Origin of the sequence: Brevundimonas diminuta, assembly GCF_039673845.1 — a bacterium.
Classification (GTDB): Bacteria; Pseudomonadota; Alphaproteobacteria; order Caulobacterales; family Caulobacteraceae; genus Brevundimonas; species Brevundimonas diminuta_E.
In genome coordinates this window covers 278,543-336,213 of sequence record NZ_JBDJMK010000001.1, presented here as the reverse complement: position 1 = coordinate 336,213, position 57,671 = coordinate 278,543, and the positions used below count along the sequence as shown (strand labels likewise).

Genomic DNA, 57,671 nt, shown 5'->3' with positions numbered 1-57,671 from the left:
GAGGAGGCCGTCGCGGCGCAGGAAGACATAGGGTCTGGACCGTGGCTGCCCGTTCAACACGACGCCGAGCAGCAGCATTTCGTCCGCGGGGGCGAGGCTGTCTGACGGTCGTGGCGGCGGCTTTTCCTCAGCGGCTGCAGCCGAGCCGATGGAGAGAAACGCAAGCACGATATTGGCGTACGTTCCCCTCATGATTCTTCACCTCTGGTCGGCCACGGTGGCGAAGGCTTCCATTGGGATCAGGTCTGTTTCCGCACTCAGTTTCAGCCTGTCGCCTGCACGGACAGGCGTCAGGGTTTCCAGCCTTACACGGCGCCATGCGCCCGGCAGCACATAGACGGACATGGGCTTTGTGCTGATCTGACGGCCGTCTGCTGCACTGATGGACAAGGACGTGATCTGGATGTGAGCGTCGCCATCATTGCGGATCTCGACTTCCAGTTCACCGTCGCTGGTCGGGCGCAGGGTCCAGCTCACGTGGGGTCTTGCGTCGGCGGGGGAGGAAAAGATGGGCACGCTGATCCGTAACAGCGTCATGATCTCGCCTGCATGGGATGGGCGCGCCGGCACCTCCTGAATGAAAATGCGATAAAAACCGGGTCGCGCCGTCTGGCGCGCCTGAAGTCCGAAGCGAGCGATCTGATCGGCGCCGGGCTTGAGCTCGAATAGGCCTGGGTTGACCAGCACCTCGCGGGTGGGTTCGAAAATATCTTCGCCGTTTTCCTGACGCCAGACCATGACGCGCAACTGGAAGACCGCGCTCTGGGCGCCGTCATTCTGCAAGGTCATGGCTGATACCGGCTCGTCTGGCGTCAGGGTCAGCCGGACCGGACGTATCTTCAACTCACCTGCATGGGCCGCACCCGCAGCAATCAGGAATGCTGCGGGGAGGAGGGCGTATCGATTCCGACATCCCGTCATGGCCATTCTGCATCAATAGTTGACGCTTACGGTGATAGTGTCGGTGTAGGCGCCTGCCGGAACGATCTGGCCCGCTGGAATGCGACCGTAGACGGTGTGCTGTCTTGCCGTTGTTCCTGCCGATGTTGCAGGGGGCGTATTCGTGCCTGGCGTATCGCCCCAGTTGTTCGTGCGGGCGGCTTCCTGAAACAGTTCGTAGTTCAGGGTGTTCTCGCCATTGATCATCTTGCGGGATGTCACAGTGGCGCCTGCGCTCGTCCCGGGGCTCAGTCCGATAGTGTAGGATGTCCCGACCGTGCACAGGACCCTGAGGTTCGTCATGCCTTCAAGGCCCGCAGCCGCAGTTGGATCATAACTGCCGAAGTTGAGTGCGCTGGCTGTGACCGAGCAGGCCTTCAGGACGGTGGCGCTGACGGGAAATGTGGTTGTCGCCTGCTGGGCGATGGCGGCTGCAGGCGCGGCTGTAATGGTCAAGGCAACGCCGACAAGCAACATGTATCGAGATTTCATTCATCTGATCCTTGTTAACTTAGGCTGAGGGTATGATTTTGTGCAGTTTGAAGTGACCACTTTGCTATTTTTCTTTCTATATGAACAGAGAAGGAATTGATTAATAGAATTAATTGTCACAAACTCATGATTTATGAAAAACTAGTCAGATATATCTGTGTTATATTATATTTGAGTATGTATCTAAGAATTTCGGTTTATATATTTTATTTATATTGCTCGTGTAAGGGATGATCGTCTCCTGTTCTGAAAAAGAAAGCCGCCCTTTTGGGGCGGCCTTTGAGTTTGGGGGGAGTTTGGTTTGGCTACCACTTCATACGGAATCCGATCTGGGCTTTGACGGCGTAGGTGTCGCCGAAATCTTTGAGGTTGGACCCGAGGGTTGAGGCGCCGAAGACGGCGTATCGGTCGTCGTTCCAGTTGTAGGATCCGCCCAGGCCGATCTCGGCGGCGGTGCGGCCGTGGCGGGAGGCGAGATAGGCGTGGTCGACGTCGACGCGGCTGTCGCCCATGGCGTCGTAGGAGAGGTTGGCGATGCCGTAGACGTGGCTGCGGCTGAGGGTTCCGTCGGCGGCGTTGCGGCGGCTGGCCTCGCGTGAGAGGGCCAGGCCGACGCGGGTCTGCAGGCTTTCGCCGCGGTCCTGTCTGACGCGGGCGTCGAACACGTCGGTGAAGGTGTCGAAGCTGACGCTGGAGTAGGCCAACTGGGCCTGCGGGGTGAGCGACCAGTCGGTGTTGAGGGCGAAGCGTTTGCCGCCTTCCACGGAGACGCCGTAGCCGAAGCCGTGGTTGCGGTCGCTGAGGGCCTGCTGGACGAGGCGGGACTTCAGGTCGCTCTTGTACCAGGTGGTCTGGGCCTGACCGTCCAGATAGACGCCGTTGGCGCCGTACCAGGTCAGGGCGCCGGCCAGGCCGAAGCCCTCGGTGCGGATGTCGCCGTCGCCGTAGACGGAGCGGACGTTGGTCTTGCCGTGGACGTAGTGGACGCTGGCCCCGGCGACGAGGGCTCCGTCGGTGCTTTCGCTCATGATTTCATCAACGCCGGCGTGGGCCTTGAAGAAGGTCTGGTCGAAGGCGCTGTCCGTGGTCGAGCTGCGCGGCGAGACATCGCGATAGGCGCCTTCGACGCGGCTCCAGACGCCGCGGCGTTCGGTGACGGCGCCGGTTCCGGCGGCGCTGTCGTCGTCCCAGGTGCGGTTGCCGATACGCTGCTGCAGGGTGGGCAGGCTGTTCAGACCCAGCAGGGCCTGGGGGTAGTTTTCATAGATCGGCGTCCCGGGCTGATAGAGGGGCTTGGGCTTTTCGATCAGGCTGGAGCGCAGATACCAGTGGCCGTCGGCGGGCTGGCTGGGGCTGTGCTGGAACAGGCGATAGGCGTAGGCCCCGCCGACGACCGCCTGATCGCCCTGGAAGACATAGTCGCCCTGCAGGGTGAAGACGCCGTTGGAGGCGCCGCTGACGCTGATGATGCGGATGCCGTCCTGGGTCTGGGCGCCGGCGCCGCCGAGGTTGACGACCTTGACGTTGGTCGCGCCCGACGTGGGGCCGGTGATGGCCAGCAGGTCGGTGGCGGAGGCGTCGTCGCCCAGGACGGTTTCGATCTGCAGCAGGCCGCCGTTGCCGACATAGCCGCCGTTGATGGTCAGCGTGCCGATGGAATTGCCCGGCGCGATGACGCCGCCGGCTTCCAGGGTGGTGGCGCCGACCGTGCCCGTGCCCTGCAGACGGCCGCTGACGACGCGCATGGTCCCGCCCAGGACGCCGTTGACGGCCAGGACGCCGTTCTGGACCTGGGACAGTCCGGTCAGGTTGCGGCTGTCGGCGCTCAGGGTGGTCGTGCCGGAGCCTACCTGCTGGACGCCGCCGGTTCCGGACAGGACGCCGTCAAAGGCGAAGGCGTCAGAGCGGTTGAAGTACAGCTGGCCGTTGTTGACGACATCGCCCTTGATCGAGCCGGCGGCGCCGCCGTCGCCCAGTTGCAGGATCCCGGCGTTGATCGTCGTGCCGCCGGCGTAGGCGTTGTCGGCGCTGAGGATCAGCCCGGCCGCGCCCTGTTTGGTCAGAGCGCCCGGGCCGGAGATGACGGAGGAGACCTTCAGGTCGGCCTGGGTGTCGAACACGCCGCCGGGGGCGTTGAGGGTGATCTTGCGCTGGGTCTCGAAGGCGGCGGTGTTGCGCAGGGTCCCGCCGTCAAAGGTCAGCAGGCCGTCCTTTGCGCCCAGATTGCCGTCGGCGGCGACCTGAAGCACGCCCTCGCGCAGGAGGGTGCCGCCCGCATAGGTGTTCTGACCCTCCAGCACCAGCACGCCTTCGCTCAGCTTCTCGACTACGCCGCTGCCGGAGATGGCGCCGGTGAAGTTCAGGGTGTTGGTGCGGTTGAAGACCAGGCGGCTGTTGTTGACGATATCGCCCCGGATGGAGCCCATTTCACCGCCTTCGCCCAGCTGCAGGGTTCCGGCCTCGATGATGACGCCGCCGTCATGGAAGTTCTCCATGGTCAGGGTCAGGGTGGCGTCGCCCAGCTTGCGCATGACACCCGGCCCGGAGATCAGGCCGCGCAGGGTCAGGTCGGCCTGGGTGTCATACCCGCCGCCGCCTTCGAAGAAGGCCGTGTCGCGCCGGTTCTCCAACGCAGCGGTGTTGCGCAGCAGGCCGCCGTTAAAGCCGATGCGGGCCTGCCAATCGCCCAGATTGCCGTCCGATGAGATCTCGACCACGCCATTGTTGATCCAGGTGCCCATCGCATAGGTGTTCTGCGCTTCCAGCTTCAGCACGCCAGAGCCCAGTTTCTCCACGGAGCCGCTGCCCGAGATCACCTGATCGAAGGCGACGTCGTCAGAGCGGTTGAACGACAGGCTGTCATTGTTGACGACGCTGCCCTTGATCCAGCCAGTCGTGCCGCCAGCGCCCAGTTGCAGGACGCCCTGGTCGATCACCGTGCCGCCCTCATAGGTGTTGTAGGCGGTCATGATCAGGCGGGCGGCGCCCTCCTTGTGCAGGGCGCCCGGTCCGGCGACGACACCCGCCAGGGTCAGATCGGCGTCAGTGACAAACGTTCCGCCCTTGGTGCTGAGGCCGACGGTGCGCTGCGTCTCGAAGGCGGCGGTGTTCTTCAGCGCGCCGCCATGCAGGCCCAGGGCGGCGCCGCGCGCGCCCAGATTGCCGTCGGACGACACCTGGATCGTGCCGCCGTGAATGGCCGTTCCGCCGGCATAGGTGTTCTGGCCTTCCAGGATCAGCGTCCCCAGATCGGTCTTCACCAGGGCGCCCGCGCCCGCCAGCACCGAGGCGATCGTCGCCTTTGTGCCCGCCCGGTCGTTTTGGGAGCCGGAACCGACGCGGATCAGGCTTTGGGCCTCGGTCAGGGTGATGGCGTCGCCCTGGATGCGATAGCCGTCGACGACGAACTGCATGCCTTCTGCTTTGATCGGGCCCAGGCTGGCGTCGACCTGAACTGTGCCGGGTGCGCTCTGGAAGACTGCGAAACTCTGGCTCCACGTGCCGTTCAATACGCCGTCGGCGGCCGTCCAATTGCCGCTGGCAGCGTTCCAGACGCCGGACCCGCCGTTGACCACGCCGTCGCCTGTGGTGTTCGGGCCGTCCCAGAAGTTCAACTTGACGCCGGTGGCGTTGATGAGATTGACCTGATTGGGGTCCAGTTGAATTTTAATATCGGCTGCGTTGGCGCCAACCGGCAGGACGCCAAGCTTCAGGCCATTGTCGGTCAGAGCGCCGGCATAGTCGATGAGGCGATAGACGCCGGGGCTAAAGCCGCCGATATCCTCAATGTTCAGGATGCCGTCCAGCACAAGATCGCCCGTGACGTTGAACAGGCTTCGTGTATCGGGATCACCCAGGGCGGCATGAATCTGCGCGTTGGCGTCCAGAACAAGATCGCCGACGATATTCAGCGTGTCTCCTTTGTACCCGATCAAGACGCCGCCATCGCGGATTCTTGTCGAGCCGACCTGTCCGATGCCGCCTAGGGAGCCGCCTGACAGAACGTCGACTGAGCCGCCCAACTTGCCGTTCACCAAAAGGGCGCCGTTTCTGACGTTGGTCATGCCGGTGAAGGCGCTGCTGTCGCCATTCAGGACCGTGGCGCCCGTTCCGATCTGCTCGATCACGCCCTCGCCCAGAATCGCGCCGCTGTACTTCCACGTGTTGGAACGATTGAAAGCCAGAACGCTGCCGTTGACGATGTCGCCGTATAGGCCTCCCGTCGTCCCCCCATTGCCCAGCTGCAGCGTACCGTTCGATATAACCGTGCCGCCATCGTACATGTTGTTTGCAGTCAGGGTCAGACGCGAGGCGCCTATCTTGTACAAGGCCCCAGAGCCGGAAATCAGGCCTGCCAGAGTCAAGTCGGCTTGTGTATCGAATCTACCGCCGCCCATGAGTAGAGAGGTCGAGCGTTCAGTTGAGATTGCGGCCGTGTTGCGTAACGTTCCGTTCGAAAAGCTGAGCGCGCCATACTGTGCGCCCAAATTGGCGTTGGAGGCCACTTGCACTACGCCATTCTGAATCAGCGTGCCGCCTGTGTAGGTGTTGGCGCCTCCCAGCACCACGACGCCGGAGCCATGCTGTTCGACCGCGCCGCTGCCCGAGATGGAGCCGTTGAAATTCAAGTTGTCCGACCGATTAAAGATCAGACGACGGTCGTTGATCACATCACCAACAATGGACCCCGTTGTTCCTCCATCGCCTAGCTGCAAGGCGCCGCCCGATATTATTGTTCCTCCAGTGTATGAATTATCGGAGGTGAGAATAGTCATTCCTCCTTCTTGATATAGTTTAATGTTTCCAGATATATTTGTTAAAAATAAATAGTCTTTTGCGTTGTGTCTAAAGTGTAAATTCCCACCATTTCCTTTTCCGATGATGTTATTTACACCAAAATGGCCGGGTGTTACGCTATGATTGCTGTCAACACCAACATATACGTGAGAGTTTTTTCCGTATAAATTTATTGTTTCAGCAAGAACTGATCCGCCGTTAAATACGACTAACTCAGATCTTGCCTCCCCCGATGTTGTTCCGCCAAGTGTTATTTCTTTGGCGTCATAAAGAGAGGAATCTGCATCATAAATGCTAACACGACCGCGCCCTGTTTCATGTCTACCAATAACGGTTCCTTGATTATAAACCTTTCCTCCCATGAATATATCAAGTGTACCGTCTCCCGTGGAGCCAATTTCAGAAACTCCACCTGTGGACATTAAAATTGAACCTGTAGATACTGAAACTGTGCCTACAGATTTTGATCCGTAATTGTTTTGGCTGTCTGTTGATGCAATCATATAGTATTTTGTAATAATTTTTGACAACTTATCGTTGGTAATTGAAGCTCTACCTTCATTTCCAACTATTAATTCTCCATCTACTTCTAATAATGATTTGTATAAATATACACTTGTATCTCTGCTTCTGCTCTCAAAAGAATTTCCTAGTATAAGTGGGTTATTTTTTATTTTTAAACTCGATCCATTTGATAATTGTATTCTTCCCTCTCCTTTATCTCCGACAATAATTTTGCTATCTATAACTATTTCTGAGTTATTATTGCTATATAAAAAACCAGAAGATCCAGTTTCTGTGCCAAAAAGAGTAGTTTTATTTGCAAATAATCTTGCACCATGATCCATTTCAATGCTGCCGTTGCCTAGGACGCCTATTATAAATATACTATTATTAGTTTTTTGCACATTCTCTAAGTATGAACCGGCTCCATTTATTAAGATTCTACCATTTGATGAAGCTCTATTGTGGCCAACATAAAGTTCATGGCTATTTAAATATCCATTTTCTTTTATGTATAAATCTGCTCTTCCCCAGTCACCTACAATAATTTTATATTTAAAATTATTCCAAGGTTCTATCTCTTCATTAGTGATTTCCATCACGGGATTAAAATTGTTCCATACATCATCAAGGATTATGTCTTGTGAATAGGAAATTCCTGATATTGCACTTGATAGTGCAATTATAGACGACGATAGGGCATATTTTCTTAATCTTTTACTTGATAAGAGAGTCATCATCGGAAGTTCTTTCTTTAATTGAATTGTCGTCGATAAGATGAGGTAATTGGCCGCGCTCTTCGGGAGATTATTGTTTTTTATTATTTTTATGGAAATCAGTGTTATATCCGTTATCGTTTCTGGTTAAAATTTGCTCAAAGTGTCTGACCGCGTGAGGGTCTGGGGCGCTGCCCGTTCAATGAGAAATTATCGCCACTGTGCGGACCAAGAGCTGGGACTAGGAAGACTGGTCGAGGAGCGCTCTCCGCTGCGCCAGGGCCGTCAAGCGTCGAGTCTTGCAGCTTTCATCTGCTGATGAGGGGGCGCGCCAGGTTGAAGTGGTTGTGGAAGGCCGCATGGACGGGGCTGAATTGCTGCAAATTCTGCGTTTGGAGAAAATGCTGCATGGCTCGCTCCAGTCGCCGAAAGAACAAGTGTGAATCCTCGATACGACTATTCAACCAGCGTCCTGTTTCATGTCGGGCAGGATTACTGATCTCATTCAGTGCGGCCTTGTGGAATCGCAATCCATCGGTGATGGGGCTTCAAGGATCTCGCCATCGTCAATGGGGGGAGGGACCGCCAGGCCTCAACGCGCTTGCAGCGGGTTTCGTTGGCGAACATGAGGGCGAGCCTGTTCCACCAGAGCCGCGCCGTCTTGTGGAGAATGTCTATGTTGCGTTCAGCTAAAAGGTCCTCGACCTGACGCAAAGACATCGGGAGCCTGAACTTACTTCATCGCGCTCGTTCGGATCACCTCAGGCGGGTTGCTGAGCCATCGAAAATTTCTACCCGGCCACGCTATCCAACCCGATCGGGGCGCAAGGCGTTTGGAGTAACAATATCTCACGATGCATGTGTGCGCCGCGTCAGCGAGGCTGAGATCAAGCCGTTCATATAGCTAACCTTGCCTAGGAATAGCTTGTCGGCGAATAAGGCTCGCAGCCGCCATTTGGCCAGTTGTCAAAATTTCTTGCCAGAAGCTCTCAATTTCTAAGCTTGTGGTAGGTGACGTCAAGGCAGAAAACCTTCGCAATTGGTTCTCTGCCTTGATGCACTGAAGTAATGTGGCCGGCACTGTATGTGGGCCGTTGTTTCATTGAAATGTCTAGAATTTTAGACTGAAGCTGGCCGTGAAGGCATGATCCTGGGCGCCATTTGAAACCTGTCCAGCGTAACCTAGACTCATAGTCGTGGCCGGCGTGAAGGAGAGGTCGAGGCCGCCTTCGAGCATGGCGCTGTCTTTTGAGATCGGCGCGCCGATGATCGTGAAGGCGTCGCCGGCGTTGAGGGCATGGACGCTTTGCGGCGAGGTGTCGCCGAAGGCGCGCCTCCACCCGACCGTTCCACGAAGGGCTGCTTTCGTTTGCCCCAGATCGAACGCCTGTTTTGAGCGAAGGCCCAGAGTGGCGAAGGTGGTGGCGGCGTCTGACTGTTCGCTGATCAGCGCCGCATCGCCGCCGCTTTCAGAGAAGCCGTCTGACTGCAGGCGGACGTGCGCCAGATTGGCGAAAGGCTCCAGCCGTGCGCCGTCGCCAGTGCTCAGGCCATAGGCGGCTTCGACGAACGCCTGGAAGGCTTCCGCGCGATAGTCGGCTCGGGCGTGGTCACTCAGACCGGGCATGACGATGCTGCGGCGCACGTCCAGTTCGTGCCAGCTCTGGGCGAGGCCGGTGCGGAAGGCGAGGGCGCCGTGCTGCGTCCCGGCATAGAGGCCCAGGTGGTAGTTGTCGGACGCGACCGAGGATGCTCTGTCACGCGGCTTGATGTTGGACCGGCTGTAGCCCCCGGTCACGCCCACGCGCCAACGGCTCAGCAGCGCGTCGCCGCCCAGCAGGACGCCGCCGGTATCGCGATCCAGCGTCTTGCCGCCGTCATCGCCTTCGAATGCGCCCCACGATCCGAAGCCCTGCGCCCAGAACGCCAGACCGGCGTGGTCGGCGCCGACCGCAATCGGCGTTCCGCTTGAGGCATAAGCGACGACGGGGGCGCTCGAGGCTGCGGTCTGGCCGAAGGCGGCGCGCAGGCGGTCGTTGGCCGCGTTGCGGATCAGGCGGCTGTCCTCGATCATGGCCGTCTGGGCTGAGACATGAAGTTCTCCCGATAACTGATCGAAACTGGCGCGGATCTGGTCGCCTTCATTCGCCAGTTGAACGATGGCGTCATAGACGGCGTGACCGGCGTTGAAGCCTATGCTCTCGATGGCGTGGGCCGTGGCCGCCTGATTGCGGGTCTTCGCGGCCGAAGCGAACTCGATGTCGTTACGCAGCAGCTCCATCTGCACCGTTCCAGCCCCGTAATCGTAATGCAGCTTGGGATTCAGGAAGGCGAAGTCCGAAGTGACGTCGTCGAATGCGCCCGTCAGACTGGCCGCAGACAGGATGGTGTAGGTCGAGCGCGGATCGTAGCGACCGTTCGCCCCGATGTGGGCGACCGTCCCGCCGTTCAGGGTGGCGGCGCCGGTGACGCGCACCATGTCGCTGTCGGCGCCCAGTGGATTGACCTCGACCTCGAAACGCGCGCCCGATGCGAACGTGAGGTCGCCATTAATGGTCAGGGTTCCGATGGAGTTGCCGGGCGACAGGACGCCGCCCGCCGCGATGTTGACGTGCGAGCCTGCGCCTGAACCGATTACGCCCGATCCGCCCAGGGTCGCGCCGCTCAGCACGTCCAGCGATCCGCCCAGTCGGCCGCCGCCTGTGGCGCTTCCGACCAGCAGCGTCCCCGCGTTCAGCGTGGTCACGCCGCTGAAGCCCGAGCTGTCGCCCGTCAGCAGCACGGTTCCGGGGCCGTCAAGCGAGACGCGCCCGACGCCGGACAAGGCGCCTGCGAAAACACCGGCATTGGCGTTCACGAGGCTCAGTCGGCTTGATGCGGAGATCAGGGCGATGTCGCCGGAGAGGGAGGAGGTCGTGCCGGTCAGGCCGCCGTCCTCGATGCGCGCGCCGCCGAAGGCGTTGTCGCCGGACAGGACCAGCGTCCCTTCGCCGCGCTTGATCAGGGCGCCCGCGCCGTTGATGTCGGCGCTGACCTCGAAGCGGTTGGCGGCGTCAGCGATGTCGAATGCCCCGCCCGCTGCGCTCCAGCCGATTGCGCGGTTCGTGCCGCTGAACCCGGCTCCGGTCACGCGCAGCGCGCCGCCGTCAAAGCGCAGCGCACCCTCGGCATGGCCCAGATTGGCGTCCTGAGAAACGGCGACCACGCCGCCGCGCAGGGTCGTTCCGCCCGCATAGCTGTTGGCGCCGGACAGGGTCAGAACGCCGCCCTGGGTCACGGTCAGGCCGCCCGAGCCGGTGATCGTGGCGTCGATGCGGGCGCCGTTGGCCAACACGCGGATTTCAGACCCGTCTGCGTCTGTGACCAGCGAGCCGGGGCCTTCCAGACGATAGCTGTCATCAACGAACTGCAGCCCCTTGAACGTCTGGGCGCCCTCGACCGTGATGACGCCGCCGGTGTAGCCTCCCGGCTGATGGCGGAAGACGGCGTGCTGGCCGCTCCAGTTGGCGGCAACCGTCCCGTTCTTGTTCAGCCACTGCGGGCTGGAGGCGCTCCAGACGCCGTCGCCGCCCTGCCAGTGCTGCAGGGTGTCGTCGCCGATCGCGGCGATGAAGAGATCGACGTTGCCGTTTCCAGTCACGATCTGGAAAACGGCTGGATCGTTGAAGGTCGGGGTTTGGCCTATCGTCAGGCCGTCTCCGCTCAGGGCGCCGCCATAGGTCATCAGGCGATAATAACCCAACCCGGCCGCGCCATCGGCGGCGTTCAGGCTCTGGCTCAGGTTGAGCGCGCCGTCCAGCGACAGGTCGCCACTGACGTTGATGCGGTCGCTGAAGCCGGGCGCCCCCAGTTCCATATTGACCGTAGAACCTGCCGCCAGCGTCAGGTCGCCGTCGATGGTCAGGGTTCCGATGGAGTTTCCGGGCGACAGGACGCCGCCTGCCGCGATGCTGACGTGCGAGGCGGCGCCTGACCCGACCACGCCCGACCCGCCCAGGGTCGCGCCGTTCAGCACATCCAGCGACCCGCCCAGCTTGCCGAGGCCTGAGGCGTCGCCGACCAGCAACTTGCCGGTGTTAAGCGTCGTCAGGCCCCCAAAGGTGGAGCTGTCGCCGGTCAGCAGGGTCGCGCCGTCACGGTCCAGAACGAAGCGCCCGGCGCCCGACACGGCGCCTGCATAGGTCTGGTTTCCGGCATCTGTGAAGCTGAATGCGGCGGGGGAGGCGATATCCACATCACCGCTGAAGCGGTCGATGGCGGCGGTCAACTCTCCCTCGGCGACAGACCAGTCCAGATGAGACGCGCCGCTCAGGCTAAGCCTGCCGACGCCTTGCTTTTTCATCGTGCCGAAGACGCCGTTCAGACCCGTAAGACTGCCCGCGAAGACGCTATCTGTCGCCTGATCGAACACGACGGTCGCGGCGTTTTCGATCCGGCGGGACAGGGACCCGGCATGGCCGATCAACGTCCCGGTCTCAACCAGAGTCCGCTGGACGGCGGCGGCCTGATCGAGACGCAGCGTTCCTGCGCCGCGTTTGTGAAGGGCGCCGGCGCCCGAAACGGCGCCGGTCAGGTGCAACTGCGTGCCCGCAGCCGTGTCGAACACGCCCTCCTGCGCCAGTTGGATCTCGCGGTTGGTGGCGAAGCTGTCCGTTGTTTCCAGCACGCCGCCGTTGAACGTCAGGGCGCCTGACGCATCACCCAGATTGGCGTCTGACTCCACGCGCAGCGCACCTTGCGTCAGGGTCACGCCGCCGGTGAAGCTGTTGGCGCGGCTCAGGGTCAGGGTTCCCGTCCCGTTCTTGATCAGACCGCCAGAGCCCGAAACGATGCCGTCGAAGTCGAAGTCGTCGGAGCGCTGGAAGGCCAGGGTCCCGTGATTGACGATGTCGCCCAGGACCGAGCCGGTCGTGCCGTCGTTGCCGATCTGAAGCACGCCGCTCTGAATGGTCGTGCCGCCGGTATAGATGCTGTCGCCGGTCAGGATCAGGGTTCCCTGTCCAGCCTTGGTCAGGCTGCGCCCGTCCCAGCCGAGCGCCGCATTGGGCGACTGATCGCGCAACGTCACGCCCAGGGTGAAGTTATCCGAGGCGTCGGTCAGGGTGAAAGCGCCGTGGGACAGGTTGTTGCCGCCTGTCCAGCTCAGTCCATAGGTCGCCTGATAATTAAGCCCGTCAGCCGACTTGCCCGTGTGCGCGGTCATATAGTCGACGGATCCGGCGAAGCCGCCGATGTTCACGCTCGCGAAATCGCCGCTGATGCCGTTGGCGGTCGAGATCAGCACCTTCGGCAACTGGCCTTCGTCATCGATGCCGCTCAGGTTGAAGGCGACGCCAGCGCTGATGTTCAGGCGGTCAGCGGTCAATGACGGCCCGGTCGCACCTGCGCCGATGTTCAGGCGGGTCTGAGCGGCCAGATCAACCGTATTCGTGACCGACAGGGCCGCTGGTCCGGTGACGGCTAGCGTCGCGCCGACCCCGCTGACGTTCAGATCGCCGCTCAGGCGGCTGGCGGCGCCGGTCGTTCCATTGCCGAACTGCAGCACGCCGCCCGTAACGGCGGCCGAACCCGCCAGGGGGCCCTGAACGATCAGCTTGCCGCCTGACACGGTCGTCTTGCCCTTGAAATCGGCGTTGTCAGCCGTCAGCACGGTCGTCCCGGCGATCTGATTGATGCTGCCCGTCCCGCCGCCCTTCAGGCGCGTATCGAACAGATAGGCGTTGTCGGTATGGTTGAACCGCAGGGTCGCTGCGCCCTTGCCGAACTCAATCAGCCCGGCCTGCAGGGTTCCTGCCCCCACCGCGTCGGCGGCGTTGTCGCTGGCTGCGCCAATGCTGAGCGTGCCGGTGGAGCCGACGCCGGGGAGCAAGCCTTCCTTCGCCAGATTGACTGTGCCGGTTCCGGTCGCGCCGACCGTGACGACGGCCCCGTCCGCGATGGAGACTGCGCCTGCGCCATAGTTAAAGAGGGTCCCGAAGCCGACATTCAGGGCGCCGGTATTATTCCAGCGCGACCCTGCGCCTGCGACGCTGACCGTGCCGACGCCGCCGCCCATGCTGCCGATATAGCTGGTCGTGTTGGATACGACGCCGCCGTCGGCGATGCGCAGGGTTCCCTGGGCGTTCATGTTCCCGACTTTAAGTTCGCCGTCATTCGTCCACGTGGACCCGGCGCCGGAGACTTCGACCAGGCCTTCTCCGGGGCCGTTCGAGCCGGCGCCGATATGGCCGTCGACGCTGGTTATGACGGCGCCGTCCAGAGCGTAAATCTCGCCCCGCCCACGGTTGACGCCCGCCAGTAGGGCGAAGCCGTTGTCCCATCTGGAGCCTTGCCCCGACACGGTCACGCTGGCCGCAGAGCCGGAACTGGACGCCACGTCGGCGAAAATGTTGGATACGGTCGCGCCGTCAAGAATGCGCAGAGCGCCCTGGCCGATTCCCCCGACCGTCAGATTGTAATCCATCGCCCAGCCCGCGTTCGGGCCTGTGACTTCGATACTTGCCGGGTCGCTGCCTGCGCCTTCGATATGACCGGCGTCGCCGCCCAGTCTGCCGGTGATCTTCAGCGCGCCGTTCGTCACGCGCGTGTCGCCCGTGAAGGCGGAGCTGTCGCCGCTCAGCGTCATCGTGCCGGCGCCCTGTTTGATGATGTCGCCGGCGCCGTCGAACTGACCTGCAAACACCGTATTGGCGGCCGTGCCGAATGTCAGAGAGTTGGCGCCCAGAAGGACTTTCGTTCCGGCAACGCCGGACAGGGCGCCTATGGTCTGTCCGCTGGACAGGCCTGAGATGTCGAACGTCGCGTTCGCCGCTGTCAGGCTCACATCGTTTCCAGACATCAGGGCGCCTGAATGGGTCAGGGCCAGGGTTCCTCCCGCGACCATAACGCCGCCGGTGAAGCTGTTCGCGCCGCTCAGCGTCATGACGCCTGAGCCCTGTTTGACGATGGCGCCTGTGCCGCTGATCGATCCTGCAAACGCCGTGCTGGCGGTCGAGCCGAAGGTTAAAATGTTTCCGCCCAGCAGAACATTTGTTCCTGTGTCGCCGACCAGAGAGCCGATCGTCTGGGTGGAGGATGCAGCGGATATGTCGAACGTCGACCCGTTGTTCAGAGACATGGCGGTCGTCGGGGCGAGCGTTCCTGAACCGCTCAGGGCCAGGGTCCCTGCCGCGATGTCAACGCCGCCGGTGAAGCTGTTAGCTCCGCCCAGCGTCGTTGTGCCTGAGCCCTGTTTGATGATGCGGCCTGCGCCAGTGATTGAACCGTTGAATGTCGTGCTGCTGGCGTCGCCGAGGGTCAGGTTTCGGGAGCCGAGTAGAATCTGGGCTCCGGCTACGCTGGATAAGGCGCCGATTGTTTGAGAGGAATATGCGCCAGAAATATCGAGCACAGCGTTCGCAGAAGACAGGGAGACTTCGCCTGACGACCTAAGCTGACCTCTATCGGTAAGGAACAAACTTCCCCATTTGATCGTTGTGCCGCCAGTGTAGGTGTTGTTCCCGTATAGATACAAAGATCCCCTGCCAATTTTTATCAGAGATCCTTGTCCGGAGATACTTCCTGCTATTCTAAGTTCGTCGTCAATGTCGCTTGTATCAATTGATAGATTTGAATTAAGTATAACGTTCACATCAGGTTGAATGTCATAGGCATAATTGTCCCCAAATGCTTTTATTATTGCCGCGCTTGGAGAATTTGAATCAAAAATAAGTGTTCCATTTCGCAACATAAATCCATTCGCATACAATCTATTTAAATACAAAGCGCCTATCGTATAGTTTTTTCCATTAAGGTTTATGTTGTATCCGGGTTTGTTTTGAGCGTTTATAATTCCAACTATTGTTCCTGGGCTGTCCGGGACTTGTGAAGTGCTCCAGTTGGAAGGGGAATCCCAGTTCCCGTCAGCAGGGAACCATTGTGATATTGTCGCCTGCGCACATGTGGGTTGAGGCGCGACGCTTACGCACAGGAAGACGGCCAGCGCAGCCGGGACAAGCGGGCGCTGCGTCGTTGCGCGGCCCGCTACGGCGACCAGGGCGGTCGAACTGCGCAGCAACGAACGCATCGCGTGCAAAGTGGTTTTGGACATGTCGATCCCCGATCTGTTGCGATCGTTTCGCGGGACTGGGCCGTGCGCGATAACGATCATCCGCCAAGAGGACGGCCGCCCGATCTGAAGAGCGGCGCATCCGAATTTGGCGTTCGATGGGGCGCTCAGACGACATTGTCAACGGAGGCAAAACGACAAAAGTGCTTGATAATTAATGCACTATATCGAGCGTCTCAGGATGTGGTGTTTTCGTTTTCTCTCCGTCTCACGTCGCTGCATGGGAGTGAAAATCGAATGATTTTTATCGCATCGCTGACAGCCAGCGGCTCCAGTCAAGTTCGGATGCCGAATGGGTCGCGCCCAATTCCTGACCGAAGGCCATCTGCCGATAGTCACGCGGCGGCAGGCCGAAGGTTCTTGAAAAAAAGGCGCTGAAGGCCGCCGCGTTGTGAAATCCCCACCAGGCGGCGATATCGGCGATCGGGCGGTGGCGCTGGGCGCGGTCCGCCAGGTCTTCACGACAGCGATACAGCCGACGCAGGCGCACATAGGCCGAAAAGCCGTGGACCGGCTCCATGATCCGATAAAGGGTCGCGCGTGAAAAACCGAAGTGCCGGGCGACGCGCTCGGCGCTGAGTTCGGGGTCCGACAGACGGTCTTCCAGATGCCGTCGGACCGCCAGCCAGGCGGCGGTTCGCACCGGTTGGGCCTTTTCCTCTGTAACCGCTCCGTTCGGGGCTGCCGCAGCCAGCGCCAGGGTGGGCCCCTGCATGGCGATGGCCTGATCCTGCGTCATGTCCGGCCCGGCCTTGTAGAGCGCCAGAAGGTGGCTGCGGAGCAGGGCGACCAGCGGCTGCTGCGACGCGAACAGGGCGCCGCCGAACGCATCCGGATCGCCCAGCAGGGGGTCGAACAACCGTCGGGGCAGAACCAGATCGAAGCTCTGATACTCGGTTGATCGCGTCTGAAGCTGCTGGGTCATGTCGACGACCAGCAGATCGCCATTCTGCGCCAGCACCTCGTGCCCGCGTGCGTTCGCGCTGCGCTGCCCGCGCACATAGAACTGCAGCATATAGTAGTCGAGGCTGTCCGAGGCGATGCGCACGCGCGTCCGTTCGGTCGCCTGACCTGAGCTTTTGACCGTGCCGAACATCAGGTCGCCCGCCTGAAAGGCGTCGACATAGGCGTAGAACCCGTCGTCGGTGATGCGCTCCACATCCCAGACCGACGTCGCGCTGTCCCGCCACAGCGGCGCCCGCTGCCGCTGTGGCAACTGATTGGTGTCGAGCACGGATCGTGGAAGGTGCTGTCGCGCGGCGGCCATGCCTGCACTTTACATTGCTTTTAATTTTAGAGGGCGATGAGCGTCGTTTAATCGCAAGGCGAGTGAATAACTCGTTAGATGCGAGGATTCAGCTCTTCGCTGAATATGGCGTTAGGGGCAGGGCGCTCCCGTCGCGAACAGAATGATGAGGCATCCGTTTGTCGGTGGTGGCGGAGCTTGGTGTTCATGCCGCCGTCAGTCCGTCCAGTCAGTCGCTCGAGATTCTTTTCACCCGCCGGATCTAGGGCGTGCAGTCACGCCTGTGGATAGGCCATGTAGATTGTGACGGTGCTGATGGCGGACGGACGCTCCTTCATTGGAACGCCGACTCCCATTGCTCGCATCCAGAATCGTTGGGAATTTGAATTCAGGTTGCACGCACCGATCAATGATTTCTGCTCCTAAACCAAGTTGCGGTGTTGATGTGAATGGTCCAATGCGGAACCTCATTATGTTGAGGGAAAACGATGCGCCTTTATGTTCTGTGCGTCCTGGCTGGCTCAGGTTTTCTGACTGCATGTGGCGGCGGAGGCGGAGCAGGCGGTGCATCTCCAATCACACCGGTAATTCCTGAGCCAACGAATGACATAGCCAAGTTAACGGCTAATCATTCTTTCAGTGCGCTGGGGAACGAGCAGAAGGCTGTATTTGATCTACGAAATGGAACGGTCGCTTCCACTAGCAGTCGCGCAGCTAACCTGCATGTGACCTATGATGCCGCCTCAAAGAGTTACACAGTTTCGCTTAACAGTGAGAGCGCGACTTTCGGCCCGTCAGACTTGAAGCAGGAGATTTATGGCGAGGCGCGGTACGAGTGTCGCACGGCGGATGGTTCGCAACTATTGACGCTCGTCACCACGCCCTATTCTGGGAAGATCAGCAATCGATACGTCGGTATGGGCTTCTGGCAGCGCTATGCTGTAGAGAATTCCCGTCAGAATGACCGGTTCAGCACCTTCGTCTATGGTTTTGAGACGCCAGCGTCAGCCAATCCGCGTACAGGAACCGCACGATATGGCATTGATGTCATGGGGGTCACGGACGCTCCCGGTTATGAGCCGTTGGTTTTTCAGGGGGCTGGAGACTTCGACGTCGATTTCATGGGGGGTGAATTTGGCGCTCATGCTTATCTCGAAGAAAGGGGACTGCTGACCGGAAGCGGCGTCGTGGGTGGCGGTATTGAACTCGTGGCGAGCGGTCGCGTGGCTAGTGGCGACGGCTCTTTTGCGGGGCATGTTACGGTCGGTTCTTCGCGCGCGACCACTGTTGGTGATCTGTCGGGTCGTTTCTTTGGACCAGCAGCAGAAGAGGTCGGCGCCAGCTTCAACGCATCCAACACCGATGGAGTGACCTCAATTGGCAGCTTCACTGGGCAACGGGTGAGTGCATCCGGTGTCAATTTGAGAATGACAGATGTGCATACGCCACAGCTGTTTTTCGCCAACGGACGCGCTTTGCTCGTCGACAGGGTCACCGCTACAGGCGCAGTAAGGAATGTTTCCCAAATTGCTCTTGTCGGTCAGTTGGATGACCGGACCAATGGCAATTTCAGCTTCGGTCCTGGCTTGTCGTCTATGGCTGGAGGGGCTTTCACCAACAGCGATATCGTTCAGGGAGTAGACGATAATTTTGTCGATTATAAAAAGACATTCGTCGAAACTGATGTTCGTATGCAGCTTTATAAAATCGGCTCGGCTAATACAGAGCTGGCTCTGACCTATGTCACTTTAGGGCGCTGGGAATCTCGTATCGCGCAAGGCGCGATGACGGAATTTCAGAACCATCACTTTGTCTATGGCCTGCCCACACGCGATAGCATGCTTACGCGCCGTACCGGTAACGCACGCTATGAAGGCGTCGTGTATGGTGCGGGCGCCAATCAAAGCACAGGTGCGATCTATGATGTACGCGGAACGTCGGGATTTGATGTCGATTTTTCTGGTCAAACCTACACCGGCTCTCTGGTCTTGAATGGTAGTGCTGACGGTCAGAAGCTGAATTTTGGACGCTATGATTTCAACGGATATCTTTACTGGAATGGTAATTCTACTTCCATAATGGATGGTGACGCGCAGATCGGTCAGGTGAACACACGATTCTATGGCCCTACGGGTGAAGAGCTCGCTGGTGACTTCCATGTCTATGCGCCGGAGCGCGTGCAGGCGGGCGGCCTTGTGATCAATGGTGTAACCGTCGCGAGACGTCGATGAGCGTGATTTGCGGTAGGCGTCGTCAATCTGTGCTTGCCGCGGGCGTCTTGATGGCGATCACATGCGTTACCGCCCCTTTCCCAGCATCGGCTCAGGACAGCATAGCTGTGGTGAGCGCGCCGCAACTCTTCGCCCTAGCCCATGCCCGTCGCGAAGTCGGTCAGCTAGCCGATACAATGACCATATATGAAGCGCTGGCGAAGGATGCCGACCCTGATGTACGCGCCGAAGCACGCTATCGGCACGGGTTATTGCTGGCGGATGAGCAGCAGTACGCACAGGCCGCAGTGCTTTTTCGTGCTCTTTTAGACGAGAAGCCGGAGGTCCTTGTGGCGCGCCTTGAACTGGCGCGGATGTTGGCGGCTATGGGCAAGGAGAACGAGGCGCGCCGGGAGCTTCGGCAGGCGCAGGCTGTCGGTATCCCGGAAGAGGCGGCCGCTATGGTCGATCGGTTTACGCGCGCGCTGCGGAGCGACAGACGCTTCGGCGGTGCAGTTGAGTTGGCCTTTGTGCCGGACAGCAATATCAACCGCGCGACGGAAGCCCGAACGCTGGATACGGTGATCGCTCCCTTGACGCTTTCTGATGATGCAAGGGCACGTTCCGGTACCGGAATACGGACCATGGCCCAGGTTTACGGCCGATTTCCCTTGAGTGGCGACTGGTCTGTGGTGCCCAGGGGGGGCGCTCAGGGCGTGACCTACAGACAAGGTCAATTTAATGACGTTTCTGCATCGGCGCTTGTCGGACTTGAGCGGCGTGGACAACGAAACAGCTTTACTGTTTCCGTCGGTCATGGCTGGAGATGGTTTGGCAATGAACTCTATGCCGAAACCTCTAACGTGGGGCTTGACTGGATACGCCCGCTTGGCACGCGCTCTCAGTTTGTGACATCAGTGAGTGCTAGCGATGTGCGCTACAGCGTCAACGATCTGCAGAACGGAGGTTTGTACGACCTCTCTGTTTCGCTCGAGAAAGCGCTGAACGCTCGTTCAGGGATTTCGCTTGCCGGGTCTGTTACACGCCAGACCGCGCAGGATTCAGGCTATGCGACGTGGGCTGGTGGATTGTCGAGCGGCTATTGGCGTGAAACGCGCTGGGGAACCGCATTTGTCTCCGGCAGCATGCGGCGGACCAAAGGTGATGAGCGGCTGTTTCTATTTCCCGACAAGCGCCGGGAATGGCTGGGCGCCGCTCGGGTGGGCATGACCTTGCGATCTCTTGAGATGTATGGGTTTGCTCCAACTGTACGTTTGGGTTTTGAACGAAATTCTTCAACGGTCGGGATATATGAATACCGACGAGTTTCAGTTGATGTCGGTGTCGCGCGAGCATTTTGAGCTTGGTAAAAAACTAACGGCGGTTTTTGAAGGCTGCTTCTGGACGACGTGCCTCCGGCTTTAAAGTGGTGATTTGCAGCTAAGGTGGCGGCCTTGGGACTAAAACGATTACACCAAGCGTGAATCGTCTCGCGATCAATACGAGACGGGTATCTGACGCCGGTGCGTCAGCGGGGAGTTGAGTGAGCCATGAGTATGACACCATCCAGACGCCTGTGCCTGCGGGCCGGGGCGACCGCCACGTTTGTCGCGGCGTGGATCGGCCTTGGGGGCTGGACTGCTCCGCAGGGTGAGCCGCCGCTGCTGATTTCCGGGGCTGAGATTTTCGACGGGACGGGTGCGGCGCCCTATCGCAGCAATGTACTGGTGATCGACGGGCGGATCGTGGAGATCGCCGAGCGGGTGCGGGCGCCGCGTGGCGCGCGGGTGATCGACGGGCGGGGCAAGGCCTTGCTGCCCGGCTTTTGGGACGTTCATACGCACTGGACGCCGAACGGCGCCCCTGCGATCGCGCCCGAGATCGCCACGGCCTACATTCAGTCCGGCGTCACGACCGTCAATGATTTCCACCAGCCGCCCGAGGCGTTCGAGCCTCGCCGTCGCTGGCTGCAGACGCTGGTGACGCCGCACGTCAACCTGACCGCTCGCATGAGCACGCCGGGCGGCCATGGCGCGGACTGGGGCGACCAGACCACGACGCGCTGGGTCACGACGCCAGAGGCGGGCCGGGCAGGGGTTGAGGCTATCGCCCCGTATGGCCCGGACGTCATCAAGGCCTTTGCCGATGGCTGGCGCTATGGGCAGTCGGCCGACAACACCAGCATGGACGAGGACACTCTGGCGGCGATCGTGACCGCAGCCCATGCCCGCGACATCAAGGTGGTGACGCACACGGTCACGGTGGCGCGTGGCGGTCAGGCCGCGCGCGCGGGCGTCGACATCATCGTCCACAGCCTTCAGGATCGCGACGTCGACCCTGAGACCATCGCCGAAATGCGGGCGAACAATGTGGCCTATGCGCCGACGCTGGCCGTCTATGAGCCGGTCAAGCCGGGCCAGACGCCGCCTGCGGACATGAACTCGCCGCGCATGCGCCAGTCGGTGCGCAAGTTCCAGTTCGCGCTGGATAACGTCAAGCGCATGCAGGATGCGGGCGTGCTGGTCGCGCTGGGTACGGATGCGGGCATGCCCGGCACGCCGCATGGCGCGGCGACCCTGCACGAAATGGAACTGCTGGTTCGGGCGGGGCTGACGCCGACGCAGGCTCTGATGGCGGGCACGGCCAACAGCGCGCAGGCCATGGGCCTTCTGGCCGACCGCGGCACGATCACCGTGGGCAAGCGCGCCGATCTGGTTCTGGTTGAAGGGCAGCCGTGGCGCGACATCACCGATGTCCGCCGGGTTCACAGCGTCATCATCGACGGTCGTCCGGTCTATGGGCCGGGGATCGCCTTGCCCGCCGCCAATGGACAGCCCCTGATGCCCGCCATCACGGTGGGGACGCTGGTCGACGACTTCGAGCGCGCCGATCAGCGCACCGCCCTGGACACGCTGAGGGTGGATGATTTCGACGGCGGTCAGGACCGCTCGGTCATGCTGAGCCAGATCGTGCCGGACGAGACGGGAAACCACATCCTGCGTCTCAGCGCCAGGATGTCTACCAAGGCATTGCCCTATGCGGCGGTGATCCTGCCGCTGAGCCGGGGCAGCGTCGAGCCGGTCGATCTGACCGCGCGCCATGGTGTCCGGTTCGACGTCCGCGGCGATGGTCAGGACTATGAACTGAGCCTGCGCGGCCACAGCGGCCAATGGCGTAAGACCATCGTCGCCGGTTCCGAGTGGCGGACGGTCGAGGTTCCTTTCTCAGCCCTTGAGCCGGTTACGCTGCGCAACGGCGTGGCCAGCGCGGCATGGAGCGGGACAGATTTGTTCGATATCCGCATCGGCGGCACGCGAGGCGCAGGCGAGGCCTTGTGGTTGGAACTGGACAATATCGCCTTCTATTGAGGCGTCTGGTCTGATGTTTGATCTGGGGCGTGGGGGTGATCTCCACGCCCCTTTTTTCGTGGTCGCCATCAGGCCTTGGCGTTTCCCGGCAGGCAAAGTTAAGCTTTGCCCGAAATCGGGGGAGGATGTTCACCAATGATGTTCCAACTGGAGCGACGCCATATCCAGTGGCTGGGTTTGGCGGCCATTGTCATCAGTCTGGGGGCGTGGGCGCTGGACTGGACCGGAGCGGTCTATGTCTGTCCCTATTGCCGCGTGCAGCGCACGGTGATTGGTATTCTGGGGCTGGGGATGCTCAGTCCGGTCAGCCTGGGGTGGATCGGGCGCTATCTGGCGAGCGTCATCGGCGCGCTGGGCGTTGTTGTCGCCTCGACCCAGCATTTCCGCGGCTGGGCGAAAATCAGCAGCGGAGAGTTCGCCTTCCGGGACCCGATCTATCTGGATCCGTTTCTGCTTTCGGGCTGCGCCCTGTTCATCATCGTGGGGCAGATGATGTTGTATTATTACTCGACGACCCTGGGCCGTCGCTTCTGATTTATGAGACAGGCCTGAAACAGAACAGGGCGGAAGGCGGCGACGCCTCCCGCCCTGATTTTCTGGAGCCGATCAGAAGGTCTTGCGGATGCTGGCGTACCAATAGCGCCCGTAGGGCTGATAGACCGTGCCGACATAGCCCGCCCCCGACAGCGGCGGCTCCTCATCGGTGACGTTGCGCACGCCGACGCGCACAGCGGTGTCGGCCAGCATCCCCTGACCGAACTCATATTCGGCATACAGGTTGGCGGTGATGGTCGAGTCCACCGTCCAGAAGTCTCCGGCTGAGTTGACCAGACTGGTATCGTTCAGGGACGAAATATACTGGGTGAAGGCGCCCAGCGTCAGGTTCTGATAGCGCCAGCTGCCTGACAGCGACCACTTCCATTCAGGACGTCCCAGATCGGCGATCATGTCGCCCATGCGGCCGCCGAAGGTGATGGCGGGGTCGATGGCGCCGGACTCGCGCGCGGCGTTCAGGTCGATCATCCCGGGCGACATTTCCAGGTAGTATTTCAGCAGGTGCGAGACGTTCAGATTCAGGCTGAAGTCGCCATGGCTTGCGGTGCGCAGATTCCATATGGCGCCCAGATCCAGGCCCTCGACCGTCTGAGGCTGCTGGTTGGTATAGGCGTCGGTGATGTACTGGACCTCGCCCGCCGCGGCCAGGCCGGTGCCGGCGAAGATGGCCTGGTCGGCCGCCGTCGGATCGGCGCGGATGACATTGGGATTGAAGCTGCCGTTCTTGCGCATCAGATAGTCCAGGATCAGGGCGTTCTGACCGCGGAACAGTCCGACCATGCCGGTCTGCTCGACCTTCCACCAGTCGGCGGTGAAGGTGAAGTCGCCCAGTTGTTGCGGCAGGAAGCGCGGCTGGACGACCAGGCCGACCGAGACGGTTTCCGACTCTTCAGGTTTCAGGTCAGGATTGCCTGAACGGCGCTCGGCGGTCGTTTTGCGCACATGGGTTGTGCTGATGTTGGCGAAGTCGGCGGCCGTCTGGGCTGTCGGGCTATAGCTGGTTCCGCACTGGTTCATGGAGGACATGGCGGTGGCCGCCGCGCCGCGCCGGATCAGGGCTTCGCAATAGATATAGTCGTTTGATCCGTTCGAGCGGGTGATCACCGTAGCGTTGATCTGCTCCAGGTTGGGAGCGCGGAATCCCTGCGCCCAGGAGGCGCGGACCCGGAAGCCGTCGACAATGTCCCAGGCGCCGGCGATCTTGGGCTTTGCCACATCGCCGAAGTCGGAATAGTTCTCGAAGCGGCCCGCGATCTGGATTTCCAGATTATGCACCAGCGGCACGTTCATTTCCGGCGATACCAGCGGGGCGGCGAACTCCAGATAGGCAGAGAAGACGTCGCGTTCGCCGTAGGTGTCGGGGTTCTCGGCCGAGTTGATCAGGTCGCTGTAGATGGCGCCCGACTTGTCCGTATAGCGGATCGTGCCGTCGATGCGGCTGTCGCGATCGTCCAGCTGCGTCTCGGTGCGGAACTCGATCCCGGCGGCCATGCCGACAGATCCGGCAGGCAGCTGGAACAGGTCAGGGCGAGACACCTTGAAGTCCCACAGGCCCAGCTCGGTCTTGGTCTTGCGCACCATGTCGACGCGCGCGGCGTCCAGCGCGGCCTGGTTCGACGGCGTGCCTCCGCCGAACTGCGGATGCTCGCGATTGCCGCCGCCGAAGAAGTTATAGGCGTCGGGCGTCGATTTCGCCGCCCATTCGGCCAGGCGGGTGGTCGAGAGGTTGTCCGACACGTCCTTGGCCGAGGCCTCCGACCACAGCAGGGCGGACTCCCAGTGCCAGCCGCGCCAGTCGCCGCGCAGGCCGCCCAGGATGCGGTACTGCTGATTGGTGACATCGACGTTGATCGGTCCCATGTCGCCGAAGCGATAGCCGGTCAGGCGGATGTCCTTGCCGAACGGGTTGTAATAGTTCGAGCCGGGAATGGTCATCAGGACCGCCGACAGGGTGTTGATCGGCTCCTGCCGGGCATGGGATTTGGCGTAATAGGCGCCCAGTTCGCCAAAGGCCTCGACGGCGTCATTGATCTGATAGCGGCCGGTCAGGAACAGGTTGAATCGGTCGACTTCTGGAATGACCGTCAGGTCTTCCTTGGCCGTGTCGCCGCGCAGGGCGGGATCCACCGTTGTCGTTTTCTTCAGGCACAGGCCGTTGCCCAGACCTGCGGCGCACCCGGCCATTGAATCCGGCTGGATGGTGAAGGCTGTGAAGGATTCGCCCCCATAGACGGCGGGGTTGGTCAGGGTGAACTGGCCCCACGGCGTCAGGGACGTCAGGCCGTTGAGCGAGGCGTGGTTCTCAAAGCCTGTTCCCGCGAACAGGGGCCGCTTGTCGTTCGAGGCGGTGTAGTTCTGCTCCAGCGTCGTCAGTTCATCACGATGATCATAGTTGAAGAACAGGGAGACATTGCCCCGCCCGTCGGCCACGTCCTTGCCGCCATAGAGCGAGAAGTTGAACTCTCGCATGCCTGTGCCCTCGGCGCCGCCATACTGGCTGGAAACAGTCCAGCGGTTCATGTCATCGCGCAGGACGGTATTGACCACGCCGGCCACGGCGTCGGCGCCATAGATGGCGGCGGCGCCGTCGCGCAGCACCTCCAGACGCTTCAGGCCCGACACCGGAATGGCGTTGGTGTTGTAGGTCAGGACCGGCACCAGATGCTCATTGGCTTGGCTGGTAGGGTGACCCACGACGCGGCGGCCGTTCAGCAGAACCAGCGTATTGCCAATGCCCAGATTGCGCAGGTTCACCGACCCTGTATCTCCGCGCGCCGAGTTCGAGGTGGCGGGCAGATAGGCGGAGTTGAAGGTGACGTCGCCCATCTGAGGAATCGAGCGCAGCAGTTCGTCGCCCGAGGTGGCGGCTGTCGCCTGGATCAGTTCTTCGCCGACAACGGTGACGGGCAGAGCGGCCGTGACCTTGGCCCCCCGGATCTGAGAGCCGACGACGACGATGTCTTCGACCTGGGTCGCTTCAGGCGTGTTCTGCGCCGCAGCGGCGGTGGCGGTAAACAGCGCCGTCGAGGCCAGCATCGCGGCCTTGGCGTGACGGCGGGCATGATGTGCAGACATAAAAGAGAGACCCTTCAATGAACTTCATCCGACGTTTTTGATCCGACCTTTTCATAAGAAGGTCGCTGATCGGCGATCCCTGTACGCCGCCATATGTGGCGACATGGCGGAATGACGCCGCAATTCAAACTAGATGCCGACAGATTTGAGGCGTCAATCAGTTTTGTGCAATCCAGGCGATAATTGCTGAAAATTCGATCCAGACGAGAGAATGTTTTCGAATGCGAGCTTTTGGTTGTGTTTTGTGCAGTTCTGTTGCGCCGTGAAGCGCAGGCAGACGCGGGGCGCTGGATGCGGCTGCTGAACTGGATGAGCTTCATGTGGCGCGAAGGCGTTTTGGCGTGAGCATGCTGGCCCGGGCGCAATCCAGTCGCCATAGTTTCGGGAACTCACGATGCAGCGGGACATTCGTGACGTTCGCGAAAAGGGGCTTTGGAAACGTGCGGCTAAATCAATATTCGGCTTTCGCTCTCTGCATTCTCGTTTTCATCGTCGGCGTCGGGCTGGCCTTGCATTATCCGTGGCTGTGGTTCGTGCCGACGATCGCAGGGGCTCTGGTCGTGCTGGGCGTGGTCGACCTGATCCAGCCGTATCACTCGATCCGCCGCAACTATCCGGTGCTGGGCCACGTCCGCTGGCTGGCCGAGATGATCCGCCCCGAGATACGGCAGTATCTGATCGAGTCCGATCAGGAGGCGGCGCCCTTTTCCCGGAACCAGCGCTCGCTGGTCTATGCCCGCGCCAAGAAGGAGGGTTCGGAGCGCTCCTTCGGCACTCAGGTGGACGTCTACAGCGTCGGTTACGACTTCATGGGCCATTCGATCCGCCCGGCGCCGGCGGCGGACCCCACGACCTTCCGCATTCTGATCGGCGGGGATCAGTGCGCCCAGCCCTATTCCTGCTCGGTGTTCAACATCTCGGCGATGAGCTTCGGCTCGCTCAGCGCCAACGCCATTCGTGCGCTGAACAAGGGCGCCGCCATGGGCGGTTTCGCGCATGACACCGGGGAGGGCGGCTACAGCCCCTATCACCGTGAATATGGCGGCGACATCATCTGGGAGCTGGGCAGCGGCTATTTCGGTTGCCGCACGGAAACGGGCGCTTTCGACCCGGACCGGTTCGCCCAGCAGGCGGCCAACCCTCAGATCAAGATGATCGAGATCAAGCTGAGTCAGGGCGCCAAGCCGGGGCACGGCGGCATCCTGCCCGGCGAGAAGGTCAGCGCCGAGATCGCGGCCACGCGCGGCGTGCCGATGGGGCAGGACTGTATCTCTCCCGCCAGCCACAGCGCCTTTTCGACCCCGCTGCAGATGATGGAGTTCATCGCCCGTCTGCGTGAACTGTCGGGCGGCAAGCCGGTCGGCTTCAAGCTGTGCATCGGCCAGCCGTGGGAGTTCATGGGCATCGTCAAGGCCATGCTGGAGACCGGCATCCGCCCCGACTTCATCGTCGTCGACGGGGGCGAGGGCGGCACCGGCGCCGCGCCGGTCGAGTTCACCGACCACCTGGGCGCGCCGATGCGCGAGGGTCTGCTGTTCGTTCACAATACTCTGGTCGGGGCCGGTCTGCGCGATCAGATTCGCATCGGCGCGGCGGGCAAGATCACCAGCGCCTTCGATATCGCCAGCGTCCTGGCCATCGGCGCGGACTGGGCCAATGCGGCGCGCGGCTTCATGTTCGCCCTCGGCTGCGTCCAGTCTCTGAGCTGCGGCACCAACCGTTGCCCGACCGGCGTTGCGACGCAGGATCCGCTGCGCCAGCGCGCCCTTGTCGTGCCGGACAAGGCCGAGCGGGTGCATCAGTTCCACCGCTCTACCCTGAAGGGACTGTCGGAAATGCTGGCGGCGGCGGGCATCCATCACCCCGGCGACCTGGGCCCCCACCATCTGGCGCGTCGTATCAGCCAGACCGAGATCAAGCTGTTCTCACAGCTGCACGTCTTCCTACGTCCTGGCGAACTCCTGACCGGCGAAGAAGGCCGCAGCTTCTATTCCGAAAGCTGGCGTATGGCCCGCGCCGATCGCTTTGACCTCGAAGAGCCTGCGCAGATCTGACCACTCCAAGTGTACGTTTATACGCTCTGAGTAACGGTGCCTCGTCGTAATAGATTTTATCATCTGATTGCCGGTATCCATCGCTGGGTAATGGTAGGGTGTCGTGCGTGTTGCGGTATTATTTGCCTAACGCTAACGTATCTCCAGTCGGTCGGATAGGTCGGGTGGCGCGATGGCTCGGATCAGTTTAGGCGGTATCGGTTTTTGCTTCCGATCATATCGCAGGCGGTGCTCCGGTGTATCAGTTTGCGCTCGCTATACACGACGTCGAGGGAGTGATCGCCGAGCGAGTGAGCTATTTAATCTCTCCGTTTCAGGCGCGTCCTCTGACGGGCGTCAATGCGCCGGTTACGGCTGAAGCTGCGTCACTGGCGAAGAACAGCATGACGGCCGCCAGTTCGGTTGGCTGAACCCAGGTGGAAAAATCCGCATCAGGCATGTCTGTGCGGTTGGCTGGGGTGTCTATGACAGAGGGCAGAACGGCGTTGACTGTGAGGGCTGATGTCCTTGTCTCGGCGGCGAGAGCTTCGGTAAGCCTGTGGACGCTGGCTTTGGATGCGGCATAGGCGCCCATGCCCGGCTCGGCCTGCAGCGCCGCCAGAGCGCCCACATTGACAATGCGGCCAGCAGGAGACGACTTCAGCCATGGCAGGCTGGCGTGGCAGGCGTTCAGAACGGTCGTCAGATTTATCCGCTGCATACGGTCCCATGTTTCCAGCGGACCGTCTGTCGTTTGCCACATGAAGCCGCCCACGGCGTTGAGCAGATTGTCGATGCGGCCGAAGCGGGCCGCCACGGCTTCGATGGCCTTCCGAGCCTGAGCCGGATCGGCCAGGTCGACGCCGCCAATCGCTTTCCAGCGATCGTCGTCTTCACGCGCCACAATGCCGAAATCGATGGCGGCTACCGTGTCGCCGCGCTCCAGAGCGGCTTGTGCAAGCGCCTGGCCAAGTGCGCCTGATGCGCCTGTAATGACTGTGACGGGCCTGCCCATTGTTTGCTCCTGAAATGCCTTTGATCCAGCTTTGGGCTGCGAAAAGATCCGGTCAAGGAGGAGGTGAGGCTGAGACGCATTTGAAAACATCTCCTGCGTAAACAGTGATTTTCCTGAGCTTCCCCCTACCGCCTGACCGTTGTCGAACGGGAGGTTTGCCGCCTTAAATGTTTTCCAATTCCGGCGCAGCGGGCCGGTGCGGACGGGGCGGCTACATGTCTCTGGTTCAGGTCGAGATCGACGGCCGCATGGCGATCGTGACGTTGAACCGTCCCGAGAAGCACAATGCGCTGAACGCTGAAATGATGGTGCGGATGGCTGAAGCCTGGGACGGCCTTGCACAGGATGACAGCATCCGGGTTGTTCTGGTGACAGGAACGGGCGAGCGGGCCTTCTGCACGGGCGCAGACCTTGGTTCGCTGGCGCCGCTGGCGACGGGCGCCAAGACGGCGCAGACCCGCTTTGAAAAGCAGTGGGTCGACGGACATCAGGATCTGGTGGATCGGGCGTTGTTGAGACATACGCGCTTCCACAAACCTGTGGTGGCCGCCGTGAATGGTCTGGCGGTGGCCGCCGGTTTCGAGTTGATGCTCGCGGCGGATATCCGCGTCGCCTCGACGGCCGCGACCTTCCAGCTCAGCGAAGTCCGGCGAGGGCTGATCCCCAGCGGCGGCGCCCTGGCGCGTTTGCCGCGGCAGGTCGGCTGGTCCCACGCGATGGAGATCATTTTGGCGGCGGACGTGATCGATGCCGAGCGGGCTCTTTCGATGGGATTGGTCAATCGCATTGTCGCGCCGTCAGAGGTGTACGCAACAGCAAAGGATATGTGCGGCAGGATATCTGAAGGCGCGCCGCTGGCGTTGAAGAAGGCCAAGGAAGCGATCGCGCGCTCAAGCGGCTGCGAGCTGGGTCGGGCCTTTGAGATTGAACAGGCCTGTCAGGCTGTGGTCTTGGCCAGCGAGGATGCGCGCGAAGGTCCGCGGGCCTTTATGGAGCGGCGTACTCCCCGCTTCACGGGGCGCTGAAGTGATGAAGGCGAGCGGCGTGCGCCGGGCGGGTTTCGCCACGTGGTTAATTGTCATGGCAGGGCGACTCTGTAGGGTGGATGTCATGATCTGTTGCTGGGCGTGGGGGCGCAGGGCGACAGATTGCGTAACGAGTGGCCGGGGGAGGCTGTGATTTCTATCTGGGACGGCATTGAGGAATATATTTCGGTTGTAGAGACGGGCAGTTTCACAGCCGCTGCCGATCAACTCGGCGCTTCCAAGTCATTCGTCAGCAAAAGGGTCAGCGAGCTTGAGTTGCGTCTCGGCGTCCAACTGCTGAAACGCACCACGCGTCAGGTCTCGATGACGGCCATCGGTGAGCGGTTTTATGCTTCATGCCGGGATATGCGGCGGGCTCTGGTTTCGGCCAGTCATGAAGCGGCGCAGATGCAGCAGACGCCGACCGGCAAGCTGAAGGTGTCGCTCAATGACACCTTCGACGTCAATTTCATCTCTGCGGTTATCGCCGACTTCGCCTGTCAGTACCCTGGGGTGGGGATCGAGGTGCATGCGGGCTCACGCGAAGTCGACCTGATCGGTGAGGATTTTGACGTCGCCATCCGCTACGGCGACCTGATCGATTCCAGCCTGCGGGCCGCCCGCATCGGCTATCTGTCTTTCTGCATGTGCGCCTCGCCCGCCTATCTGGCCGAGCATGGCGTGCCCAAAGGCATCGCAGATCTCAAGAACCATTCCTGTCTGTCGGACCTGGGCGGTCATTGGTGGTTCAACTCCAGCGACGGCGCCGAGAAGGTTCGCGTCAATGGGCGATGGAAAAGCAACAAGGGCGCGGCGTTGCGGGTGGCGGCCGCGCGCGGCATGGGCCTGGCTCAACTGCCGATCGCCTTTGTCCGCAGTGAACTGGCCTCTGGCGCTCTGGTCGCGGTCGAAGATGAGTGGAGCTATTACGACCGTGAGGCATGGGCGATTTTCGCCCCCGGAACGCCGGTTCCGGCGACGCTGCGGTTGCTGCTCGATTTTCTGTCCAGCCGCTTCGCTCGAACCCAGCTGCGGCCGTGGATGCAGACCTCTTTAGCTGAACTGGACGTTTTCCTGGCCGGCGGAAGCCCGGCCGAGACGGAGAAGATCGGCTAACGCGTCAAAGGCATGGAGGCGTGATTGTCCGCACGCGCGAACGCTCAGTCTGACTACAACGCCTTATCGCTGCGTCCGATCTTGATAACGTGCAGGCTCGGGCTGCGCCGTTGAACATGATGGAGCGGTCATCGCTGAATTTCAGACGTCGGATCAACCGGCGCTTCGGGAGGATTATCCATGGTCGATCGGTTCCCCATGCCGATTCCGTTCGGTTGGTTTTTTGTCTCCTATTCGAACGAGCTGGAGCCGGGCGATGTGAAGCCAGTCCGCTACTTTGGCGAAGACCTGGTTCTATACCGCACCGAAGGCGGCGCGGCCGGTCTGGCCGAGGCCTATTGTCCGCATCTCGGCGCCCATCTGGGACATGGCGGCGTGGTCGAAGGCGAGACGATCCGTTGTCCTTTTCACTCCTGGGCCTTTGATCTCACTGGGGCCTGCAAGGATATTCCCTATGCGCGCATCATTCCTCCGGCCGCGCGCAAACCCGGTTGCCTGAAGACATATCCGATCACCGAGACCAATGGCGTGGTCTGGGCATGGCATCACCCTCAGGGCGTGGCGCCGATGTTCGATGTGGAGGTGCTGGAAGAGGTGTCATCGCCCGACTGGGCCGATCCGGTTCGTTACGAATGGGCCTTTGACAGCAACCCCCAGGAGATCGCTGAAAACGGCGTCGATCTGGCGCACTTCAAATATGTGCACAAGATGGATGCCGTGCCGGAAGGCGAGACCCACTACGAAGGGCACGTCCGTCGCAGTCTGGCGGCGGGACAGCGGACGGTGGAGCTGCCGGACGGCGCGACCCGGACCCTGGATACTGAAGTGAGAACGCTGCAGACGGGCGCGGGACAGAAGTCGACGCGTTTCCGGGGGATGGCGGATCTTCTGCTTCAGGTGCTGGCCACGCCGGTCGAGCATGACAAGGTCGAACTGCGCTTTGAATTCCGCCATCCGAAATTCCCGGAAGGCGCGCCTGAGAATGAGATGATCCGTCGCTCGATCGCCGGCATCATCGGCCAGTCCGGCGTCGAGGGCGATATTCCGATCTGGCACACCAAGATCCACCGCGCACGGCCTCTGCTGTGCGACGGCGACGGTCCGGTGCTGCGCTTCCGTGAATACTTCCAGCAATTCTATCAGTTTGACGGTGATCCTGCCGCGCGGGTCGCCGCCGAATAGCTGTCGGCCGTATTCCCCTTTGAGCAGGCGGGCGTTTTGATGGGACTGGCGACGGAGACAGAGCGGCGTTCGCATGAGGCGGCGCCGTTGCTGATCCAGCAGTGCTCGATCCGGATCGACAAGGAGGACATCAAGTTCTCCGCTGGTCATTTCACCCTGTTCGCTGATGGTGAACGCGAGCGTCTGCACGGGCACAATTTCAAGGTCTCTGCAGTCGTGTCCACGCGTGTTTCGGCGCACGGCATGGCCTTTGACTACAACATCATAAAGCGAGCTCTGCGCGCGCTGTGTCAGGAACTGGATGAATATGTCCTGATCCCGACCCAGGCGCCGCTTCTTACGGTCAGGACGGCCGGGCGCAGCGTGGTGATCCTGTTTGGCGAGGATGAGTTTCGTCTGCCTGCGGGGGACGTGCGCCTGCTTCCGATCCGGAACACGACCGTCGAGGAACTGGCGGCGTATCTTCTGAACCGTCTGGTGGCGATTGAACCCTGGTCGGCGCGATGGGGGGTGAATGAAATCGCGCTGGAGGTTTCATCCGGGCCTGGACAGTCAGCGCAGTGCCGCTGGCGGAGCGTAGGCGCATGAGGCGTGGTGTCGTGATCACGGGCGGCAGCCGCGGCATCGGTCTGGCGACGGCCAGACTGTTTCAAAGCGCCGGGTACGAGGTGGTCAGCCTGTCGCGCTCGCCGCCGCCTCTGGATGAGGTCGATCATCTGGTCTGCGACATCGGGGATCCTGTTTCCGTTGCGCAGGCCGGGGAGCTTGCAGCCGAACGCGTGCAGGACTGGGACCAGACGGTGCTGATCCACAACGCGGCCGTCCATCGTCAGGACACGGTCGCCGATCTGGCCGCGGATGATCTGTTGGCGGTTCTGTGCGCCAATCTGGTGACGCCGCAGGCGTTGAATCGGCGGCTACTGCCCCTGATGAGGCCCGGCTCTTCCGTTCTCTATGTCGGTTCGACGCTGGCGGAGAAGGCGGTGGCGGGGGCTGCTTCCTATGTCGTCAGCAAACATGGCCTGATCGGCCTGATGCGCGCAACGTGCCAGGATCTGGCGGGGAGGGGGGTGCATACGGCCTGTGTTTGCCCTGGTTTCACCGATACCGACATGCTGCGCGCCCATGCGGGCGACGCTGTAGAAGCGATCACCGCCATGGTGACGGCCGGCCGGTTGCTGGCCCCTGCTGAAATCGCTGACCTCTTACGGGTTTGCGCCGACAGCCCGGCGCTGAACGGCGCCGTTCTGCACGCCAATCTGGGCCAGATCGAACGCTGACCCCAGTGTTCGCGGCAGGAAACAAAGCCGCCGCTCAGGCGACCTTATCCCGAAGTCGTCGCTGAATATAGTCGATCCTAGAAGCGTCTGTGTCGCTGTTTTCGCCATTGAGAAAGATCGTCGATGACTGTTCTGGATGATGCGCCAGTAACCCGTGTGGTTTCTGACGATGCGGTGGCGTCCGTGGGTAGAAAGGATGAGGGCGTGGCGCAGAATCCACCGTCTTTGTTCTACTCTTGGATGGTCGTGATCCTGCTTTTTGTCTGCTACACGATCTCTGCGATCGACTCGCGGGTCATGACGCTGATGGTGTCGGATATCCGCCAGGATCTGAAGCTGGACGATTTCCAGATCAGCCTTGTGCAGGGCTTCGCCACAGTGCTTCTGGTCGCGGTCGCCGCGGTTCCGATCGGACGTATCGTCGATAACGGGCGCCATCGCGGCAAGCTTCTGGCCGGTGGGATTGTGCTGTGGTGTCTGGCGACGGCGGCCAGCGGCCTGTCGCGGACCTTCGGTCACCTGTTCGGCGCTCGCGTGGCGGTCGGCATTGGTGAATCCACGTTGGGTCCGACGGCCTATTCGTTGATCAGCGATTACTTCGAGCCCAAGCGGCGCGCCTTTGCGATCAGCGTTTTCGCCTTGGGCTATCCGGTGGGCGGGGGGCTGGCTCTGGTCATCGGCGCCTATGTGTTGCAGGCGGCCAAGGCGCACGGTCCGGTGCTGGCGCCTGTCGTCGGCCTGATCCAGCCGTGGCAGATGGTCTTCTTTGTCGTTGGTCTGCCGGGCCTGCTGGTCGCCGCCCTGGTGGCCCTGATCCGTGAGCCCAAGCGGCATGCGGCGCCCACGGCCGTCATCGGTGTTGAGCGGTTGACCTTGCGGGAGACGGGCGCCTTTCTGGTTCGGCGCTGGAAAGTCTACTCAGCCCTGATCAGCTCGGTGTCCTTCCTTGGGATGTTGGCGATAGGGACGGCCATCTGGTACCCGACCTTCCTCATCCGCACCTATGGAATGAACGCCACCGAAGCGGGCTATTCCTTTGGCATCCTGATGATTGTCTGCGGCGGTCTGGGCAATCTGACCGGCGGCTGGTTCTCGGGCTTCTTCATGCGGCGGGGGCACCCGGGCGCCAATCTGAACATCATGATCTGGGTGACGCTGGTGAAGGTCGCGCCCCTGGCGATCGGTCCGTTGATGCCGACAGCGGGCGGGGCGCTTCTGCTGATGGGCATCGCGACCTTCATTGGTCAGGGCACCAACAGCGTCGCCCTGGCGTCGCTGCAGGATATCACGCCCAGCCGCCTGCGCGGTCAGATGACGGCCATCATGCTGATGTGCGTGACGACGATCGGCATGGCCCTTGGTTCCAGCGTCATCGCCGCCATGACGCAGTTCGTCTTCCGGGATGACAACGCCCTGCGTTACTCGCTGGCGATCCTGCCGGCGATTATCGGCCCGCTGGTGGCGCTGACATTCTTCCTGGCCCGCAGGCCGTATCGCAACGCCATGATTGAAATGGGCGAATGGCACGAGAAGAAAAAGGCATGAGCGTCTCGACTCTTCCTCAGGCCGTGATCGACGCCGCCGCGCGGTTCGATGACGCCATCGCCATTGTCGATGGAGATCAGAAACTGACCTTTGCCGGGTTGGAGCAGGATGTGCTGCGCGGCGCATCGGCCTTGATCGAAGCGGGTCTCAAGCCCGGCGACCGGGTCGCCATCTGGGCGCCGAACAGCGCGGAATGGATCGTGGCCTGTCTTTCGGTGCAGGCGGCGGGCGCTGTGGTGGTCACCATGAACACCCGGCTCAAGGGGCTTGAGGCGCAGTATATTCTGAACCGGACGCGCGCCCGGATTCTGCTGACGGTCGGTGACTTTCTGGGGCAGGATTATCGGCAGCTGCTGAAGGGGCTGGACCTGCCGCATCTGGAGCGCATCCTGACGCTGGACGCGGAATGGAAGGCATTCGCTGCAGAAGGCCATAACCTGGACGCCGCGCGCGCCGCCATGCGGGCGGTGCGGGGCGAAGACCCGGCGGACATCCTTTTCACGTCAGGCACGACGGGCCAGCCCAAGGGCGTGGTCAGCGGCCATGCCCAGAGTATTCAGGCGTTCACCAGTTGGGCCGATTGCGCCGGGTTGGCGGCGGGCGACCGCTATCTCATCGTCAATCCCTTTTTCCACACCTTTGGCTATAAGGCGGGCTGGCTGGCCTGCCTTCTGAAGGGGGCGACCGCCTATCCGGTGGCGACCTTTGATCCTGTGCAGGTGGTTGATCTGGTCGAGGCCGAGAGGATTACGGTCCTTCCGGGGCCGCCGACGATCTTCCAGCAGATGCTGGCCAGTTGCGCCGAGGCGGGCGTCGCCCTGTCCTCGATCCGCGTGGCTGTGACCGGCGCCGCATCGGTGCCGCCGTCTCTGGTGCAACGAATGCAGGACGAACTGGGCATCCGCAACGTCCTGACCGCCTATGGTCTGACAGAGAGCTCAGGCATGGTGACGATGAGCCAGATAGGGGACGGCGTCGAACGGATCGCCCATACCTGCGGCAAGCCCATTCCGGGCGTTGAGGTGAAGTGCGTCAACCGGCTGGGCGAGACGGTGGGCGCGGGCCGCGAGGGCGAGATCCGGGTGCGGGGCTTCAACGTCATGGCGGGCTATTTCGAAGACGCGGAGGCGACCGCTGAGGCGGTGGACGCGGAGGGCTGGCTTCACACCGGCGACATCGGCTGTTTCGACGCTGACGGATATCTGCGGGTCACGGACCGGATGAAGGACATGTTCATCAGCGGCGGATTCAACTGTTACCCGGCCGAGATTGAGCGCATCCTGTCCGCCCATCCCGCTATCGCCCAGGTGGCGGTTGTCGGGACGCCGGATGAACGCCTGGGCGAGATCGGCAAGGCCTATATCGTTCTGAGGCCCAGCGCTAAGACTGATGCGGATGAAATCCGGCAGTGGTGTCGGTCCAATATGGCCAACTACAAGGTCCCGCGCGCCTTTGCCTTTCTTGATGCGCTGCCGGTCAATCCGGCGGGCAAGGTGCAGAAGTTCCTGTTGTCTGACGCGTCGCGGGCTGAGGCGTTGCAACATGCCGGGTGAGGGCGCGGTTACGGTTGATCTTTCCGGGCAGGTCGCCCTTGTGACCGGCGGCGCCAAAGGCATCGGCCGGTCCATAGCCGAAGCCTTGTTGGAAGCCGGATGCCGGGTCGTGGTCTGCGGGCGAAACGAGCCGGAAGTCCTGCCGAGCCATGAGGGCCGGTTGGCTGAGTTCATCGTCTGCGACGTTCGTCAGGCCGATCAGGTGCGCGCCATGGTCGATGGCGTGGTCGCGCGGCATGGCCGCTTGGACATAGTGGTCAACAACGCCGGGGGCTCTCCGCCGGCCGAGGCTGCGATCGCGTCGCCCCGCTTCAGCGAGGCGATAGTGGCGCTCAACCTGATGGCGCCGCTGCATGTGTCCCAGGCGGCCTGGCGCCATATGCAGGCGCAGTCAGATGGCGGCTCCATCGTCAATATCTGCAGTGTTTCAGGCGTGCGGCCTTCACCGGGCACAGCCGTCTATGGCGCCGCCAAGGCGGGTCTGATCAACCTGACCCAGAGCCTGGCGATGGAGTGGGGGCCGAAGATCCGCGTCAACGCAGTGGTCGTCGGCCTGATCGCGACCGATGGCGCGGCGGATCATTATGGCGCGGGACAGGCCAGGATCGCCGAGGCCCTGCCGTTGAAGCGGATGGGCGTCGGGCGCGATATCGCCAATGCGGTTCTGTATTTTTCGTCGCCTCTGGCGTCTTACGTCAGCGGCGCCCGGCTGTCGGTGGACGGCGGCGGAGAGAGACCCTCTTTCCTCGACCTGGTCTGACCCCGGATCAGGACCTGAGAACTGGGCCTCTCCGTGATGGAGAGGCCCTTTTTTGTCTGTCAGGCGTGCAGACCGCCGCGCGCTTCGCGGGGCAGGCCCAGGGCGCGCTCGGCGATGATGTTGCGCTGGATCTGGTTGGTGCCGGCGTAGATGGTCTCTGCACGCGACATCAGATGCATGTGGGTCAGGGCGTTGAAGTCCGCTGCGCCCGATCCGATCTGACCGGATAGTCCTTGGACATCCATGGCCAGTTCGCCCAGCGCGCGATGCCACAGGGCCCAGTAGAGCTTGTATGTATAGACGCCGGACGTGGGCGTCTGCGGGTCCTGATTGGCCAGCATCCGCAGGGCGCTGGCGCGCATGATGGTGAGGCCCGCATGGGCCTTGGCCAGCCGCTGGCGGATCAGGGGGGAGCGGGCGGCGCCATTGGCCTTGGCCAGGGCGATCAACTCATCCAATTCATTTTTGAAGTGCATCTGCTGCCCCAGGGTCGACACCCCGCGTTCGAACGCCAAGGTCGCCATGGCGACTTTCCAGCCGTCGCCGGGCTGGCCGACAATGTTGTCAGCCGCCGTTTCAGCATTGTCGAAGAAGACCTCGTTGAACTCGGCTTCGCCGGTCATCTGGCGGATGGGGCGGATGGTGACGCCGGGCTGATCCATCGGCACCAGAAGATAGGCCAGGCCGCTGGCGCCGCGCGTGCCTGAATCGGCCCTGCAGATGACGAAGACCCAATCTGAAAACTGGGCCATCGAAGTCCAGACTTTCTGGCCGTTGATGATCCAGCGGCCGTCCTTCAGCCAGGCGGTGGTGCGGACGTTCGACAGGTCAGATCCGGCGTTGGGCTCGGAATAGCCCTGGCACCAGATGTCGGCGCCGGAGGCGATGCCCGGCAGAAACTGCTGCTTCTGCTTTTCCGTGCCGTGCAGCAACAGGGTCGGTCCTGCCAGTTCGACACCGATGTGCCCGATACGCGACGGGGCTTTGGCGCGGGCGTATTCCTCGGCGAAGATGACCTGTTCGGCGATGCTGGCGGCCCGTCCGCCCCATTCCTCCGGCCAGCCGACGCAGCCGTAGCGGGCTTCGCCCAAGGCCGCCTCCCACTTCCGGCGCTCGGGAATGGCGTCGACGTGATTGTTGAGGCCGCGCAGATGGGCGAAGGGGCCGGACAGCTGCTGGTCGAGCCAGTCGGCGACCTGACGGCGAAATCCTTCATGTTCGGGGGCGAAATTTCGGCTCATCCGGACCTCCTAGATGGCTTCGGCTATGGTCAGGGTCAGGCCGTCCAGCGCATCGGTGATCTGGATCTGGCAGGCCAGCCGTGAGCCGGGCCGAACTTCGATCACATCGCCGATCGCCTCGATCATCTCGCGTTCGTCGTCTTGCGCCGCGTCCAGTTTGCCGAGCCAGGCTTCATCGACATAGACGTGGCAGCTGCCGCACGAACAGGCTCCGCCACAGGTGCCTTCGACCGTCGTTCCGCCATCGCGCAGGGCCTCCATCAGACGGCGGCCGACAGGGACGTCCAGCGTCATGTCCTGACCATCCTGCTGGGTCACAAAAATCTGGGGCATCAGAACACCTCGAACAGGGCGGCGGCGCCCATGCCCCCGCCGACGCACATGGTCACCACGGCGTGTTTCACGCCGCGACGCTTGCCTTCAATCAGGGCATGAGCCGCCGTACGCACGCCGGTCATGCCGAAAGGGTGGCCCACAGCGATGGCCCCGCCATCGACATTGAACAGTTCAGGGTCGATTCCCAAAGTGTCACGGCAGTAGAGGGCCTGACAGGCGAAGGCCTCGTTCAGTTCCCACAGGCCGATGTCGGACACCTTGAGACCGTGACGATCCAGCAGTCTGGGCACGGCGAAGACCGGGCCTATGCCCATCTCGTCTGGGCGGCATCCGGCGACGCTCATGCCCAGACAGGCGCCCAGCGGCGACAGACCCGCGCGCTCGGCGGCGGCTGCTTCCATCAGCACGACGGCGGCGGCGCCGTCCGACAGCTGCGAGGCGTTGCCCGCCGTGATGTGGCGGCCCTGCTTGATGACGTCGCCGTCCTTGAACACCGGCTCCAGCGCCGCGAGATTTTCCAGCGTGGTCGAGGCGCGCGGACCTTCGTCGACGGTCAGGGTCACGGTCTCATGGCTGATCGCGCCGGTAGCCTTGTCGACGACCTGCCTGCGCGTGGTCAGGGGCGCCAGTTCGGCGGCGAAGCGACCGGCGGCGTGGGCGGCGGCGGTGCGCTGCTGGCTTTGCAGGCTGTACTGGTCCTGCGCTTCGCGGCTGACGCCATAGCGGTCGGCGACGATCTCGGCCGTCTCGATCATCGGCATGTACATGTGCGGCGAATGGGCGAGAACGCTCTCGTTACGCGCGCGATAGGCGTTCTTGTGTTTGTTCTGGGTCAGGCTGATGGACTCGACCCCGCCGGCGACCACGACCTCCATGCCGTCGTCGGCGATCTGCTTCGAGGCGGTGGCGATGGCCATCAGGCCCGAAGCGCACATCCGGTCCAGGGCCATGCCCGCGACGCTGTCGGGAAAGCCGGCGGCGGCGGCGGTCAGGCGGCCGATATTGTAGCCCTGCGTTCCCTGCTGGGCGGCGCAGCCGACGATGACGTCCTCGATACTGGCGGGATCGACGCCCGCCCGACGCACGGCCTCGGCGGCGACATGGCCGGATAGGGCCGTGGCTTCGGTGTCGTTAAAGGCGCCGCGATAGGCCTTGGCGATCGGGGTGCGGGCGGCGCTGACGATGACGGCTTGGCGCATGAAATCTCTTTACGGATAGTAGCGGCTGATGGCGTCGAGGACGCAGGCGGGCTTGGCCTCGCCCTCGATCTCGATGGTGATGCGGACGGCGGCCTGAACCGACCCGGCCTTGGCCTCCTCGGCGTGCAGCAGGACGCCAGAGCCACGCAGGCGCGAGCCGACTCTGACCGGGGCGAGAAAGCGGATGTTGTCGCAGCCGATATTCACGCCCATCGAAAAGCCGCGCACCTCGATGATCTGAGGCAAAAAGAGGTTGGCCAGGGACACGGTCAGATAGCCGTGGGCGATGGTGGCGCCGAAGGGGCCGCTCTTGGCGCGTTCGGGGTCGACGTGGATCCACTGATCGTCGCCGGTGACATGGGCGAAGCCGTCAATGCGGTCCTGATCGATCTGCACCCAGTCGCTGACGCCGAGGGCTTCGTCGCTGAGGCCCAGCATGGCCCGCGGGGTCTCAAAGACGCGCATGGCTCAGGCCCGCTGGCTGGAGACCGACAGCACTTCGCCGGTCATGTAGGACGACAGGTCCGAGGCCAGGAACAGCATGGCGTTGGCCACTTCCCAGACCTCGGCAGGACGGCCGAACGCCTCCTGCGCCGCCAGGGCTTCCAGCAGTTCCGGCGTCGTCACCTTGGCCAGGAAGGCGTGCATGGCGATGGAGGGGGCGACGGCGTTGACGCGAACCCCATGCTCGGCGGCTTCCAGCGCCGAGCAGCGGGTGAAGGCCATGACCCCGGCCTTGGCGGCGGCGTAGTGGGCCTGAAGCTTCTGCGCCCGCCAGCCCAGCACCGAGGCGTTGTTGACCACGGCGCCGGAGCCTTGTGCGTACATGATCGGCAGGAAGGCGCGGCTCATGCGGAAGACGCTGGTCAGGGTGACGTCCATGACGCGGCCCCATTCATCATCCGTCATGTCGACAACGGCGGTCGAGCCGCCCAGTCCTGCATTGTTGACCAGAATGTCGACGCGACCCAGCACCTCGACCGCATGGGCGGCCAGGGCCTGAACCTCGGTCTCGACGGTGACGTTGCACAGCAGCGTCGCAGGGCGTCGACCGACGGCGATCTCAATGGCGTCGGCGGCCTCATTGAGACGCCGCTCGTGCAGGTCGCTGATCAGAATCTGCGCGCCTTCCTCGGCGAAGCGTTTGGCGACGGAAAATCCGATGCCCGTGCCTGCAGCGGCCGTGATCACGGCGGTCTTGTCCTGCAACAGGTTGCGGGCGACCGGATAGGGCGGGGCAGAGGGGGTCATGCTGAGGCTTCCGGGCTGTCGTCCAGACCGATCAGGCGGGCGATGGTTTCGTAGTGATGGGCGGGACCGCCAAACAGGGCGGCGCTGGCGCGGGCGCGCTTGAAGTAGAGGTGGGCGTCGTGCTCCCAGGTGAAGCCGATGCCGCCGTGAATCTGGATGGCGTCGCCTGCACATTGCAAAAAGGCTTCGGAGCAGGCTGCGCTCGCCGTTGCGGCGGCCTCTTCCATGGCGTCAGGCGTATCCAGCAGGCGCACGGCGTAAGACAGCGCCGATCGGGCCGACTCGACCGCCAGCATCATGTCGGCCAGCTTGTGTTTGATGGCCTGGAAAGAGCCGATGACGCGCCCGAACTGAACGCGCTGCTTGGCGTAGTCGGTCGTGATTTCCAGCGAGCGTTCGGCTCCGCCCAATTGTTCGGCAGCCAGCATGACAGCGCCGATCGCCAGCATTCGGCGCACGGCGTCGGCGGCCTGACCGGGCGCGCCCAGAAGGGCGTCGTCGCTGACGCGGACCTGATCAAAACGCACACGACTGAACGGCCGGGTCAGGTCCAGGCTTGTAAGGCGCTCGACGATGATCCCGGGCGTGTCGGCCGCCATGGTCAGCAGGCTGAGCCCGTCCCAGCCCTTTGACCCCTCTGTCCGGGCGACGACAACCAGCAGATTGGCGGCATGTCCCATGAGAACGAATTCGGCCGCGCCATCGAGCCGCCAGCCTTTCTCGTCAGCTTCCAGACGGATAGCGACATCCGCCGGGACGGGCGCGCCTGACGCTCCGGTCAGGCAGACCGCGGCGCGGATATCGCCGTCGATCAGGCGCGGCAGATATTCCGCCTGACGCGCTTCGCAACCCGCCGACATCAGGGCGGGAAGAGCCAGGCCGAGCGTGGGAAACAGCAGGGGCGCCGTCAGGGTGCGCCCGACCTCTTCGTGCAGGATGGCCAGCTCCACCAAGCCGAGGTCGCTGCCGCCGAAGCGCTCGGGCGCGGCGACGCCCAGCCAACCCATCTCATGGGCCATGGCGCGCCACTGTCCGGCGTCCCAGCCTTCAGGAGATTCGATGGCGGCGCGCAGGCGGGCCGAGCTGCCGTGCTCGTCCAGAAAGGCGCGGGCGCTTTCGGCGATGGCCAGTTGTTCTTCGCTCAGGGTGATGTTCATGTGCGCCTCACTGTCAGCTCGCGCCATGGACGGCTTGCGCCGGCGTGCGACGGGACAGCAACTCGCGCACTACGGCGTCGACTTCGGACGGCCGCCAGCGCTTTTCCTGTTCAGCGCCGGGACCGTTCCGCCATCCTTCGGACAGCATGATGCGGCCGCCCTGCAGTTCGAAAACCTGTCCCGTCACGCCATGGGACAGGACGCTGGCCAGCCAGACGACGGTGGGGGCGACATTCGCCGGGTCGTTGGCGTCGAAACCGCTCTCGGGCGCCTGCATGGCCTCGGCGAAGGCGGTCTCGGTCATCCGCGTGCGCGCCGCCGGGGCAAGCGCGTTGGCAGTGATGCCATAGCGCCCGAGTTCGGCGGCCTGAACCAGGGTCAGGCTGGCGATGCCGCCTTTCGCCGCCGAATAGGCGCTCTGTCCAATCGAGCCCTGTAGTCCGGCGCCGGAAGAGGTGTTGATGATCCTGGCGTCGGGATTGCGTCCCTGTTTGTGTTTGGCGCGCCAGTGGTCGACGGCGGCGCGACTGACGCAGAAATGGCCGCGCAGATGGACGCGCAGCACGGCGTCCCACTCATCCGGCGTGCAGGACACGAACATCCGGTCGCGCACGAAACCGGCGTTATTGACCAGGGCGTGCAGGTCGCCGAATGCGTCGAGCGCCGTCTGGACGATACGGCGGCCGCCTTCGACATCGGCGACGTCATCGGTGTTGGCGACTGCCTTGCCGCCTGCAGCGACGATCTCATCCACTACAGCCTGAGCTGCGCCGACCGTCTGACCGGCCTCGCCGTGCGTGCCGACTCCCAGGTCATTCACCACGACCTTGGCGCCTTCCGCCGCCAGGGCCAGGGCGTAGGCGCGGCCCAGCCCTCCGCCAGCGCCGGTGACGATGACCACGCGGCCTTCACAGATCCCGAACATGGACGCTTTCCTCACAGACGTTCGATGATGGTGACGTTGGCCTGACCGCCGCCTTCGCACATGGTCTGCAGGGCGTAGCGGCCGCCACGGCGTTCCAGTTCGTTCAACAGCGTGGTCATGATGCGAGCGCCCGTGGCCCCAAGCGGGTGGCCTAGGGCGATAGCGCCGCCGTTGACGTTGACCCGATCACGCGGAATCCCGAGGTCCTGCATCCAGGCCAGTGCGACCGAGGCGAAGGCTTCATTGCACTCGAACAGGTCGATGTCCTCGACCTGAAGGCCGGTCTTCTTCAGGGCATGACGCGTGGCGGGGATCGGCGCCGTCAGCATCCATACGGGGTCATCGGCCCGTACGGACAGGTGATGAATGCGCGCGCGGGGCAGCAGGCCATGATCCTTGACCGCTTGAGGCGACGCCAGCAGCAGGGCGGCGGCGCCGTCAGCGGTTTGGCTGGCGACGGCGGCGGTGATCCGCCCCCCGGCCGTCAAGGGTTCGAGCGTCGCCATTTTTTCCAGCGAGGTCTGACGCGGTGTTTCGTCGTGCTTCACGCCTTCCAGGGCGACGATCTCATGATCGAACCGTCCGGCGGCGCCCGCTTCGAGGGCGCGCTGATGGCTTTCCAGTGCGAACTGCTCCATCTGCGCGCGGCTGATGTTCCATTTTTCGGCGATCATCTCAGCCGAGCGGAACTGGCTGACCTCCTGATCGCCATAGCGCGACTGCCAGCCGGTCGAGCCTGTGAAAGGGTCGTCGAAACCATAGGCCTGGCCGGCCAGCATGGCGGCTGAAATCGGGATGGCGTTCATGTTCTGCACGCCGCCGGCGATGACCAGATCCTGGGTTCCGCTCATCACGCCCTGTGCGGCGAAGTGCACCGCCTGCTGGGCGGATCCGCACTGGCGGTCGATGGTCACGCCAGGGACATGTTGGGGCAGTCCCGCCGCCAGCCAACAGGAGCGGGCGATATCGCCAGCCTGCGGGCCGATCGTGTCGCAACAGCCGAAGACGACATCCTCGACTGCAGCAGGGTCGATGCCTGTGCGGGCCATCAGGGCGAACAGGACGTGAGCGCCCAGATCGGCCGAATGGACGTGGGCCAGACCGCCCTTCTTGCGTCCGATCGGCGTGCGGACAGCGTCGATGATATAGGCCTCATGCGGCATGGGCGGCGTTTTCCTTCTGGGCGGCCCAGGCGAAGCTGTGGTCGGTATCGGGAGAGGAGAGGGCGCAGGCCTTGACCCGCGCTCGATGGAAGCTTTCGTCGCCCCAGGCCCCGGCCAGGGCGAGGCTGCGCTTCAGCAGGAAGTGGACGTCCACCTCCCACGAGTATCCCATGGCCCCATGCACCTGGATGGCGGTGCGGGCCGCCAGGGAGGCGGCCTCGGCGGCCGCCAGCTTGGCGTGCGAGGCGCGGGCGCGGGACAGGGCGTTGTCTGCGCTGCGTTCGGCGGCGGCGGCGAAGACGACCGGGCGGGCGAACTCGATCTTCACCTGGGCGGTCGACAACAGGTGTTTCACCGCTTGATTGACGCCGATGGGCTTGCCGAATTGGGTGCGCTCCTTGGCGTAGTCTACGGCTAGTTCGACGCTGCGCTCGGCCAGACCGATGCACTGTGCGGCGGCGAAGATCGCGCCGCGCTCGAAGGCGTTCGCCAGCAGAGGGGCGGCTGTAGCCGCGTCGGCGATCCGGGTGTCGGCGGATGGCGTCCAGATCACGCGGGAAAGGCGTCGGAAGGGGTCGATGCTGGGCTGGGCGATCAGTTCAACCGCCGACCGCTCGACCAGATGCAGGGCGTCGTCGTGGACCAGCAGCATGGCGTCGGCCGTGTCTGCGTCGGCGACGAAGGGTTGCGCCGGATGTGCGAACGCCATGGTCGCTTCGCCCGTCAACGCCTTGTCCAACCATTCGCTCGCGCGCGGATGGTCGACCGCCGCCAGCAGCGGCAGGATCACGCCAGCCAGTTCGACGAGAGGTTCCGGCAGGGCGGCGGCGCCGCAAGCCTGGGCGATCAGAACGAAGTCGGTCTCGTCCAGACCCAGGCCGCCTTTGGCTTCCTGGACCAGAACGCCGTTCAGACCCAGATCCACAATCTGACGCCAGCGCTTTTCATCGCGCGCGTCGCCGCTGGCCATCAAGCGGCGCAGATGAGCGCCGGTGCATTCGGCCCGCAGAAGGTTGCGGACGACTTCTGCGATGGCCTGTTGTTCTTCGGAGAAGGCGAAATCCATGATCAGCCCCTCGGCAGGCCGAGCAGGCGCTCGGCGATGATGTTGCGCTGGATCTCGTTCGACCCGGCGTAGATCGGTCCGGCCAGAGAGAAGAGGTAGCCGCCCAGCCAGTCGCCTGTTTCATGGCTCTCCAGCAGTTCGGCGCGGGGACCCAGGATGGCCAGCGCCGTCTGATGCAGGGCGATGTCCATCTCGGACCAGAAGATCTTGTTGCAACTGGCCTCGGCCCCGATCGAGCCGCCCGCCGTCAGGCGGCAGGCTGTCGAATAGATCGACAGGGCATAGGCCTGAGCGTTCATCCAGGCCTGAGCCACATCTCGCCCCAACGCCGGGTCGACTTCGGTTTCATGGCGGCGATAGAGGGCGGCCAACCGCCGGGCGGCCTCCTGATAGCGGGCCGGGCTGCGCAGCATCAGGCCGCGCTCGAACCCGGCGGTGGCCATGCAGACGTGCCAGCCCTGGCCCTCGTCGCCCAGGCGGTTGGCGACGGGCACGCGGGCGTTCTCCAGGAAGATTTCGGCGAAGCCCGCCTCACCGTCGATCTGCGGGATGGGCTGGACGCGGACGCCCGGCGTCTTCAGGTCCATCAGCAGCAGGGACAGGCCCTTGTGCCGCGACGACCCCGCCTCGGTGCGGACCAGGACGAAGGCCCAGTCAGCGAAGACGGCGCGCGACGACCAGATCTTGTGGCCGTTCAGCACATAGTCGTCGCCGTCGCGCACGGCGGTCGCGGCCACGGCGGCCAGATCGCTGCCCGCCTGTGGCTCTGACCAGGCCTGGGCCCAGATTTCATCCCCGGCGGCCATGGCGGGCAGAAAGCGCGCTTTCTGTTCGTGCGTGCCGAACTCCATCAGGGTGGGACCCAGCAGGAAGATGCCGTTCTGGTTGACCCGGCCGGGGGCGCCCGCGCGGTAGTATTCCTCCTCGAAGATCAGCCACTGGATCAGGTCCAGGCCACGGCCGCCGTAGGCCTGGGGCCAGGTGACCATGCCGAAATCGCCGCGGTGCAGGGTGCGCTCCCACTCGCGGTGAGCCTCGAAGCCTTCGGCGGTGTCAAACGAGGGCAGCGGCCGGGCGGGCACATGCGCGGCCATCCACGCGCGCACCTCATGCCGGAAGGCCGTCTGTTCGGGGGTGTAACTCAGGTTCACGGGCGGGCCTTCAGAACTGGGCGGTCTTGTTGTCGTGAACGAAGGCGTCGCGGGACGCCTGGCTGTCCGCGTGCATGTACATTTCCAGGGTGAAGCCCTGTTCGAAGCGGTAGCCGTGGTCGACGTCGCGCGGCTCCAGCCCGTTCAGCGCCTGCTTGGCCAGAACCAGGGCGGTGCGGCTCTTGGCGGCGATGACGGCGGCGAAGGCGCGGGCCTCGGCGTGCAGCTGATCGCGCGGAACCAGCTTCTCGACCCCGCCCAGACGCCAGGCGTCCTGGGCCGTGATCCTGCCGCCGGTGAAGAAGGCGGCGCGCACCACATGCAGCGGCAGCATCCGCGACAGGTGCGAGGCTCCCCCCATGGCGCCCCGGTCGATCTCGGGCAGGGAGAAATAGCAATCGTCCGAAGCGATGACGGTGTCAGCGGCGCCGCAGATGCCGATGCCGCCGCCGATGACGAAGCCGTGAGCGGCGACCACGACCGGGACCGGGCAGTCGCGCACGGCCTTGAAGGTCAGGTAGTTGCCCCGGTTCAGAACTACGATCCGCTCGGGGTGGGCCTGCATCTCCTTGATGTCGACGCCGCCGCAGAAGCCGCGTCCTTCGGCCCTGATCAGGACGCATCGCACGTCCTCGCGGTCGCCGACGTCGGAGATGATGCCGGGCAGGGCGTTCCACAGCGTGGAATCCAGCGCATTGACCGGCGGGTGGTCGAGGATGATCTCGCCGATGCGATCTGTGATGTCGGTGCGGATGGGCATCTCTTGTTCCCGTTAGGCAGCGTTCGTCAGCGGGCTGGCCACAGCCTCCAGCCGCGCGCGAGCCTGAATGACGATCTGTTTGATCAGGGCGTGGCAGGTCGGCAGGTTATCGAGGCGTCCAGCCACCTGGCCCGTAGCCATCAGGCCCTCATCGGGTTGGCCCTCGACGACGGCGCGTTGGATCAACATCGGCGCGCTGGCGGCCATCATGGCCTGGGCAAGCGTCAGGCCGCCGTGGCCTGTCATGGCGCGGGCTGCCGCCAGCAGCTCGGAGGCGGTGGCTCCTGTCGCGCGCTTCATCATCAGGGCGCTTTCCAGCGCACGTAGCCACATGGAGAGGGGGCCGGCGCTTTCGATGCGGGCCAGGCGGCGATTGCGGATCATGCGCTGGGGCAGGCCGTCGACCTTGGTCGAGACCAGAATGTCGTCAGGACCGGCCTTGACGTAGTGGGCCTTGGTGACGCCGGGCACAGGGCTTTCGGCGGTCATCAGGAAGCGGGTGCCCATGGCAATCCCGGCGGCGCCGTAGGCGAGGGCGGCGGCCAGGCCGCGCCCGTCGCTGAAGCCGCCCGCCGCTACGACGGGCACGTTCACGGCGTCCAGAACCTGAGGCAGCAGAACGGTGGTGGCGACCGATCCGGTATGGCCGCCGCCTTCGCCGCCCTGAACCGTGAGCATGTCGCAGCCCAGTTCGACCATCTTGCGGGCGTGCTTCAGCGCGCCGACGGTGGGGATGCAGACAATGCCCGCATCGCGGAAGCGGGCGATGATCGTCTTATCCGGGCCGCGCCCGAAGCTGACGGCGCGGACCTGATCGCGCTCGGCCAGGATGATCTCGACGATCTCGGCGGCGCCCGGCTGGAACATGTGGAAGTTCACGCCGAAGGGCTTGCTGGTCAGGGTCTTCAGCTGGCTGACGGCCTGACGCAGTTCATCGGGCCGCATCACCGCCGCGCCGAGGAAGCCGAAGGCCCCCGCCTCGCTGGCGGCGGCGACCAGTTTCGGTGTGGCGATCCAGCCCATGGCCGTCTGGATGATGGGATAACGGCAGCCGAGACGGGCGGTCAGTTCGGTGTCGAGGGTCATGTCTTGGCCTCGTCAGCACGCCTGTTGGCGGCCGCCATGGCCTTGCCGTCCAGCCCGCCCAGACTGTGCCCGCTGACGAGATCGTTCTGAGCGTGGGCGAAGTGGTGCATGTGGAAGACGGCGTCCATCGCCGAGCGCTTGCCGTTCAAATCCTCGACGTGGTTCACGGCCTGCTTGGTCAGCGACAGTCCCAGACGCGGCATAAGAGCGATCTTCTCGGCGATGGCGCGGGTCTGGTCCTCCAGTTGATCACGGGCGACCATGCGGTTGACCATGCCCAGCTCATAGGCGCGGGCGGCGGGCATCCGCTCGCCCAGGAACAGGAACTCCTTGGCGATGCGCGGGTGCATCTCGAAGGCGTGGGCGAAATACTCGACGCCGGGGATGCCCATCCGCACGACCGGGTCTTGGAAGTATGCGTCGTCTGAGGCCACGATCAGGTCGCAGACCCAGGCCAGCATCAGGCCGCCGGCGATGCAGGCGCCCTGAACCATGGCGATGGTCGGCTTGGGGATGTCGCGCCAGCGGCGGCACATGCCCAGATAGACCTCGTGCTCGCGGGCGTAGAGCAGCTCCGCGCCCGGCTTGTTGACGTGGTCATAGGTCAGGTGGCGACGCTCAAAACTCCTGTGCAGGTCGCGGCCCGGCGTGCCGATGTCGTGGCCCGCCGAGAAATGCTTGCCCGCCCCGCGCAGGACGATGACCTTGACCGCATCGTCGTCGACGGCGCGGCGGAAGGCGTCGTCCAGCGCATAGGTCATCTGCGAGTTCTGGGCGTTGTGGAACGCCGGGCGGTTCATGGTGATCCAGGCGACCGGCCCCTCGACCGCATAGGAGACGGGCGTCTCGGTTTCGTAGATGATTTCGACATCTTGCGGGGGGACGAGGTCGCTCATGATCAGGCGGCGTCCTGCAGGCGGCGATCGCCGGCCGGGTCGCCCTTGAACAGAGAGGCGCGCAGATTGTGCGGGTCCAGCCGATCGCGGATGATCGCCAACTGCTCTGCGGTCGGAGCTGCGGTTTCGGGGATGGCGTCAGGCCGTTCCAGGGCGAAGCCCGTATTGTCCTGAACCTCTTCGAAGGCGACGCCGGGGTGCAGGGAACGGATCCGCATCGCCTTGTCGGCGCCGTTGAAATCCAGCACGGCGAGGTTGGTGATCACCAGCCGAAGGTCCAGTCCGGCAGGCTTCCTTCCGTCGGGCCAGCGGGCGGGATTGTAACCAACGCCACAGACGTAATCGACTTCTCCCGCCACGAAGGCGCGGGTGTTGTGAACCGGCACGAAATAGCTGTTCGGGTGGCTGATCGAGTTACCCGGATAGCCGCGTGCGCCCAACAGGGCGGCCTTGGGCCGGGCATGGTCGCCGATGACTGAAATATTGGTCTGACCGAAACGGTCGATCTGGGTGGGCACGACCATGGCGTGACGCTTGCCGCCCCACAGATTGTCGAAGGTGCGGGCGAAGGGCATCCATCCTTCGACCTTGGGCGCATAGCCATTGCGGGGGCCGGCAGGCACGGGTTCCGAGACGAAGTGGTTTTCACCGTCGGTCAGCATCAGGGCCGGGTTGACCGTCAGCTTGGCCAACCCTGCCGCCAGACGCGGCATCAGGGTGATGCCGGTCGCCAGAACCTCGCCGTCATCGCGCCAGGCCTCGGCGCCGGCGGTGATGCAGAGCTCTGCCAGAGTATAGGGAAAGGGAGTCATGTCGGCAGGCCTCAATAGATCGGCGCGGGCAGGGCGCGGACATGGTCGGCGCCGCCGACGGCCGCGAGATAGGCGTCAGGCGCAGCCTCGATGAAACGGGTGCGGTAGTCGGCCCAGGCCTCAGGCGAAGTGGCGCCGACGTAGTTTTTGAGGTGATCCATATCGATGCCGTAATCCGGCGAAGCGCCGGTCGGGTGGGCGCCCAGCGGAGCCTCGATCACGCCGGTGACGACGCTGCGCTCGAACGGGTGGAAACGGGCGTTGGCAGGCAGGTCCAGAGCCTCCGTATCGACCAATTGCTCGGTGGAGACGAAGACCTGATTGGCGGCGCGCGCCATCAGGTCGTCGAAGAAGGGATCCGGGCTGAAGATCAGGGTGTTCCCCGCCTGATCCGCGCGATGGACGTGCATGAGGGCGGCGTCCAGCTTGATCGCCGGCATGGCCAGCAGGGTCTGACCGTCCTCATACGGCGAGCGGATCGTCTTGATCCCTTGTGCCGGGATGTCCGTGGCCAGACCGAAGTTCGCGGGCAGGAAGGGCAGGCGCATGGCGGCGGCGCGAAGCCCCCAATGCAGCAGCCCCTCGTCCAGTTCGAAAATCTCAAGGGCGCCCGCCTGACGGGCGGCGCGGAAATGAGGATCAAGGGGGAAATGGTCGAGAGAAACAAAGCCGAATATCAGCTTCTTCACCTTGCCGGACGCGACCAGCGTGCCGACATCCGGGCCGCCGTAGCCGACGACCGTCAAATCCTTCAGGCTCGAGCGGGCGATGGCGCGCACCAGGGCCATGGGCTTGCGTCGCGTCGCCCAGCCGCCGATTCCGATCGTCATTCCGTCGCGCAGGCTGGCGACGAAGCCATCCAGATCCAGCCGTTTGTCCAGCACGCCGTGACACTCCGTGAAACAGGGAAGATTGGTTCCTGTCACGACGCTATGAGACGGGCCGGAGAGGGTGAAGGGGCCCCGAAGGAACGGATTGTTTGTGTCCGAAGACAATCCTGACGGGTGCTTGAATAGGGCGGCAGACGAAACACTCTGGTCTCCATTCGCGCCTTATCGCGGGGACTCCCTTCGGCTCTATTTCCGTGACTGGCGGCCATGTCCGCCCGCGACACCCAAGCAGTCGCCGTACGGGAGATCCGTTTGTCCAAAAGACACGCTACGCCTTCGGCCGCCGCCCTGACGCAGAAAGGCGGTCTGCCCGGAATCGTGTTCGCCCTGATCTTCGTGGTGTCCATGGCCATGGCCGTAGGAAATCTGGGGCTGATCTCCGTCATGCCGGCGATCGGTCGGGCGATCGGTATTTCGGATCATCTGGTTGCGGCTGTTTTTTCGCTGTCAGCCCTGTTCTGGGCCATTACCGCCCCACACTGGGCCAGGGTGTCGGATGTGCGCGGCCGAAAGCCCATGATGATGTTGGGGCTGGGCGGCTTTGTCTTTTCAATGCTGGGCTGCGCCGTGGTGATCTGGGCGGGTTTGCAGGCGCTGCTGCCCCCGTTTGTGGTGTTTCTGGCCTTCGCCGCGATCCGTGGCGTTTTTGGTCTGTTGGGTTCGGCGACAGCGTCTTCCAGTCAGGCCTATGTGGCCGAGCGCACTTCAGAGAAAGACCGTACATCGGCGTTGTCAGCGCTGGCCGGAGCCCTGGGCATGGGCACGATCATCGGGCCGGCAGTGTCTCCGCTGCTTGTTTTCGGCTTTCTGGGTTTGGCCGGTCCGATGGTTGTTTTCGCCCTGATTGCTGCAGCGATATGGATTGCGGTGGCGGTGGTGATCCCCTCGGACCGCCCGTTGTGCGCCGAGCGTGAAGCCGCCTTACAGACCCAGGCGGCGGCCCGTCGCGGCAAGACCAACGATCCCGCCGCCAAGGCGGGCTTTTCGGTCTGGCGTGATCGGAATATCGGCCCCTACCTGTGGTTCGGCCTGTTGTCGGCCTGCGCGCAGGCGATCAACGTCTACACCCTTGGCTTTGTCATCATGGACTCTATGGCCCTGCCGGCGGCGCAGGCGCAGCGCTATATCGGGATCGGCATGGCTGCGGGGGCAGTCGCGGGCCTGGTCGGGCAGTGGATTCTTATTCCCCTGCTCAAAATGTCGCCGCGGCAGCTGTTACGGGCTGGAGCGGTCCTGGCGCTGGCAGGCAATCTCCTGACGGTTTTCGCCGGGGGCATCTGGCTGCTGACATTGGGTTATGTCGTGCTGACCCTGGGCTTCAGTTTTTGCAGGCCCGGATTTACGGCTGGCTCTTCATTAGCGGCCGGCGCCGAGCAGCAGGGCCTGGTGGCCGGAATGGTTTCGAGCCTTTCCGGCGCAGCGATCGTGGTCACGCCCGTTATCGGAGTGCTGTTGTACGAGTTCGCACCTGCGGCGCCATTCGTTCTGAACAGCGCAGTCATGGCTGGATTGACGGTTTACGCCTGGAAAAACGCTTCGCTGCGCCGCGGCGAACCTGACCTGGAGCGGGCGTCGATTGTTTCCTGATGCGGATAAACCGTCTGTGCCTGCGCGCTTGTTGTCGACGATCAGAGGGTAATAATCGATCTATCAAGATTTAAAAATCGGCACGCAGACAGATCTGTTTGTACCTGCCTAAAGAAAAGTGGGAGTGTTCCGTGGATCGGTATCTGGTAATTTCTTCTGATGGTCATGCTGGTTTGCCGCCGGAGCGGTACCGGGAGTATCTGGATCCTCAGTATCGGGCGGAATTCGATATCCGCGTAGCCAAGGAAATCGCTGCGCGGGAGCAGCATGAGAAGAACTTCCTGCTTGACGATTTTAACAATAAATGGCGCGCCGCTGCCGGTGAAGGCATGGAGGGCGCCTGGGACCCAGACATCCGCAATCGGATCTTGGATGAAGACGGGGTCGCTGCCGAGGTCTTGTATCCGGATGGCATTACCGAGCGGAACGCGCCGCCCTTCGGCGCTGATATCGGTCTGAGGCCCATCCTGAAAGAGGCGCATCTGCAGTGGGCCGGCGCCCGTGCGCATAACCGCTGGATGGCGGAATTCTGTCAGCTGGACCCGGTGCGTCGCATTGGCCTGGCCATCATTCCCGCCTTTTACGACATGGAAGAGAACCTCAAGGAAATCCGTTGGGCCAAGGAGAACGGTCTGAAGGGCGTGGTTCTGCCGACGTTGATGGAAGGCTTCGACTTCTACAATCATCCGAAATACCACCGGATGTGGGCCATGCTGCAAGAGTACAACATGCCCGTGAACTTCCACTCGGGCGCCGCCCCGGCCTATGACACGGCGCAGCCCGGCTGGATCGGCATTTATCTGTCGGAATACGCCTTCTACCTGACGCGACCGATGTCGGCGCTGATCTTCGGCGGGGTGTTCGAGCAGTTCCCCAATCTGAAGGTTACATTCACGGAAGCCGGAGGCGAGTTCTGGTTCCCATGGATGCTGGAACTGATGGATGTCCGTGCCTCGGTCAAGCATACCAGCGGAAAGCTGGGTGATCACCGTTCCAATCTGTCGATGAAGCCGAGCGAATACTTCAAACGCAATATCTGGGTCGGCTGTTCGGCCCTGCCGGATGAAGAGACGACCGAGTCCTATTACAACATCGGCATCGACCGGGTGCTGTGGGGCACCGACTATCCGCACCCTGAGGGCACCTGGCCGCACACCCTTCCCAAGATGATCGCCAGCCTGGGCGGCCTGCCGGAACACGACATCTCCAGGATGTTCGCGGGCAATGCGCTGGAAGTCTACGACCTGGATGAGAAGGCGCTGAACGCCATCGCGGCCCGCATCGGCCCGCAGAAGGCCAGCTTCATCAAGGCCGCCGCCTGATACCGGCCGGGAGGGGCTGCCTTGGCGCCGCTCCCGTCCACATCTCATAAAAACGACTGGGAGAGACGACGTTGGCCAAGCTTCGCTACGTTCAGGACGTGAATAAACTCAAGGCCGCGATGGAAGCACGGGCTTCTGGCGGAGGCCTGAACAACACCGTGCAGACCCTGCGCGCCTTTTATGAAACCGATCCCGAGATCGTGGCGGCCCTGCTGCCCAAGCCGCTGGAGCCGACCGCTGCCTCCAAGATACTGATTCAGTTCTCCTATGTCGAAATGCGTCCGACGCCTGACAAGCTGGTCGTTTCCGCCGCCATGACGGTCGGCGTGGAGTCCACCTACAAGGGCAAGGTCGGCTGGTACGTCCTGGCCATGCCGATGGGCGGTGAGTTTGTCGTCATCGGCGGTCGTGAACGCTTCGGCGAACCCAAGAAGCTGGCGGATGTCCAGTTCACAAAGAACGGCGACAGCCTGCATGTCGCCTGCACCCGCAACGGCGTCGCCTTCGTTGAACTGGAAGGCAAGATCGGCGAGAGCCTGGGCGCCAAGAAATTCACAGAGAACCTGTTCTGTTACAAGGGGATGCCCGGAATCGACAACGGCTTCGGCTTCGATGGCGACGTCTTCCTGACCCAGCTGAACTGGGATCGCGACTGGGACATGCACCACGTCGTCGAGGGCGGCAAAGTCACCCTGCGCGAGTCCGCCGCCGATCCGCTGATCGACGTGCCGGTGCGAAAGCTGCTGAAGATGGAATACTCGGAAGGCCGGAGCGTCACCGGCGGCGAGGTCCTGGAAAAGGTGCCGGGCGAGTGGCTGCAACCCTTCTGGTTCGGCCGCTACGACGAAAACCCGACCGGCGGCATTGAGATCGCGCTGGCTTCCGAGGCAGCGCTTCAGGATGCGTGATCTGACGGGGAAGGTCGCTGTCGTCACGGGCGGCGCCAGCGGCGTGGGCCGCGCTCTGGGGGAAGCCTTGGTCGAGCGTGGCGCCAAGGTGGTGCTCAGCGACATCAACGCCGAGGCGTTGGAGACGACGGCGGCCGACCTGCGGGCCAAGGGCGGCGATGTCATCGGCGTTGTCGCCGATGTAATGAAGCAGGAGTCCGTCGAGGCTTTGGCCGATCAGGCCTATGCCCGTTACGGCGCCGTGCATCTGTTGTTCAACAACGCTGGCGTCGGCCTCGGAGACTTTCGCGAGCCGATCTGGAACCTGGCGCTCAAGGATTGGCAATGGGGTCACAACATCCATGTCATGGGCGTGGTGCACGGCATTCGCGCCTTTGTCCCCCGGATGCTGGCAGGCGGTGAAGACGGCTATGTCGTCAACACCACGTCGGGCAACGGCGGGCTCGTGCCGTCGGCGCGGACTCCGGTCTACGCGTCCACGAAGGCGGCGGTGACGAGCCTGACAGAAGTTCTGCACCATCAGCTCAAGGCGCAGGACGCCAGGGTCAAGGCGGCATTGCTGTTTCCCGGGCCGCATCTGGTCAACACGAACCTGATGCGCTCGGCGCGGCCTGCTGACTATGTGGATCCAGCCAGTCCGCAACCGGCCGGCAAGTCCATGACCGAACTGGCGCAGCAGAACGGCGGCGTTCCGGTGACGGAGCCTGAAGAAGTCGCCGCCTTTGCTCTGGACGGCGTCGCCAGAGGGTTGTTCTGGCTGCTGCCCGAGAGCGAACGGATCGATAACAACATCCGCCGTCGCACCGACAGTATCCTGGCGCGGGCCGAACCTGTGGGCTTCGGCGGCTAGGCGTTCAGACATGCCGTTGATGGCGGGAGGAGGGGAGGCCTCTCGCTGTCGATCCACGGCTACGCTTCATGAAAATGAATAAAAACAGCCGACTGTCCACAAAGGCCGCGGCGATCTGGGAGGGTTAGATGACGCGACGCATGAAACGCACCGCGACCGTATTGCTGGCGGGTACTGCGCTGGCCAGCGCCTGGCCTGTCATGGCCATGGCGCAGGAGGCGCCGGCGTCCGAACAGGCCACGGCTATCGCCGATGTGGTCGTTACGGCTCAACGCCGTGAAGAGCGGCTGATCGACGTGCCTCTGTCCGTTTCCAGTCTCGGCGGCGAGGCCTTGCAACGCGCCGGCGTGGCTGATGTGTCCGCTATTGGCGGCTATGTGCCCAATCTTCAGATCAACCAGACGGTGGGCGGCGCCTTCGGGCCGCTGATTTCGATGCGCGGCCTGGCGCCGTCCGCCGACACCAGTCTGGGCCGTGACCAGCCTGTCGGCATGTATATCGATGGCGTGCCGATCGCCAAATCGACTGGCGCCGCCTTCGATACTGTCGATCTGGAACGGATTGAAGTCCTGCGCGGGCCGCAGGGAACCCTGTATGGCAAGAACACTATCGGTGGTGCGGTCAATCTGGTGACACGACAGCCGTCGGGCGTGTTCGGCGGCAAATTCATGCTGGGCGTCGGCAGTGAGGACCTGTTCGAGCAGCGCCTGTCGCTGGACCTGCCGCGCATCGGCGAGATCGGTCAGGGCCTCGGCGCCTTTGATATCAAGGTCGCCTATGCAGGCCGTACCCGCGACGGTTTTTTTAACAATACGCACCCCGGCGCACGCTTCTCGACCTTTGGCGAGCAGAACCAGCAGGCCGGTCGCGTGGACGTCGTCTGGCGGCCGACGGACAGCATCAAGGTCGCCTATGGTTATGACGACACGTCCAGCCGCAGTTCGCCCGCCATGCTGGCGATCAGCGCGCCGGGAGCCATCGGGCCAGGTGGGGCCTATGCCTCTCTCTATCCTTACATTCAGAACGCGATTCACACGACGCGACCCGATGGCGTCGCGAACGACTACGCCAATCGAAGCGACTTCTTCGTCAAAGGTCATTCTCTGACGGCCGAGTACAACGCCGATGCTGTGCCCTTCCTCGGCGACATTACGATCAAGTCCATCTCGGCCTATCGGAACATGAAGTCCCGGAGTCAGACCGATTTCGACGGTACGGGCGTGGATCTGATGCACTTCACCCTGAACAACAACTACGAGCAGTGGTCGCAGGAACTGCAGTTGATCGGTTCCAAGGGGGCGCTGCGATATACTTTCGGATTGTTTGGCTTCAAGGAAGAGTACGGCGTCTTCAATCCGCGCTGGAATTTCCAGTTCGGCGGCAACAAATACGACCTGCAGGAGCGTTGGGCGGACAACACTTCGATCGCCGCATACGGTCAGTTGACCTGGACGCCGGAAGTTCTTGAACAGCGTTTGAGCCTGACGCTGGGGGGGCGGATCAACAAGGACAAGAAGAAGGCGACCTCGCTGAGCCAGTCCTATTCGGCTTAC

At 62.8% G+C, this 57,671-nt stretch carries 44 protein-coding genes and 2 pseudogenes (2 of these 46 running past the window's edge); 20 read left to right on the top strand and 26 right to left on the bottom strand.

Going from position 1 to position 57,671, the window contains the following annotated elements:
* The 4 genes from ABE454_RS01645 to ABE454_RS01630 all read right to left on the bottom strand — a co-directional run.
* Positions 1–192, bottom strand: partial view of a fimbria/pilus outer membrane usher protein gene (locus ABE454_RS01645; RefSeq protein ID WP_346528375.1) — the start only. 2,133 nt of this gene lie to the left of the window's left edge; 192 of the gene's 2,325 nt are visible here — the first part of the coding sequence; its start codon is at positions 190–192; its stop codon lies off the left edge, out of view.
* Between the two features lie 6 nt (positions 193–198).
* A complete protein-coding gene (locus ABE454_RS01640) occupies positions 199–927 on the bottom strand; it encodes a fimbrial biogenesis chaperone (protein ID WP_346528373.1) in 729 nt (242 codons plus the stop codon).
* A 6-nt stretch (positions 928–933) separates the two neighbouring features.
* The gene (locus ABE454_RS01635) at positions 934–1,431 is read right to left on the bottom strand and encodes a Csu type fimbrial protein (protein WP_346528372.1); all 498 of its coding nucleotides are present in this window, start codon (positions 1,429–1,431) and stop codon (positions 934–936) included.
* Between the two features lie 305 nt (positions 1,432–1,736).
* Positions 1,737–5,996: an autotransporter outer membrane beta-barrel domain-containing protein gene (locus tag ABE454_RS01630; RefSeq protein ID WP_430825421.1), complete on the bottom strand. Its 4,260-nt coding sequence runs from the start codon at positions 5,994–5,996 to the stop codon at positions 1,737–1,739.
* Here ABE454_RS01630 and ABE454_RS01625 point away from each other — a divergent pair.
* The gene (locus tag ABE454_RS01625) at positions 5,937–6,140 is read left to right on the top strand and encodes a hypothetical protein (RefSeq protein ID WP_346528368.1); all 204 of its coding nucleotides are present in this window, start codon (positions 5,937–5,939) and stop codon (positions 6,138–6,140) included. The genes ABE454_RS01630 and ABE454_RS01625 overlap by 60 nt on opposite strands.
* Positions 6,141–6,146: 6 nt before the next feature.
* On the opposite strand, the pseudogene ABE454_RS16140 reads toward ABE454_RS01625, so the two are convergent.
* Positions 6,147–6,206 (bottom strand): annotated as a pseudogene (locus ABE454_RS16140) (autotransporter-associated beta strand repeat-containing protein); the annotation flags it as partial.
* 559 nt (positions 6,207–6,765) lie between these two features.
* Here ABE454_RS16140 and ABE454_RS01620 point away from each other — a divergent pair.
* Complete coding sequence (locus ABE454_RS01620; protein ID WP_346528365.1) at positions 6,766–7,071, top strand: hypothetical protein; 306 nt, start codon at positions 6,766–6,768, stop codon at positions 7,069–7,071.
* 685 nt (positions 7,072–7,756) lie between these two features.
* Here ABE454_RS01620 and ABE454_RS16135 read toward each other — a convergent pair.
* From ABE454_RS16135 to ABE454_RS01605, 4 genes and pseudogenes are all read right to left on the bottom strand, one after another.
* Positions 7,757–7,978: a DDE-type integrase/transposase/recombinase gene (locus ABE454_RS16135; RefSeq protein WP_430825390.1), complete on the bottom strand. Its 222-nt coding sequence runs from the start codon at positions 7,976–7,978 to the stop codon at positions 7,757–7,759.
* A gap of 581 nt (positions 7,979–8,559) precedes the next feature.
* Positions 8,560–14,838: an autotransporter domain-containing protein gene (locus ABE454_RS01610; RefSeq protein WP_346528363.1), complete on the bottom strand. Its 6,279-nt coding sequence runs from the start codon at positions 14,836–14,838 to the stop codon at positions 8,560–8,562.
* Positions 14,839–14,916: 78 nt separating this feature from the next.
* Positions 14,917–15,177: pseudogene (locus ABE454_RS16130) on the bottom strand (autotransporter-associated beta strand repeat-containing protein); the annotation flags it as partial.
* Between the two features lie 622 nt (positions 15,178–15,799).
* Positions 15,800–16,822: a helix-turn-helix domain-containing protein gene (locus tag ABE454_RS01605; protein ID WP_346528361.1), complete on the bottom strand. Its 1,023-nt coding sequence runs from the start codon at positions 16,820–16,822 to the stop codon at positions 15,800–15,802.
* 467 nt (positions 16,823–17,289) lie between these two features.
* Between ABE454_RS01605 and ABE454_RS01600 the strand changes: the two genes are divergently transcribed.
* The 4 genes from ABE454_RS01600 (at position 17,290) to ABE454_RS01585 (ending at position 22,913) form a co-directional block, all read left to right on the top strand.
* Positions 17,290–19,032 (top strand): transferrin-binding protein-like solute binding protein, encoded by a 1,743-nt coding sequence (locus ABE454_RS01600; protein ID WP_346528359.1) that lies wholly within the window; start codon positions 17,290–17,292, stop codon positions 19,030–19,032.
* A gap of 176 nt (positions 19,033–19,208) precedes the next feature.
* Positions 19,209–20,372, top strand: a complete 1,164-nt coding sequence (locus ABE454_RS01595) for a porin family protein (protein WP_346528357.1) — start codon at positions 19,209–19,211, stop codon at positions 20,370–20,372.
* Between the two features lie 195 nt (positions 20,373–20,567).
* Entirely contained in the window at positions 20,568–22,379 is a 1,812-nt protein-coding gene (locus ABE454_RS01590) for an amidohydrolase family protein (protein WP_346528355.1), read from the top strand.
* Positions 22,380–22,514: 135 nt separating this feature from the next.
* On the top strand, positions 22,515–22,913 hold the full coding sequence (locus ABE454_RS01585; protein WP_346528354.1) for a hypothetical protein: 399 nt from the start codon (positions 22,515–22,517) through the stop codon (positions 22,911–22,913).
* Positions 22,914–22,985: 72 nt separating this feature from the next.
* Here the strand turns inward: ABE454_RS01585 and ABE454_RS01580 are convergent, their stop codons facing one another.
* Positions 22,986–26,009, bottom strand: coding sequence for a TonB-dependent receptor domain-containing protein (locus ABE454_RS01580; RefSeq protein WP_346528351.1), 3,024 nt, complete (start codon positions 26,007–26,009; stop codon positions 22,986–22,988).
* A gap of 440 nt (positions 26,010–26,449) precedes the next feature.
* On the opposite strand from ABE454_RS01580, the gene ABE454_RS01575 reads away from it, so the two are divergent.
* A complete protein-coding gene (locus tag ABE454_RS01575; RefSeq protein WP_346528348.1) occupies positions 26,450–28,063 on the top strand; it encodes an FMN-binding glutamate synthase family protein in 1,614 nt (537 codons plus the stop codon).
* A gap of 313 nt (positions 28,064–28,376) precedes the next feature.
* On the opposite strand, the gene ABE454_RS01570 is transcribed toward ABE454_RS01575, so the two are convergent.
* Positions 28,377–29,057, bottom strand: coding sequence for an SDR family NAD(P)-dependent oxidoreductase (locus tag ABE454_RS01570; RefSeq protein ID WP_346528346.1), 681 nt, complete (start codon positions 29,055–29,057; stop codon positions 28,377–28,379).
* Between the two features lie 248 nt (positions 29,058–29,305).
* Here ABE454_RS01570 and ABE454_RS01565 point away from each other — a divergent pair, with 248 nt between their 5' ends.
* From ABE454_RS01565 to ABE454_RS01530, 8 genes are all read left to right on the top strand, one after another.
* Complete coding sequence (locus ABE454_RS01565) at positions 29,306–30,082, top strand: enoyl-CoA hydratase/isomerase family protein (RefSeq protein WP_346528344.1); 777 nt, start codon at positions 29,306–29,308, stop codon at positions 30,080–30,082.
* A gap of 102 nt (positions 30,083–30,184) precedes the next feature.
* The gene (locus ABE454_RS01560; protein ID WP_346528508.1) at positions 30,185–31,198 is read left to right on the top strand and encodes a LysR family transcriptional regulator; all 1,014 of its coding nucleotides are present in this window, start codon (positions 30,185–30,187) and stop codon (positions 31,196–31,198) included.
* A gap of 180 nt (positions 31,199–31,378) precedes the next feature.
* Entirely contained in the window at positions 31,379–32,380 is a 1,002-nt protein-coding gene (locus tag ABE454_RS01555; protein WP_346528343.1) for an aromatic ring-hydroxylating oxygenase subunit alpha, read from the top strand.
* Positions 32,381–32,419: 39 nt separating this feature from the next.
* On the top strand, positions 32,420–32,968 hold the full coding sequence (locus ABE454_RS01550; protein WP_346528340.1) for a 6-pyruvoyl trahydropterin synthase family protein: 549 nt from the start codon (positions 32,420–32,422) through the stop codon (positions 32,966–32,968).
* The gene (locus tag ABE454_RS01545; protein ID WP_346528338.1) at positions 32,965–33,660 is read left to right on the top strand and encodes an SDR family NAD(P)-dependent oxidoreductase; all 696 of its coding nucleotides are present in this window, start codon (positions 32,965–32,967) and stop codon (positions 33,658–33,660) included. The genes ABE454_RS01550 and ABE454_RS01545 overlap by 4 nt, the downstream gene beginning before the upstream one ends.
* Positions 33,661–33,906: 246 nt before the next feature.
* The gene (locus ABE454_RS01540) at positions 33,907–35,205 is read left to right on the top strand and encodes an MFS transporter (protein WP_346528336.1); all 1,299 of its coding nucleotides are present in this window, start codon (positions 33,907–33,909) and stop codon (positions 35,203–35,205) included.
* On the top strand, positions 35,202–36,758 hold the full coding sequence (locus ABE454_RS01535) for a FadD3 family acyl-CoA ligase (protein ID WP_346528333.1): 1,557 nt from the start codon (positions 35,202–35,204) through the stop codon (positions 36,756–36,758). The genes ABE454_RS01540 and ABE454_RS01535 overlap by 4 nt, the downstream gene beginning before the upstream one ends.
* The gene (locus ABE454_RS01530; RefSeq protein ID WP_346528331.1) at positions 36,748–37,518 is read left to right on the top strand and encodes an SDR family oxidoreductase; all 771 of its coding nucleotides are present in this window, start codon (positions 36,748–36,750) and stop codon (positions 37,516–37,518) included. Before ABE454_RS01535 ends, ABE454_RS01530 begins: the two co-directional genes overlap by 11 nt.
* 59 nt (positions 37,519–37,577) lie before the next feature.
* Here ABE454_RS01530 and ABE454_RS01525 read toward each other — a convergent pair whose 3' ends face one another.
* From ABE454_RS01525 to ABE454_RS01455, 15 genes are read right to left on the bottom strand one after another with little or no spacing between them, the layout of a single operon-like run.
* Entirely contained in the window at positions 37,578–38,759 is a 1,182-nt protein-coding gene (locus ABE454_RS01525) for an acyl-CoA dehydrogenase family protein (protein ID WP_346528330.1), read from the bottom strand.
* A gap of 9 nt (positions 38,760–38,768) precedes the next feature.
* Positions 38,769–39,092 carry a 2Fe-2S iron-sulfur cluster-binding protein gene (locus tag ABE454_RS01520; protein WP_346528327.1) on the bottom strand — a complete coding sequence of 108 codons (324 nt, stop codon included), beginning with the start codon at positions 39,090–39,092 and terminating at the stop codon, positions 38,769–38,771.
* Complete coding sequence (locus tag ABE454_RS01515) at positions 39,092–40,294, bottom strand: acetyl-CoA C-acyltransferase (RefSeq protein WP_346528326.1); 1,203 nt, start codon at positions 40,292–40,294, stop codon at positions 39,092–39,094. Before ABE454_RS01515 ends, ABE454_RS01520 begins: the two co-directional genes overlap by 1 nt.
* A 9-nt stretch (positions 40,295–40,303) precedes the next feature.
* Positions 40,304–40,759, bottom strand: coding sequence for a MaoC family dehydratase (locus ABE454_RS01510; protein WP_346528323.1), 456 nt, complete (start codon positions 40,757–40,759; stop codon positions 40,304–40,306).
* Between the two features lie 3 nt (positions 40,760–40,762).
* On the bottom strand, positions 40,763–41,545 hold the full coding sequence (locus ABE454_RS01505; protein ID WP_346528321.1) for an SDR family oxidoreductase: 783 nt from the start codon (positions 41,543–41,545) through the stop codon (positions 40,763–40,765).
* The gene (locus ABE454_RS01500; protein ID WP_346528319.1) at positions 41,542–42,702 is read right to left on the bottom strand and encodes an acyl-CoA dehydrogenase family protein; all 1,161 of its coding nucleotides are present in this window, start codon (positions 42,700–42,702) and stop codon (positions 41,542–41,544) included. The genes ABE454_RS01505 and ABE454_RS01500 overlap by 4 nt, the downstream gene beginning before the upstream one ends.
* A gap of 13 nt (positions 42,703–42,715) precedes the next feature.
* The gene (locus ABE454_RS01495) at positions 42,716–43,627 is read right to left on the bottom strand and encodes an SDR family oxidoreductase (RefSeq protein WP_346528317.1); all 912 of its coding nucleotides are present in this window, start codon (positions 43,625–43,627) and stop codon (positions 42,716–42,718) included.
* 11 nt (positions 43,628–43,638) lie between these two features.
* The gene (locus ABE454_RS01490; protein WP_346528314.1) at positions 43,639–44,790 is read right to left on the bottom strand and encodes an acetyl-CoA C-acetyltransferase; all 1,152 of its coding nucleotides are present in this window, start codon (positions 44,788–44,790) and stop codon (positions 43,639–43,641) included.
* A complete protein-coding gene (locus tag ABE454_RS01485) occupies positions 44,780–45,856 on the bottom strand; it encodes an acyl-CoA dehydrogenase family protein (protein ID WP_346528313.1) in 1,077 nt (358 codons plus the stop codon). The genes ABE454_RS01490 and ABE454_RS01485 overlap by 11 nt, the downstream gene beginning before the upstream one ends.
* A 2-nt stretch (positions 45,857–45,858) precedes the next feature.
* Positions 45,859–47,007 (bottom strand): acyl-CoA dehydrogenase family protein, encoded by a 1,149-nt coding sequence (locus ABE454_RS01480; protein ID WP_346528311.1) that lies wholly within the window; start codon positions 47,005–47,007, stop codon positions 45,859–45,861.
* Positions 47,008–47,017: 10 nt separating this feature from the next.
* Positions 47,018–47,767 (bottom strand): enoyl-CoA hydratase family protein, encoded by a 750-nt coding sequence (locus tag ABE454_RS01475; protein ID WP_346528309.1) that lies wholly within the window; start codon positions 47,765–47,767, stop codon positions 47,018–47,020.
* A 12-nt stretch (positions 47,768–47,779) separates the two neighbouring features.
* Positions 47,780–48,853 (bottom strand): NAD(P)H-dependent flavin oxidoreductase, encoded by a 1,074-nt coding sequence (locus tag ABE454_RS01470; RefSeq protein WP_346528307.1) that lies wholly within the window; start codon positions 48,851–48,853, stop codon positions 47,780–47,782.
* The gene (locus tag ABE454_RS01465; RefSeq protein ID WP_346528305.1) at positions 48,850–49,749 is read right to left on the bottom strand and encodes an enoyl-CoA hydratase; all 900 of its coding nucleotides are present in this window, start codon (positions 49,747–49,749) and stop codon (positions 48,850–48,852) included. Before ABE454_RS01465 ends, ABE454_RS01470 begins: the two co-directional genes overlap by 4 nt.
* Positions 49,750–49,751: 2 nt before the next feature.
* Entirely contained in the window at positions 49,752–50,561 is an 810-nt protein-coding gene (locus tag ABE454_RS01460) for a CoA-transferase subunit beta (protein WP_346528303.1), read from the bottom strand.
* Between the two features lie 11 nt (positions 50,562–50,572).
* On the bottom strand, positions 50,573–51,445 hold the full coding sequence (locus ABE454_RS01455; RefSeq protein WP_346528300.1) for a CoA transferase subunit A: 873 nt from the start codon (positions 51,443–51,445) through the stop codon (positions 50,573–50,575).
* Between the two features lie 213 nt (positions 51,446–51,658).
* On the opposite strand from ABE454_RS01455, the gene ABE454_RS01450 reads away from it, so the two are divergent.
* The 5 genes from ABE454_RS01450 to ABE454_RS01430 all read left to right on the top strand — a co-directional run.
* Positions 51,659–53,038 (top strand): MFS transporter, encoded by a 1,380-nt coding sequence (locus tag ABE454_RS01450; RefSeq protein WP_346528297.1) that lies wholly within the window; start codon positions 51,659–51,661, stop codon positions 53,036–53,038.
* 131 nt (positions 53,039–53,169) lie between these two features.
* The gene (locus ABE454_RS01445) at positions 53,170–54,360 is read left to right on the top strand and encodes an amidohydrolase family protein (protein WP_346528294.1); all 1,191 of its coding nucleotides are present in this window, start codon (positions 53,170–53,172) and stop codon (positions 54,358–54,360) included.
* A 71-nt stretch (positions 54,361–54,431) separates the two neighbouring features.
* On the top strand, positions 54,432–55,268 hold the full coding sequence (locus ABE454_RS01440; protein WP_346528291.1) for an acetoacetate decarboxylase family protein: 837 nt from the start codon (positions 54,432–54,434) through the stop codon (positions 55,266–55,268).
* On the top strand, positions 55,261–56,118 hold the full coding sequence (locus tag ABE454_RS01435; RefSeq protein WP_346528289.1) for an SDR family NAD(P)-dependent oxidoreductase: 858 nt from the start codon (positions 55,261–55,263) through the stop codon (positions 56,116–56,118). The genes ABE454_RS01440 and ABE454_RS01435 overlap by 8 nt, the downstream gene beginning before the upstream one ends.
* 140 nt (positions 56,119–56,258) lie before the next feature.
* A protein-coding gene (locus ABE454_RS01430) for a TonB-dependent receptor (protein ID WP_346528287.1) crosses the window boundary here: on the top strand, positions 56,259–57,671 show its 5' portion. The gene runs 945 nt beyond the window's last position; only the first 1,413 of its 2,358 coding nucleotides appear in the window; its start codon is at positions 56,259–56,261; its stop codon lies off the right edge, out of view.

Bases quoted from the DNA above. Each gene is read 5' to 3' on its own strand.
- ABE454_RS01490 (WP_346528314.1), bottom strand. From the start codon at position 44,790: ATGCCGCATGAGGCCTATATCATCGACGCTGTCCGCACGCCGATCGGA.
- ABE454_RS01580 (WP_346528351.1), bottom strand. From the start codon at position 26,009: ATGTCTGCACATCATGCCCGCCGTCACGCCAAGGCCGCGATGCTGGCC.
- ABE454_RS01535 (WP_346528333.1), top strand. From the start codon at position 35,202: ATGAGCGTCTCGACTCTTCCTCAGGCCGTGATCGACGCCGCCGCGCGG.
- ABE454_RS01635 (WP_346528372.1), bottom strand. From the start codon at position 1,431: ATGAAATCTCGATACATGTTGCTTGTCGGCGTTGCCTTGACCATTACA.
- ABE454_RS01525 (WP_346528330.1), bottom strand. From the start codon at position 38,759: ATGAGCCGAAATTTCGCCCCCGAACATGAAGGATTTCGCCGTCAGGTC.
- ABE454_RS01515 (WP_346528326.1), bottom strand. From the start codon at position 40,294: ATGCGCCAAGCCGTCATCGTCAGCGCCGCCCGCACCCCGATCGCCAAG.
- ABE454_RS01605 (WP_346528361.1), bottom strand. From the start codon at position 16,822: ATGGCCGCCGCGCGACAGCACCTTCCACGATCCGTGCTCGACACCAAT.
- ABE454_RS01505 (WP_346528321.1), bottom strand. From the start codon at position 41,545: ATGACCCCCTCTGCCCCGCCCTATCCGGTCGCCCGCAACCTGTTGCAG.
- ABE454_RS01530 (WP_346528331.1), top strand. From the start codon at position 36,748: ATGCCGGGTGAGGGCGCGGTTACGGTTGATCTTTCCGGGCAGGTCGCC.
- ABE454_RS01435 (WP_346528289.1), top strand. From the start codon at position 55,261: ATGCGTGATCTGACGGGGAAGGTCGCTGTCGTCACGGGCGGCGCCAGC.
- ABE454_RS01450 (WP_346528297.1), top strand. From the start codon at position 51,659: ATGTCCGCCCGCGACACCCAAGCAGTCGCCGTACGGGAGATCCGTTTG.
- ABE454_RS01585 (WP_346528354.1), top strand. From the start codon at position 22,515: ATGATGTTCCAACTGGAGCGACGCCATATCCAGTGGCTGGGTTTGGCG.
- ABE454_RS01485 (WP_346528313.1), bottom strand. From the start codon at position 45,856: ATGGATTTCGCCTTCTCCGAAGAACAACAGGCCATCGCAGAAGTCGTC.
- ABE454_RS01510 (WP_346528323.1), bottom strand. From the start codon at position 40,759: ATGCGCGTCTTTGAGACCCCGCGGGCCATGCTGGGCCTCAGCGACGAA.
- ABE454_RS01470 (WP_346528307.1), bottom strand. From the start codon at position 48,853: ATGACCCTCGACACCGAACTGACCGCCCGTCTCGGCTGCCGTTATCCC.
- ABE454_RS01475 (WP_346528309.1), bottom strand. From the start codon at position 47,767: ATGCCCATCCGCACCGACATCACAGATCGCATCGGCGAGATCATCCTC.
- ABE454_RS01555 (WP_346528343.1), top strand. From the start codon at position 31,379: ATGGTCGATCGGTTCCCCATGCCGATTCCGTTCGGTTGGTTTTTTGTC.
- ABE454_RS01595 (WP_346528357.1), top strand. From the start codon at position 19,209: ATGACCATATATGAAGCGCTGGCGAAGGATGCCGACCCTGATGTACGC.
- ABE454_RS01545 (WP_346528338.1), top strand. From the start codon at position 32,965: ATGAGGCGTGGTGTCGTGATCACGGGCGGCAGCCGCGGCATCGGTCTG.
- ABE454_RS01600 (WP_346528359.1), top strand. From the start codon at position 17,290: ATGCGCCTTTATGTTCTGTGCGTCCTGGCTGGCTCAGGTTTTCTGACT.
- ABE454_RS01495 (WP_346528317.1), bottom strand. From the start codon at position 43,627: ATGTTCGGGATCTGTGAAGGCCGCGTGGTCATCGTCACCGGCGCTGGC.
- ABE454_RS01500 (WP_346528319.1), bottom strand. From the start codon at position 42,702: ATGAACATCACCCTGAGCGAAGAACAACTGGCCATCGCCGAAAGCGCC.
- ABE454_RS01550 (WP_346528340.1), top strand. From the start codon at position 32,420: ATGGGACTGGCGACGGAGACAGAGCGGCGTTCGCATGAGGCGGCGCCG.
- ABE454_RS01460 (WP_346528303.1), bottom strand. From the start codon at position 50,561: ATGACTCCCTTTCCCTATACTCTGGCAGAGCTCTGCATCACCGCCGGC.
- ABE454_RS01465 (WP_346528305.1), bottom strand. From the start codon at position 49,749: ATGAGCGACCTCGTCCCCCCGCAAGATGTCGAAATCATCTACGAAACC.
- ABE454_RS01565 (WP_346528344.1), top strand. From the start codon at position 29,306: ATGGCGATCGTGACGTTGAACCGTCCCGAGAAGCACAATGCGCTGAAC.
- ABE454_RS01590 (WP_346528355.1), top strand. From the start codon at position 20,568: ATGACACCATCCAGACGCCTGTGCCTGCGGGCCGGGGCGACCGCCACG.
- ABE454_RS01570 (WP_346528346.1), bottom strand. From the start codon at position 29,057: ATGGGCAGGCCCGTCACAGTCATTACAGGCGCATCAGGCGCACTTGGC.
- ABE454_RS01520 (WP_346528327.1), bottom strand. From the start codon at position 39,092: ATGCCCCAGATTTTTGTGACCCAGCAGGATGGTCAGGACATGACGCTG.
- ABE454_RS01640 (WP_346528373.1), bottom strand. From the start codon at position 927: ATGGCCATGACGGGATGTCGGAATCGATACGCCCTCCTCCCCGCAGCA.